The organism is Sphingopyxis sp. YR583, assembly GCF_900108295.1.
GTDB lineage: Bacteria > Pseudomonadota > Alphaproteobacteria > Sphingomonadales > Sphingomonadaceae > Sphingopyxis.
In genome coordinates this window covers 227,780-285,450 of sequence record NZ_FNWK01000001.1, presented here as the reverse complement: position 1 = coordinate 285,450, position 57,671 = coordinate 227,780, and the positions used below count along the sequence as shown (strand labels likewise).

The 57,671-nt window shown below is 63.1% G+C and carries 49 protein-coding genes and 3 tRNA genes (1 of these 52 cut by a window edge); 18 read left to right on the top strand and 34 right to left on the bottom strand.

Annotated features, from left to right (window positions below; translation table 11 throughout):
* Positions 1-86 precede the first annotated feature (86 nt).
* Positions 87-887, bottom strand: a complete 801-nt coding sequence (locus BLW56_RS01285; RefSeq protein WP_093508872.1) for an undecaprenyl-diphosphate phosphatase — start codon at positions 885-887, stop codon at positions 87-89.
* Entirely contained in the window at positions 887-1,825 is a 939-nt protein-coding gene (locus BLW56_RS01280) for a complex I NDUFA9 subunit family protein (RefSeq protein ID WP_093508871.1), read from the bottom strand. The genes BLW56_RS01285 and BLW56_RS01280 overlap by 1 nt, the downstream gene beginning before the upstream one ends.
* 201 nt (positions 1,826-2,026) lie before the next feature.
* Between BLW56_RS01280 and BLW56_RS01275 the strand changes: the two genes are divergently transcribed.
* A tRNA-Leu gene (locus tag BLW56_RS01275) sits at positions 2,027-2,113 on the top strand.
* Positions 2,114-2,526: 413 nt separating this feature from the next.
* On the opposite strand, the gene BLW56_RS01270 is transcribed toward BLW56_RS01275, so the two are convergent.
* From BLW56_RS01270 to BLW56_RS01230, 10 genes are all read right to left on the bottom strand, one after another.
* A tRNA-Thr gene (locus BLW56_RS01270) sits at positions 2,527-2,602 on the bottom strand.
* 138 nt (positions 2,603-2,740) lie between these two features.
* Complete coding sequence (locus BLW56_RS20490) at positions 2,741-2,887, bottom strand: hypothetical protein (RefSeq protein WP_177175753.1); 147 nt, start codon at positions 2,885-2,887, stop codon at positions 2,741-2,743.
* Positions 2,888-2,939: 52 nt separating this feature from the next.
* On the bottom strand, positions 2,940-6,155 hold the full coding sequence (locus tag BLW56_RS01265) for an efflux RND transporter permease subunit (protein WP_093508870.1): 3,216 nt from the start codon (positions 6,153-6,155) through the stop codon (positions 2,940-2,942).
* A gap of 3 nt (positions 6,156-6,158) precedes the next feature.
* A complete protein-coding gene (locus BLW56_RS01260) occupies positions 6,159-7,319 on the bottom strand; it encodes an efflux RND transporter periplasmic adaptor subunit (protein WP_093508869.1) in 1,161 nt (386 codons plus the stop codon).
* Between the two features lie 4 nt (positions 7,320-7,323).
* Positions 7,324-8,595, bottom strand: a complete 1,272-nt coding sequence (locus BLW56_RS01255; protein WP_093508868.1) for a TolC family protein — start codon at positions 8,593-8,595, stop codon at positions 7,324-7,326.
* A gap of 55 nt (positions 8,596-8,650) precedes the next feature.
* Complete coding sequence (locus BLW56_RS01250; RefSeq protein WP_093508867.1) at positions 8,651-8,974, bottom strand: hypothetical protein; 324 nt, start codon at positions 8,972-8,974, stop codon at positions 8,651-8,653.
* Between the two features lie 14 nt (positions 8,975-8,988).
* Positions 8,989-9,363 (bottom strand): DUF3703 domain-containing protein, encoded by a 375-nt coding sequence (locus BLW56_RS01245; protein WP_256203246.1) that lies wholly within the window; start codon positions 9,361-9,363, stop codon positions 8,989-8,991.
* Positions 9,364-9,579: 216 nt separating this feature from the next.
* The gene (locus BLW56_RS01240) at positions 9,580-10,410 is read right to left on the bottom strand and encodes a 23S rRNA (adenine(2030)-N(6))-methyltransferase RlmJ (RefSeq protein WP_093508865.1); all 831 of its coding nucleotides are present in this window, start codon (positions 10,408-10,410) and stop codon (positions 9,580-9,582) included.
* A gap of 531 nt (positions 10,411-10,941) precedes the next feature.
* Positions 10,942-11,412, bottom strand: a complete 471-nt coding sequence (locus BLW56_RS01235; protein ID WP_177175752.1) for a MarR family transcriptional regulator — start codon at positions 11,410-11,412, stop codon at positions 10,942-10,944.
* A 10-nt stretch (positions 11,413-11,422) separates the two neighbouring features.
* On the bottom strand, positions 11,423-12,658 hold the full coding sequence (locus BLW56_RS01230; RefSeq protein ID WP_177175751.1) for an acyl-CoA dehydrogenase family protein: 1,236 nt from the start codon (positions 12,656-12,658) through the stop codon (positions 11,423-11,425).
* Between the two features lie 94 nt (positions 12,659-12,752).
* Between BLW56_RS01230 and BLW56_RS01225 the strand changes: the two genes are divergently transcribed.
* Positions 12,753-13,748: a flavin reductase gene (locus tag BLW56_RS01225; protein ID WP_093508863.1), complete on the top strand. Its 996-nt coding sequence runs from the start codon at positions 12,753-12,755 to the stop codon at positions 13,746-13,748.
* Here BLW56_RS01225 and BLW56_RS01220 read toward each other — a convergent pair.
* A complete protein-coding gene (locus BLW56_RS01220; RefSeq protein ID WP_093508862.1) occupies positions 13,742-15,130 on the bottom strand; it encodes a sulfatase family protein in 1,389 nt (462 codons plus the stop codon). The genes BLW56_RS01225 and BLW56_RS01220 overlap by 7 nt on opposite strands.
* Before the next feature lie 265 nt (positions 15,131-15,395).
* Here BLW56_RS01220 and BLW56_RS01215 point away from each other — a divergent pair, with 265 nt between their 5' ends.
* The gene (locus BLW56_RS01215; RefSeq protein ID WP_177175750.1) at positions 15,396-17,579 is read left to right on the top strand and encodes a TonB-dependent receptor; all 2,184 of its coding nucleotides are present in this window, start codon (positions 15,396-15,398) and stop codon (positions 17,577-17,579) included.
* A gap of 249 nt (positions 17,580-17,828) precedes the next feature.
* Here the strand turns inward: BLW56_RS01215 and BLW56_RS01210 are convergent, their stop codons facing one another.
* On the bottom strand, positions 17,829-18,524 hold the full coding sequence (locus BLW56_RS01210) for a type 1 glutamine amidotransferase domain-containing protein (protein ID WP_093508860.1): 696 nt from the start codon (positions 18,522-18,524) through the stop codon (positions 17,829-17,831).
* A 110-nt stretch (positions 18,525-18,634) separates the two neighbouring features.
* On the opposite strand from BLW56_RS01210, the gene BLW56_RS01205 reads away from it, so the two are divergent.
* The 5 genes from BLW56_RS01205 (at position 18,635) to BLW56_RS01185 (ending at position 26,262) form a co-directional block, all read left to right on the top strand.
* Positions 18,635-21,295 carry a LuxR C-terminal-related transcriptional regulator gene (locus tag BLW56_RS01205; protein ID WP_093508859.1) on the top strand — a complete coding sequence of 887 codons (2,661 nt, stop codon included), beginning with the start codon at positions 18,635-18,637 and terminating at the stop codon, positions 21,293-21,295.
* A 106-nt stretch (positions 21,296-21,401) separates the two neighbouring features.
* A complete protein-coding gene (locus BLW56_RS01200) occupies positions 21,402-23,480 on the top strand; it encodes a TonB-dependent receptor (RefSeq protein ID WP_093508858.1) in 2,079 nt (692 codons plus the stop codon).
* Between the two features lie 10 nt (positions 23,481-23,490).
* Positions 23,491-24,543: a Rieske 2Fe-2S domain-containing protein gene (locus BLW56_RS01195; RefSeq protein ID WP_093508857.1), complete on the top strand. Its 1,053-nt coding sequence runs from the start codon at positions 23,491-23,493 to the stop codon at positions 24,541-24,543.
* Between the two features lie 10 nt (positions 24,544-24,553).
* Positions 24,554-24,988, top strand: coding sequence for an SRPBCC family protein (locus BLW56_RS01190; protein WP_093508856.1), 435 nt, complete (start codon positions 24,554-24,556; stop codon positions 24,986-24,988).
* An 8-nt stretch (positions 24,989-24,996) separates the two neighbouring features.
* Positions 24,997-26,262, top strand: coding sequence for an NAD(P)/FAD-dependent oxidoreductase (locus tag BLW56_RS01185; protein ID WP_093508855.1), 1,266 nt, complete (start codon positions 24,997-24,999; stop codon positions 26,260-26,262).
* Between the two features lie 405 nt (positions 26,263-26,667).
* On the opposite strand, the gene BLW56_RS20260 is transcribed toward BLW56_RS01185, so the two are convergent.
* On the bottom strand, positions 26,668-27,204 hold the full coding sequence (locus BLW56_RS20260) for a hypothetical protein (RefSeq protein WP_143043323.1): 537 nt from the start codon (positions 27,202-27,204) through the stop codon (positions 26,668-26,670).
* 187 nt (positions 27,205-27,391) lie between these two features.
* Here BLW56_RS20260 and BLW56_RS01175 point away from each other — a divergent pair, with 187 nt between their 5' ends.
* Entirely contained in the window at positions 27,392-28,882 is a 1,491-nt protein-coding gene (locus BLW56_RS01175; RefSeq protein ID WP_143043322.1) for an EF-hand domain-containing protein, read from the top strand.
* A gap of 425 nt (positions 28,883-29,307) precedes the next feature.
* Here BLW56_RS01175 and BLW56_RS01170 read toward each other — a convergent pair.
* The 6 genes from BLW56_RS01170 to BLW56_RS01145 form a co-directional block, all read right to left on the bottom strand.
* Positions 29,308-29,383, bottom strand: a tRNA-Lys gene (locus BLW56_RS01170).
* 121 nt (positions 29,384-29,504) lie between these two features.
* Positions 29,505-30,611, bottom strand: coding sequence for a rod shape-determining protein RodA (gene rodA, locus BLW56_RS01165; protein ID WP_093508852.1), 1,107 nt, complete (start codon positions 30,609-30,611; stop codon positions 29,505-29,507).
* On the bottom strand, positions 30,608-32,515 hold the full coding sequence (mrdA, locus tag BLW56_RS01160; RefSeq protein ID WP_093508851.1) for a penicillin-binding protein 2: 1,908 nt from the start codon (positions 32,513-32,515) through the stop codon (positions 30,608-30,610). The genes rodA and mrdA overlap by 4 nt, the downstream gene beginning before the upstream one ends.
* 18 nt (positions 32,516-32,533) lie before the next feature.
* A complete protein-coding gene (locus BLW56_RS01155; RefSeq protein ID WP_093508850.1) occupies positions 32,534-33,055 on the bottom strand; it encodes a rod shape-determining protein MreD in 522 nt (173 codons plus the stop codon).
* Positions 33,052-33,969 carry a rod shape-determining protein MreC gene (gene mreC / locus BLW56_RS01150; RefSeq protein ID WP_093508849.1) on the bottom strand — a complete coding sequence of 306 codons (918 nt, stop codon included), beginning with the start codon at positions 33,967-33,969 and terminating at the stop codon, positions 33,052-33,054. The genes BLW56_RS01155 and mreC overlap by 4 nt, the downstream gene beginning before the upstream one ends.
* Before the next feature lie 20 nt (positions 33,970-33,989).
* Positions 33,990-35,036 (bottom strand): rod shape-determining protein, encoded by a 1,047-nt coding sequence (locus tag BLW56_RS01145; protein ID WP_093508848.1) that lies wholly within the window; start codon positions 35,034-35,036, stop codon positions 33,990-33,992.
* A gap of 192 nt (positions 35,037-35,228) precedes the next feature.
* Between BLW56_RS01145 and mutL the strand changes: the two genes are divergently transcribed.
* Together mutL and BLW56_RS01135 are read left to right on the top strand one after the other, a co-directional pair.
* A complete protein-coding gene (gene mutL / locus BLW56_RS01140) occupies positions 35,229-37,046 on the top strand; it encodes a DNA mismatch repair endonuclease MutL (protein WP_093508847.1) in 1,818 nt (605 codons plus the stop codon).
* Position 37,047: 1 nt separating this feature from the next.
* On the top strand, positions 37,048-37,569 hold the full coding sequence (locus BLW56_RS01135; protein WP_093508846.1) for a hypothetical protein: 522 nt from the start codon (positions 37,048-37,050) through the stop codon (positions 37,567-37,569).
* Here the strand turns inward: BLW56_RS01135 and BLW56_RS01130 are convergent, their stop codons facing one another.
* The 3 genes from BLW56_RS01130 to BLW56_RS01120 all read right to left on the bottom strand — a co-directional run bounded on the left by BLW56_RS01130 (position 37,570) and on the right by BLW56_RS01120 (position 41,193).
* A complete protein-coding gene (locus tag BLW56_RS01130; RefSeq protein WP_093508845.1) occupies positions 37,570-38,766 on the bottom strand; it encodes an alkaline phosphatase family protein in 1,197 nt (398 codons plus the stop codon).
* Positions 38,767-38,808: 42 nt separating this feature from the next.
* Positions 38,809-40,377: an alkaline phosphatase D family protein gene (locus tag BLW56_RS01125; protein ID WP_093508844.1), complete on the bottom strand. Its 1,569-nt coding sequence runs from the start codon at positions 40,375-40,377 to the stop codon at positions 38,809-38,811.
* Positions 40,378-40,455: 78 nt separating this feature from the next.
* Positions 40,456-41,193 carry a glutaredoxin family protein gene (locus BLW56_RS01120; protein WP_093510718.1) on the bottom strand — a complete coding sequence of 246 codons (738 nt, stop codon included), beginning with the start codon at positions 41,191-41,193 and terminating at the stop codon, positions 40,456-40,458.
* 41 nt (positions 41,194-41,234) lie between these two features.
* Here BLW56_RS01120 and BLW56_RS01115 point away from each other — a divergent pair, with 41 nt between their 5' ends.
* Positions 41,235-41,636, top strand: a complete 402-nt coding sequence (locus BLW56_RS01115) for a MerR family transcriptional regulator (protein ID WP_093508843.1) — start codon at positions 41,235-41,237, stop codon at positions 41,634-41,636.
* A gap of 379 nt (positions 41,637-42,015) precedes the next feature.
* On the opposite strand, the gene ychF is transcribed toward BLW56_RS01115, so the two are convergent.
* Positions 42,016-43,113: a redox-regulated ATPase YchF gene (gene ychF, locus BLW56_RS01110; protein WP_093508842.1), complete on the bottom strand. Its 1,098-nt coding sequence runs from the start codon at positions 43,111-43,113 to the stop codon at positions 42,016-42,018.
* Between the two features lie 130 nt (positions 43,114-43,243).
* On the opposite strand from ychF, the gene BLW56_RS01105 reads away from it, so the two are divergent.
* On the top strand, positions 43,244-43,909 hold the full coding sequence (locus tag BLW56_RS01105; RefSeq protein WP_093508841.1) for a CAP domain-containing protein: 666 nt from the start codon (positions 43,244-43,246) through the stop codon (positions 43,907-43,909).
* Positions 43,910-43,962: 53 nt separating this feature from the next.
* Here BLW56_RS01105 and BLW56_RS01100 read toward each other — a convergent pair whose 3' ends face one another.
* The 9 genes from BLW56_RS01100 to BLW56_RS01060 form a co-directional block, all read right to left on the bottom strand.
* Complete coding sequence (locus tag BLW56_RS01100; protein WP_093508840.1) at positions 43,963-45,840, bottom strand: PhoX family protein; 1,878 nt, start codon at positions 45,838-45,840, stop codon at positions 43,963-43,965.
* 173 nt (positions 45,841-46,013) lie between these two features.
* Positions 46,014-46,424, bottom strand: a complete 411-nt coding sequence (locus BLW56_RS01095; RefSeq protein ID WP_093508839.1) for a GNAT family acetyltransferase — start codon at positions 46,422-46,424, stop codon at positions 46,014-46,016.
* The gene (pth, locus tag BLW56_RS01090) at positions 46,421-46,990 is read right to left on the bottom strand and encodes an aminoacyl-tRNA hydrolase (RefSeq protein ID WP_093508838.1); all 570 of its coding nucleotides are present in this window, start codon (positions 46,988-46,990) and stop codon (positions 46,421-46,423) included. The genes BLW56_RS01095 and pth overlap by 4 nt, the downstream gene beginning before the upstream one ends.
* Positions 46,991-47,056: 66 nt before the next feature.
* Positions 47,057-47,689, bottom strand: a complete 633-nt coding sequence (locus BLW56_RS01085) for a 50S ribosomal protein L25/general stress protein Ctc (RefSeq protein WP_093508837.1) — start codon at positions 47,687-47,689, stop codon at positions 47,057-47,059.
* Positions 47,690-47,800: 111 nt separating this feature from the next.
* Positions 47,801-48,691, bottom strand: a complete 891-nt coding sequence (locus BLW56_RS01080; protein WP_093508836.1) for a TraB/GumN family protein — start codon at positions 48,689-48,691, stop codon at positions 47,801-47,803.
* A gap of 5 nt (positions 48,692-48,696) precedes the next feature.
* Positions 48,697-49,629: a TraB/GumN family protein gene (locus BLW56_RS01075; protein ID WP_093508835.1), complete on the bottom strand. Its 933-nt coding sequence runs from the start codon at positions 49,627-49,629 to the stop codon at positions 48,697-48,699.
* Positions 49,630-49,681: 52 nt separating this feature from the next.
* Positions 49,682-50,119, bottom strand: coding sequence for a hypothetical protein (locus tag BLW56_RS01070; protein ID WP_093508834.1), 438 nt, complete (start codon positions 50,117-50,119; stop codon positions 49,682-49,684).
* The gene (locus BLW56_RS01065) at positions 50,112-50,324 is read right to left on the bottom strand and encodes a helix-turn-helix transcriptional regulator (protein ID WP_062181488.1); all 213 of its coding nucleotides are present in this window, start codon (positions 50,322-50,324) and stop codon (positions 50,112-50,114) included. Before BLW56_RS01065 ends, BLW56_RS01070 begins: the two co-directional genes overlap by 8 nt.
* A gap of 251 nt (positions 50,325-50,575) precedes the next feature.
* On the bottom strand, positions 50,576-50,899 hold the full coding sequence (locus tag BLW56_RS01060) for a UrcA family protein (protein WP_093508833.1): 324 nt from the start codon (positions 50,897-50,899) through the stop codon (positions 50,576-50,578).
* Positions 50,900-51,174: 275 nt separating this feature from the next.
* On the opposite strand from BLW56_RS01060, the gene BLW56_RS01055 reads away from it, so the two are divergent.
* The 5 genes from BLW56_RS01055 to BLW56_RS01035 all read left to right on the top strand — a co-directional run.
* Positions 51,175-52,056 carry a glycine--tRNA ligase subunit alpha gene (locus BLW56_RS01055; protein WP_177175928.1) on the top strand — a complete coding sequence of 294 codons (882 nt, stop codon included), beginning with the start codon at positions 51,175-51,177 and terminating at the stop codon, positions 52,054-52,056.
* A complete protein-coding gene (gene glyS / locus BLW56_RS01050; protein ID WP_093508831.1) occupies positions 52,053-54,050 on the top strand; it encodes a glycine--tRNA ligase subunit beta in 1,998 nt (665 codons plus the stop codon). Before BLW56_RS01055 ends, glyS begins: the two co-directional genes overlap by 4 nt.
* Positions 54,051-54,153: 103 nt before the next feature.
* Positions 54,154-56,814 carry a pyruvate, phosphate dikinase gene (ppdK, locus tag BLW56_RS01045; RefSeq protein ID WP_093508830.1) on the top strand — a complete coding sequence of 887 codons (2,661 nt, stop codon included), beginning with the start codon at positions 54,154-54,156 and terminating at the stop codon, positions 56,812-56,814.
* 6 nt (positions 56,815-56,820) lie between these two features.
* Positions 56,821-57,396 (top strand): DUF1214 domain-containing protein, encoded by a 576-nt coding sequence (locus BLW56_RS01040; protein ID WP_093508829.1) that lies wholly within the window; start codon positions 56,821-56,823, stop codon positions 57,394-57,396.
* Position 57,397: 1 nt separating this feature from the next.
* Positions 57,398-57,671: the 5' portion of a DUF1254 domain-containing protein gene (locus tag BLW56_RS01035; protein WP_093508828.1), read on the top strand. 254 nt of this gene lie beyond the right edge of the window; 274 of the gene's 528 nt are visible here — the first part of the coding sequence; it begins with the start codon at positions 57,398-57,400; its stop codon lies off the right edge, out of view.

Genomic DNA, 57,671 nt, shown 5'->3' with positions numbered 1-57,671 from the left:
CAGTATTGCTAACCTAAAATGGAGGGGTGATTTGCCTCAAAACAGGTCTGCGTAATTATCTTTCGTCAAATAGTACCGATTCGGTCCTACCTCATGCCGAGCCAGATCAGCGCAGCGGCGCCGGCGATGATTCGATACCAAGCGAAGGGGGCAAAGCCATAGCGGGTGACGACGGCAAGGAAGGCCTTGATCACGGCCCATGCGACGACGAACGAGACGAGCGAACCCAAGGCGATGAGGCTGAGATCGTTCGTCGTGATCGCATCGCGATGCTTGAACAGCTGCAGCACGGTTGCGCCGGTCAGCGTCGGGAGTGCGAGGAAGAAGCTGAACTCGGCAGCGGTCTTGCGGTCGACCCCGAAGGACATGGCGCCGAGAATCGTGGCGCCCGACCGGCTGACGCCCGGGATCATCGCGATGCACTGGACAAGGCCGACGAGGATCGACTGCCGCGCCGACACATTCGCCACCCCGCCGACGTCCACCGTCTTGGCAAAGCGTTCGACGAGCAGGATCGCGAAGCCGCCGATGATCAGCGCCCAAGCGACGACAACGGCATTTTCCAGCAGCAGCTCGATATAATCGCCAAAGGCGAGGCCGAGGATGACCGCGGGGAAGAAGGCGAGGAGCAGGTTGCGCACGAATGCGATCGCGACGGGATCGCGGCGGAAGAAGCCGGTGAACATGTCCCAGAAGAGTTTCCGGTACAGCACGACGATCGCAAGGATTGCACCCGGCTGGATCGCGATGTTGAAGATCGCCCAGCGCGCGGCATCATAGCCGAGCAGCTCGGTCGCAAGGATGAGGTGCCCCGTCGAGGAGACGGGCAAAAACTCGGTCAAACCCTCGACGATGCCGAGGATGATTGCGGTCAGCCAGATAGACATTATCGCGAAGCGAGCTCTGCGAAGCGGCCGTTGCGGCGATATTGGACGAGCCAGCCGTCGGCGACCGATGCCATTGAGGTCGGCGTGATGCCGAGGTCGGCCAGCCTTGCGGTGCCGTCCCCGACGACATTGTCGTGCTGGAGCATCAGCCACTGGTCCTTGGTGATTGGCGCGCCGGGGGCCCAGCCGAAGCCGCTGGCCAGCGCCGAGGCGACGAAGTCGGGGACGTCGACGAACAAGGGCGAGCGGCCGATCGCGTCGGCGACCCAGCGCAGCAGTTCAGCCATCGTCATCACCTGCGGTCCGCCGAGTTCATATGTTTTGCCAGCGGCGTCTCTGCCAAGCGCCGCGACGACCGCATCGGCGGCATCGCCGACATACACCGGCTGGAATTTCGCGTTGGGCGCGATCACCGGCACGACAGGGGCCATGCGTATCATTCCCGCGAAGCGGTTGATGAAATGGTCCTCGCGGCCGAACAGGATCGACGGACGCAGGATCGTGCCACCTGCAAAAGCGGCGCGAACCGCCGTTTCGCCGACGCCCTTGCTGCGGCCGTAAGCCGAGGCGCTTTCGGGGTCCGCGCCGATCGCAGAGACGTGGACGAGCGCGCCGGCGCCCGCCGCCTTGACGGCCGCGGCCACATGGCCCGCGCCATCGGCCTGCACGGCGTCCATGTCATCGAACGCGCCGACGAGGTTGATGGCGGCGTCGCTGCCCTGCAGCGCGCGCGCGATACTGGCGGGGTCGCGGACGTCGACGGCGACGAACTGTGTCTGGCCGAGCCCCCCGAGCGGTTTCAGGAAGGTTGCGGCTCGCGGGGTTCGCTGTGCGATGCGTACGCGCGCGCCACGTGCGAGCAGCCGCTGCACGACATAGCGGCCGAGGAAGCCCCCGCCGCCCAGCACCGTGATCAATTGCCCGTCGAGTTTCTGCATTTGCGTCCGCCTGTATCGATTCTCTGGATGGCGCAGGTCGCGCCGACGGCCCTCCCCATGCCGCGAAGCGGGAAGGGGGGCAAGGGGAGAAGGCAGGTTTGCGACGCAAAACCGGCGGCTTTGCGATAAAATGTACATCGGCCCATGCGATGCAGTTGACAACCCGCCAGACGCCCCGCTAAGCGCCCGCTCCTACCCCGTGCCCAGATGGCGGAATTGGTAGACGCACCAGCTTCAGGTGCTGGCGATCGCAAGGTCGTGGAGGTTCGAGTCCTCTTCTGGGCACCATTTTCCCATCTCAAGACGCCAGAGAACCGTCGACTGACGGCAGGAAGATGACATTTTGCCCTTGGCCTTGTCTTTTGGCATCCGAGGAAGTTTGCTCGATCTTATTGAAGAGGGCCAACAAGCCGGGCCGCGATAGGCCGGAATTTTCGGTGGCCGTCTTGTCGATTTTGAGCCCGCTTCTCCGGCTCTGGCCGAAGCCTGTTTGCAGGAGTCTCCCAAAGCCCCTTATCGATACCCCGATCCGTTCTCTCAAACCGGAGAGCTATTCCCAAAAAGGCGGAGATCATCGCGCCGATGGCGGCGCGACCCAAAGAGCAGGGAACGAGAAGCCGATTCCGACGTCCCGAAAAGGATGTGGGCATCGATCAGCCGGACATGCGATGCCGCTCTAAGTTATTGAATTGTAGGATATATGGTGCCGCTTACAGGACTCGAACCTGTGACCCCATCATTACGAATGATGTGCTCTACCAACTGAGCTAAAGCGGCAACGAGGGGGGCCTCTACCAGCGTGCCGAAGCGAAGACAAGCGTCGTGGTTCACTTTCCGTAGATGAGCAGAACAGGAGGCGCTCGATCGCAATCCATCGCGGTCGAAGAAGCGCGATCGAGCCGTTTTCCGTTTCTGCTATCGGGCGCCGCTCATCGAACTGTGACACGTGTCACGGCGTATTGATTGCGCAGCATTGGAGAGGAGGGCGTGGCTGTTGAACAGCCACGCCCCGACGAGTTCGGCGATGAGGAAGGCACCGGTCAGCGCCAGCGGGATCCTCAAGCTCCGGGCTTTGGCCCCGGCCGTATGATCGTGCCCGGCGTGTCCGCCGTCGTCATGGCTGTGCGAATGCGCCGTCCTCGATCCCTCTCTCTTTCTTCGACCGCTCGCCCCCATGAAGCGCGTAGAGGGTCGGAAGGACGAAGAGGGTCAGCAAGGTTGCCGATATCAGCCCGCCGATCACCACCGTCGCCAGCGGTTTCTGGACTTCGGCGCCCGCACCGGTCGCCAGTGCCATCGGCACGAAGCCCAGACTGGCGACGAGAGCGGTCATTACCACGGGGCGGAGGCGCATAAGCGCGCCTTGCTTCGCGGCTTCGGATCTCGCCATTCCCGACCGCATCAGCTCCTGGATCGACGACACCATGACGAGGCCGTTGAGGACCGCGATCCCCGATAGCGCGATGAAGCCGACCGCTGCCGAAATCGAGAAGTCCATCCCGCGCAGGAACAGCGCCAGGACACCGCCGATCAGCGCCAGCGGCACGCCGGTGAACACGATCGCCGCATCGCGTGGTGAACGGAGCGCGCCATAGAGCAGCAGCAGGATCAGGATGAAGCACGCCGGAATGACGAGCTGCAGCCGATCACGCGCCGAGGCGAGGTTCTCGAACTGGCCGCCCCATTCCAGATAGCTGCCGGCAGGCAAGCGGACATCCTTGGCAATCGCCGCCTTGGCGTCGCCCACGACGTCCGATATCGGCCGCCCGCGAACATTCGCCTGCACCACGACGCGGCGCTTGCCATTCTCGCGGCTGATCTGGTTCGGGCCGTCGACGATGCTGATATCGGCGACGCTGGCGAGCGGTACGAACGCGCCGCCTGCGACCGGCACCTGCACCTGCTCGATCACCGACAGATCCGATCGCTGCGCATCCGACAATCGTACCACAACGGGGAAGCGGCGGTCGCCTTCGAAGATCGTGCCGGCCTGACGCCCGCCGATCGTCGCGGTGACGACATCCTGCACGTCCTGCGCGGTGACGCCGAGCCGTGCCATCGCGTTGCGGTTCGCGCGGATGTCGAGCATCGACAGGCCTTCGGTTTCCTCGACACGGACATCGGTCGCGCCTTCGGTCTTACGAAGGATCGCGGCAATTTCCTGCGCCGTGGCATTCATCGCGCCGAAATCGTCGCCGAATACCTTGATCGCGAGATCGCCGCGAACGCCGGCGATGAGCTCGTTGAAGCGCATCTGGATCGGCTGCGTGATTTCATAGGCGTTGCCGGGGAATTTGTTCAGCTCCTTCTCCAGCCGTTCGACGAGCTCGGCCTTGCTGAGGCTCGGGTCGGGCCATTCCTTTCTGGGTTTCAGGATGACGAAATTGTCGGTCGCGTTCGGCGGCATCGGGTCGGACGCGAGGTCCGCGGTGCCGGTTTTCGAAAAGACGATCGCAACCTCGGGTTGTTTCGACAGCATGCGCTCAATCGGCAGCTGCATCGCCTGACTCTGCTCGACCGAGGTCGAGGGGACGCGGAAGGCCTGGATCAGCAGATCGCCTTCATCGAGCTGCGGCAGGAATACCTGCCCGAGCGAGAGGAAGGCGAGGATTGCGGCAACGAATCCGCCGATCCCGGCCCCGATGGTCAGCTTCGGCTGGGCCATAGCGCGGTCGAGACCGGGCTCGTAACGCTGCTTCAGCCACGCCATGATCCGGCCCTCTTTCTCCTCGACCCGCTTCGACAACCAGATCGCTATCGCGGCGGGCACGAAGGTGAGCGAGAGGATGAAGGCGAAACCGAGCGCGATGATGACGGTCAGCGCCATCGGGATGAAGGTCTTGCCTTCGACCCCGCTGAGCGTCAGCAGCGGCACATAGACGAGGATGATGATCGCCTGGCCATAGACCGAAGGCCGCACCATCTCGCGGGCTGCCGCAGCGACCGTCGCCAGCCGCTCCTCGACCGTCAGGATGCGACCATGCCGGTGCTGGAGATCGGCCATGCGCCGTAACGCATTCTCGACGATGATCACCGCGCCATCGACGATCAGCCCGAAATCGAGCGCGCCGAGGCTCATCAGATTCGCCGAAACACCTGCCTGCAGCATGCCGAAGCTGGTCAGCAGCATCGTCACCGGAATGACGAGCGCGGCGATCAGCGCCGCCCGGAAATTGCCGAGCAGCAGGAACAGGACGACGATGACGAGCAGTGCGCCTTCGGTCAGATTCTTGCCGACCGTCCAGATTGTCGAGTTGACGAGCTTGGTGCGGTCGAGGACCGGCTCGATGAGGACATCGGGCGGCAGCGAGGCGTTGATGGTTTCCAGCCGATCGGCGACGGCGGTGGCAACTGTTCGACTATTCTCGCCGATCCGCATGATCGCGGTGCCGACGACGACCTCGGTGCCCGCTTCGGATGCCGAGCCCATGCGCACCGCTTGTCCGGTGCGGACGGTCGCGATCTGATCGAGTGTGATGGGAACCCCCGATCGCGTGGCGACGACGATGCGCGAAAGCTCGGCGGCGTCGCGGATGAGGGCGTCCGAGCGGACTGCGAGGCCTTCGCCGTTCCGTTCGACGACCCCGCCGCCGACGCTCGTATTGTTGCGCTCGAGCGCCTCGGCGAGATCGGTGAGGCTGAGACCCAGCGCAGCAAGCCGCTGCACGTCGGGGACGACCATATATTGCTTCGAATAGCCGCCGATCGCGTCGATCCCGGCGACGCCGGGAACGGTGCGGAGCAGCGGGGTGACGATCCAGTCCTGCGCGGTACGCAGATAGGTCGCCTTGTCGGCGGCGGTGACGAGCCGTTCGCCCTCGGGCGTAACATAGCTGCCGTCGGGCTGAAGGCCCGGCTCGCCGGGATTGTGCGCATCATCTTTGCGGTGGCCGAGGCGGACGGTCCACATATAGACCTCGCCGAGTCCGGTTGCGATCGGTCCCATCTCGGGGCGGACGCCTTCGGGCATCGTCTCTGCGGCTTCGCTCAACCGTTCGCCAACCTGTTGCCGGGCGAAATAGATATCGGTCTTGTCGGTGAAGACCGCCGTCACCTGCGCAAAGCCGTTGCGGCTCAGCGAGCGGGTGTATTCGAGGCCAGGAATTCCGGCGAGGGCGGTCTCGATCGGGAAGGAGACCTGCTTCTCCACCAGTTCGGGCGAGAGAGCGGGCGCACGGACGTTAATCTGGATCTGGTTGTTGGTGATATCGGGAACCGCATCGATCGGCAGGCGTGAGAGCGCGAAGGCGCCGATGATGGCGGAAAGGACGGTGAGCAGGACGACAAGCCAGCGCTTGTCGACCGCCCAGGTGACGGTGCGGGCGATCATGGCTTAATCCTCATGGCCCGCTTCGCCCTTGCCGATTTCGGCCTTGAGCGCGAAGCTGTTGGTGATGGCAATCTGTTCGGTGCCCTTCAGCCCCGATCGCACGACGACGTTCGTGCCGGCCCGGTCGCCGAGGACCACCGGAACCGCCTCGAACCCTTCTTTGGTGCGCACGAACACGACGCTCTTGCCTTCGATCGTCTGGATAGCGGTCGACGGAACGCTGACCGATGGTGCGCCACTGTCGCCTGCGAGCGCGACCGAAGCGGTCACGGCTTCACCGATGCGCCACTGTCCGGATCGGTTGTCGAGGATCGCGATGGCCGGAACCAGTCGTGTCGCCGGATCGAGCGCGGGCGACACAAAGCTGATCTTGCCGGCAGCCTGCCGTCCGGGCGCGCTCACCGTAACGATAGCGCCGGGGCGAATGCGTCCGGCATCGGCGGGTTGCAGGTTCAGCGAGAGTGAGACGCTCGACAGATTGGCGATGCGGTATAGTTCGGCGTCCGCCGCGACCGTCTGACCAAGCACGACGCTGCGCGAAATGACCTGCCCCGAGATTGGCGCCGCGATAGCGATGCGGTTGAGTTGGCCGCCGCCGCCGCCCGCCGCCGACACCTGCTGCTGTGCCAGCTGGTACGCGATGCGCGCTTCGGTTGCCGCCGTGCGCGCCGCGATGACGTCCTGTTCGGGCGAGACACGCTGCGCGAACAACCGCTCTTCGCGCGCAAGATTGGAGTTGGCGAGAGCGAGGCGGGCTTTGGTCGCCTGCACCTCGCCCTGAAGCTGGGCTGCTTCGCGGCTTTCGATGATCGCGAGCGTCTGGCCGCGACCGACGCCTTGGCCAAGATTGTGGTTGAGGGCGACGATGCGCCCGCCGATCGCTGCCGACACCGCCTGCGTCCCCTGCGGATCGCTTTCGATCGTCGCGGGGAGTTGGAGCGCACCGGCGCTACCGACGGTCGGCCGACCGAGCGTGATGCCCGCGACCCGGATTTGTTCGGCGGTGAGCGCGATACGGCCCTCTTCGGCGTGGCCGCTTTCTTCCTTGCCATGGTCATCGCCATGTTCGTCTGCGGGCCTGGCGCTTTCGCTGCCGCCGCACGCTGAGAGTAGCAATGGCACCAGCGCGGCGGCGAGCAGCTTTCGATTGATGTTGAAAGTCATGGGATCAATTTCCTTCGATCGGCGCGGGAGCCGTGAGGCGTTCCAACCGGGCCTTGGCGAGTTGATAGGTTGCAAGCGCGTCGATCGACGCGACGCGCATCTCTGTCAGCACCCTCTCGGCATCGAGCAGTTCGAGCTGCCCGAACTTGCCTTCGCGGTAACCGATGCGTGCGATGCGTGCGGCTTCCATTGCCGCCGAGAGCGCGGGGCCACTGGCAACGTGCGCCGCTTCCGCAGCATTTTGCGCTTCGACCTCGACCTCGGCGATCTGCTGCTCAACATCGAGCACGGTCATCCGGCGCCGTGCATCGGCGCGTCGCCGGTTCGCACTCGCCTGATCGACCGCCGCGCGTCCGTTATTGAGCAGCGGAAGCGGTACCGAGACGCTGAAGATCGCGGCGACATCGTTTGTAGCCTCGATCCGGCGGACACCCGGCCCAACGGTCAGGTCGGGAACGCGCTGTGATCGTGCGAATGCAACACCTGCATCGGCAATCTTGAGATCGGCATCGGCTGCGGCAAGCGCGAGCGTGCCTGTGGCTGTTGCCGGTCGAGGCGGACCCATTGCGCCTCTGCCGGGGCCGCCGAGCACGGCGACGTCGATCGGGCCGGTGGCCGGGCGACCGATTCGCCGCCCCAGATTGGCACGGACGGCGTCGGCGATCCTTCGTGCCTTGCCGGCATCGGCTTCGGCGGTCAGCCGCGCAACCTCGGCGCGCTCCTGTTCCAGCGGCGAAGCGCGCCCGGCCTGAACGCGGATCGTTGCCGCGCGGGCGGTATCGCCCGCAATCCGGAACCGATCCTCGGCGACGGCGACACGAACCTCCGCTGCTGCCGCCTCGATATAGAGTTCGGTGACCTGCAACCTGATGTCGGCCCCAGCGATCGATTGCGCGAGGCGGGCCCGAAATGCCTCGGCATCCGCAACGCCGATCCGCGCCTGGCGCTTGCCGCCAAGTTCGATCGGAATGGCGACGCTCGCCGTCACATCGGCGCCGTTGACGCCGCTATAGGGACCGGTGCCGACGAAATTTTCAACCTCGACCGCGAGAGCGGGGTTTGGTCTTAGACCGGCGATCCGTCGTCCTGCGTCAGCGGCATCGACGCCTGCTGATGCCGCTTCGGCCGCCGGTGCGCTGCCGCCTGCCAGAACGACCGCCTCGTCGAGCGTCAGCAGCGGACCCGATATCTGCCGGGCTTCGGTGCTCGCTTCCTGTGCGGACGCCATCGCGCCGCACGATGTGGCTGCCAGCAAGGCAGCAACGAATTTGAACATGGGAATACATCCTCAATAGATCTGATTGATCGCCGCGTGATCGCGGCGAGCGGGCTCAGATCGAGAGAGGCGGGTCGAGCAGCGGCGGAAGGTCGCGCGAGGGAAGCTGCATTGCGCCCGCCGCAAAGAGCGGGGCGCGCGCAAATGCACAAACGGAAGCCGCCTCCGCACGCCCAAGATCGGGCGCGACGGGGCAATGATGATGGCCGCCATGGGCCAGCTTCGAAGCCGGCTCAGGACTATCCTTGTCGGTTTCGCCGATCGAAAGATGGAAGGCGGCATCGTCTGTGGAACTGTGCGCCGATGCGGGTTCGGCAAGGTGCATACTGCAAAGCAGCACCCCGATTATCATCAGCAGTCGCATGATCGAAGCCGGCATCGCTGTTCCCCTTATCAGGGCGCCGCAGGTTTGTCGCGCCGCGAAATCAGCGCTTCCAGATCGGGCGCAATCGGCATCGACCGGAATGCACTGATCCGTGCTCGGCCCGTGTTTCCGACAGGTAGGCGGCCCGTCAGCGAACCCACAGGAACCAGCACGAGCCGGAGCAATTGCCCTGCTGTTTCGCGCCAATCGCGGAGGGCGATCGAAAAGACGAGCATCTGCCAATGCGAGGCAAAGTGGGGAATTGGAAAGGGTTGGGCAACGACATGCACGCGCTCCAGCGCCGTCCAGGCAGTCTGCACGTCGCCCTCGGCTCGCGCCGCGTGGTAACGACCGAGCTCCGCGCTGATCAACTGATCGGCATGTTGGCGAGCGACTGGCACCACGAAATCCTCCTGAAATTCCGATTCGTCCCTCTATGCACCCTGTAGCAGATACAGGGTCAAGCGACCCATGGCCGAGCGCGGCCGATGGAGTGGAGCGCCCGCTGAAGCTTCGGCAGACATGGGCAATTCGATTTTCATCATTCAGCGTGACCAAATTTGTCTACAAGCTGAAGTGCGGCAATTCCCCCTTTGGGAGAAGGGGAAGACGGGGTTGTTTTAATCGCCCAACCAGTCGGCCCTGATCTCTCCCCGATGTCCCTCCGGCGCCAGCGCGGCGCGCAGGGCTTCCAGCAGCGGCGGCAGCGCCTGCGTGAACGCGTAGGGCGGGTTGACGATGAAAAGGCCCGCGCCATTATAAATGTCGGGCTGATCGCTGTCGTACAGCCAATGCTCGACGACCAGAAACTTCGGGATGCCGAGTTTCCGCAACTGCTGCTTCCACCGCACATGCGTGGCGCGGTCTTTCAGCGGATACCAGATCACCGTCACCCCATGCGCCCATTTGCGGTGGGCGGCGGCTAGGGTGGCGGTGATACGGGCGCGTTCGTCGGTCTGCTCGTACGGCGGGTCGACCACCACCACACCGCGCGCGGTGCGGGGCGGCACCATCGCTAGCCAAAGCTCGTAGGCGTCGCGCTGATGCACGGCAGCGGACGTGTCGCGCATCGCACCGCGCAGGGCATAGACGTCTTCGGGATGTTTCTCGTTCAGGATCAGAAAATCCTGCGGGCGCAGAAGCTGCGCCAGAAATCGCGGCGATCCGGGGTAGATGCGAGGCTCGGCCCCGGCATTCACCGCGTTTACGGCGGTGCGGTAGTCGTCCAGCAAGGGGTTCGGGTCGGCAAAGGCTCGCAGCACGCCCTGTGTGGCCTCGCCGGTGCGTTGGGCTTCATCGCCTCCAAGGTCGTACAGCCCGCAACCGGCGTGGGTGTCGATCAGGGTCAGCGAGCCCGGCTTTTGCTGCAAAGCGCGCACGAGGGCGATCAGCAGGCTGTGCTTGACGACATCGGCACTGTTGCCAGCATGGAAGGAATGGCGATAATTCATTGTTATCCAAAATCCTGATGATCTGCCCTTATGTCGGCGCGTGTGGTCGACCTCAACCCAGCTCAAGGCTTGACGAAATTTCCAATAATTTCAGGGAAATGGTGGGCGCACCAAGGCTCGAACCTAGAGCCCGCTGATTAAGAGGGAGCGGCTCACCAATATAATATCGTTTTTTAATAGGGCCTTGGCTGTGTCTGTGTATGTCCCATATAAAATTAGAGAGCAATGAATAGCGTTCGGCAAATCTAGGCAACGGCACAATTCCACCTACATCGCCGATCACTGGTATATTGCCGAGGACCGCATTCTCCGCGATCCGGCGGTCGAGCGACCGCTCAACATTATTGTCCATACGCGAGATGACGTAAACCGTGCGCTCAGCCGCGGCGAATAAATGACAGGAGCCAGCCTCACGATTGACGGTGGATTAACGCTCTAGGTTTTGAAGGTGGCGTGCTCTGTCGCGGGCCGCCGATCAGGGTCCGCTTTCGCGGCAATCATGCTCGAGAGCGGGCGGTCTCCAATCGGCCATTAGCTTTCAACGTCAATAAGCGCTGCTTCGAAAGTAGCCAGATTTCGTTCGACTCGACATAAAAGCGCGTGGAGCGTCGCAACTTCGGGGACCGACAAATTCCTGATGGCTGCGGCACGTGCGGCTTGCGAGGCGCACATCGGGAGCGGTTCCAGATCCCGACCCTGTTGCGTCAAATATTCGAGCGTCTCGCGGCGGTTCGACGAGTTCACCCTTCGGCGCAGCAATCCTAGATTTTCAGGCCTGCGGGCCGTCACCGCCACCGTGGGCTCACACAGCCCCAGCCGTACGGCGATATTGTGCTGCGCTATACCGTCTGTATTCCATAGGCTGCGAAGCAAGGCATATTGCCCCATCGAAATTCCATGGGGCAATGTCCGCTTTTCGAAGGCGCCGGTGAAGCGGCGGAACACAATGCGCGCCAAGTAGCCGATGCTGTCATCAAGGCCCCAGAACTCGCGCCGCGGCATCGGCTCGCTCTTAAAGGAGGAGCGAGTTGGGGGGGAGGCCGACCAGCGTTCGGCCGTGAAGCTCCGTCGCAACATCGAGATCATAAACGATGTGGCTTTGCATGACCTGGACGTCACGCAGCAGGCGCTGCATCGGGTTGTCGAGCGCATGAACGCTTGAGCCGACGGCCTCGCAGCAAGTGCGTACCGCTTCGACGCATTGTTGGACTGCTATTGCGATTTCCGCGCGTATGCGGATGCGTTCACCCGTCTGTTCGGGCTCCTCGATTTCGCCGATCAGCAGATTCTCGCGCGCTGCCGAGCGGATCGTCCGCTCGGCGCAGCGGGCAAGCAGGTCCGCGCGGGCTAGCCTCATTTGCGCAGCGGGCTTTTCGACGCTTGTGGTCATCCCGCCCAACTTCACATGGGTCTGGAGCCGCTCACGGCAGAATTGCACCGCCTGCCGCGCGGCGCCGAGCGCCGGGATCGCGGCGGTGACGCAGAGATTGGGAAGCATCGGCGAACCGTAAAGCCCCGGTCCATAGATCGCGCGCCCGTGCCCGCGGCCCGAGCGGACGGGCTGGACCGCGAACTGATAGCCTTCGGGCACGAAGACGTCGTCGACACGGATGTCGTTGCTGCCCGTCGCTGCCATTCCTGCCATTTGCCATGTGTCGATTACATCGACCTCTTCGGCTCGAAGCAGCATCATGCGGGCCACTGGCGGCGCGCCTTCGGCCGGCTCAAGCGCGTTGAGCATGATCCAGTCGGCATTCATCACGACCGTGCCCCATTTCCAGCGACCCTTTAGCTGGTATCCGCCGTCGACAGGTGTCGCGATGCCGGGGGGGGAAGCCGCGCTTGGCGCGATGACATACGGAGTCTTGCCCCACACTTCAGTTTGGGTTGCTTCCGGCATCTGGGCGATGAGCCAATTATGTTCGGCTGCGAAACAGGCGGTCCAGCCAGTCGAGGGGCAGGCCTCGGCGATCGGCAGCGTCGCGCTGATATAGGTGTCGGTGTCGAATTCGAGCCCGCCGAAACGGCGTGGAACATAGATATAGAAATAGCCGCTCTGGCGCAGGGCATCCCATACCGCGTCGTCGGGGCGGCGCTCGCGCTCGGCCGAAGCCGCCTTCTCGGCGATCAGGGGTTTGAGCGCCAGCATCCGTTCGACCAGACCCTCTGGGGTGATCGCCTCCACCTCTTCGCGCGAAAGGAAATTGTCGCCCGCGGGAATGCGGCGATCGGCGAGCTTTTCGGACATCATCGTCTCCATCCTATTTTTCCGACCATAGTCCGTGTCGATGAAATATGTCAACCAGGTTGACAAAATACTTTGAGCGCTACACAAACAGGCGATGATGTTTCCATCGCAAAATTGTGCCGAGGGCCTGCGCGGCGCGCTCCGCTCGCTGGTTCGCCCCGTCGCCGTCGTGACCGCCACCCATGCCGGGCGAAACCATGCCATGGCGGCGACCGCCTTTTGCGAGGTGAGCATGGATCCGCCATCGATGCTTGTGTGCATCAACCGCTCGAATGCGACGCACGCCGCAATTTCGGAAGGGGCCGATGTCTGCCTGAATTTGCTGGCCGAGCACCAGCGCGAGATATCGCGACGCTGCGGTGGCGGCGCCGCGCCGCAGGAGCGCTTCGAAGTTGGCGACTGGGTGCTGGGCCCCGGCGGTCCACCCCGGCTGGCCGACGCCTGCGCGAGCATATTGCTCCGTCCCGGTCGCATCATCGACCATGCAACGCACGCGGTGGTGATCGGCGAGGTTGTCGACGTCGCGCTGCGTGACGACCGCCGCCCGCTCGGCTTTCACGATGGATCCTATCTGTTCCCGCTTGCTGGCGCTGCGCTCAATTTGGTTGCGCAATCGGCGTGGCTGGGCGAAGCGGACGACATGGCGGACGGATTTCTCATGCTCGACGTGATGCGGGCCTTCTACTGGTTCGACGAAGGACTGCAGTCGGCGCTGCGCGCGCGCGGATGGGAAGCCGTGTCGCGCTCGCAATCGATGGCCTTTGCCAATATCGCGCTGGGCGTGCGGCGCCCGATCGACCTCGCCCGCAACCTTGGCATCACCCGGCAAGGGGTGAGCAAAATGCTGCAGGAAATGGTCGATCGCGAATGGATCGTCATCGAACCCGACCCGACCGACGGGCGCGCGTCGATTGTCGCCTTCAGTGAGAAGTCGCAGCAACTTCGCGCCGACGCGCTCGAGATACTGAGTCGGATCGATCAGGAACTGGGGGAGCGGCTCGGACGCAAGACCGTCGACGCGCTGCGGGCGACGCTGGCGCGCGACTGGGGGCCTCCGCCCGAGATTTCGGCACCGCTCGCCACTCAATAGCCGGCGAGATGTCCGTTGCCGCGCAGTTCGTAACTGAAGGTCGACGGCAGATAGGGCAGCATCTCCTTGTTCCAGCTTTCGAAAGCCGATTTCAGTCGCGTGAAATCTTCGGTCCGCACGGTCTTGAGATTCGCGACCTCGCGCGGATCGGAGGCGATATCGAATAGGAACTCATGCCCGCTCATCGCCAGATACTTGAGATTCCCGTCGAGCGCGGCGCGCTGGTCCTGGGCCTTGTGACGCCAGAATAGTTGGCGCGGGGAAGCCGCGCTGCCGTCCAGAAGGTCGGGCAGCAGGTTGCGCCCGTCGAGCTTTGGCAGGTCGCTCTGCGCTGTGCCTGCAGCGGCCAGAAGGGTCGGCATCCAGTCCATCGTCATATGGACGAGGTCGCTCGTCGTTCCGGCCTTGATACGCCCCGGCCAGCACAGGATGGTTGGAACGCGGATGCCGCCCTCCAGCAACTCGCCTTTCATTCCGCGCAACGGCCAGACCTTCGAAAAGCGCTCGCCGCCATTGTCGCTGGTGAAAATGACGATCGTGTCCTCGGCCTGCCCGTTGGCGGCAAGCGCCGCCAACAGTTTGCCGACGCCGCGATCAAGGCTTTCGACCATTGCGGCATAGACCGCGTTCGAACCCCCGTCGTAATGAAAGGAATCGCGGATCGTTTTCGCGACCGCCTCGTCTTCGGGGCCCTCCCAAGGCCAGTGCGGAGCGGTATAATGGACGCTCAGCAGGAAGGGGCGATCGGCCGCCGCGAAACGACCGAGTTCCGAAACACTGCGCTCGGTGATCAGGTCGGTCAGATATCCGGTACGGTGAATCTCGGTCTCATTCTCCCAAAGATCATGTTTGAACCGGCCGCGGATTGTCATGCCATGTTCGAAATAGTCGGCTCCACCCTGATAGATGCCGAAGAAATTGTCGTAGCCGCTCTTGCGCGGCCCGAATTCCGGCAGGCCGCCTAGGTGCCATTTTCCGACGAGCGATGTCTCATAGCCCGCGTGCTTCAAAAGGTCGGGCAGGGTAGTGGTCGAATCCGGCAGCCCCAGGTCGGGATGGAGGCCCAGAGGTTCGTCGAGCCCGCCGGCGAAGCGATATTGATATTGTCCGGTCATCAGCGCGAGCCGTGTCGGCGAGCAGACACTGCTGTTGGAATAGGATCGGTGGAGCGCGACGCCTCCCGCCGCGAGCGTGTCGAGCGACGGTGTCGCGATGTCGTCGCGCCCGAAGCGGCCGAGATCGGCAAAGCCCAGATCGTCTGCGAGAATGAAGAGGATATTGGGTTTTTTGCGCGCTGGTGTGCGAGCCTGAGCCCGCGTTCCAAACAGCCCGGCTACAGCCGAAGCCGCGCCTGCCTTCACCAGATTGCGCCGCGACAACATCCGATTCTCCTCTTCCCGTTTCGGGAGCCGATTTCGCTCCGCTTCTCCTCTTGGGCCCATCTCGCCTGGGACGCAGGCTGAGCAAAAGGCAAATTCCGAAAAGCCCAGATTTATGAGGGGTTTCAGTGGCGATCATACTCTCTGATTGTTGGATATTTGTCAACCTACTTTACAAAATATCCTTAGAAGGCTAAATGAATTCCGTGATGGCGATCCGCATCCGGAAAATCCCGGAGCCGCCGAAACCACAAGAGGGAGAATGTGGATGTCCAATGGCAAGGCATATGGAGTTTCGGTTCGGGCAGGCCTGATTGCATCGAGTGCGCTGTTGTTAACCGTTCCTGCAACGGCGCAGGAAACGACCAAGGCGGCCGAGGCCGAAGATGCCAATATGATCGTCGTCACCGCGCAGAAGCGCGAGCAGGACGTTCAGGACGTCCCCATCTCGATGACCGTCGTTGGCGGCGAGCAGCTCAGCGATCTCGGGATCAAGGATTTTACCGAACTCGACCGTTATGTCCCCAATTTCTATGTCCAGACGACCCCGGGCAACAACGCCTTCTATATTCGGGGTATTGGCTCGACCCCGGGCAATCTTGCCTTCGAGCAGACGGTCGGTTTGTTCGTCGACGGCATCTATGGCGGCCACGCGCGGCAGTTCCAGGCGCCGTTCCTCGACGTCGAGCGGATCGAGGTGCTGCGCGGCCCGCAAGGCGCTCTCGTCGGAAAGAATACCAGCGCGGGCGCGATCAGCGTCGTCAGCGCGCGGCCGACACGGGACTTCCGTGCGGCGCTCGAGGGCAGCTACGAATTCGAGCTGGGAGGTGCACGATTGTTCGGCATGGTGTCCGGGCCGCTGTCCGACGCGGTCAGCATCCGCGTTGCAGGGCAATATGAGGACGGTGACGGTTATATCGAAAATACCCAGCTCGGCGGCAATGAAACGAAGCGCAAGAGTCTGTTCGGCCGCACCTCGGTCCTGATCGATCCGGGCAATGGTGCCGATCTGTTGATCCGGGTCGAAGGCGGAAAGGTCGACCTGACGGGCACCGCGGTCGAGCGATTCTCGACGCCGGACGATCCCGATCGCAAGCGCGCTACCGGCGGCTTTCCGGGCTTCATGGACAAGGATTACGACAACACCAACAACCTCAATGCCAGCGCGACCGCGAATATCGAAATCGGCGATCATGTCCTGACTGCGATCACCGGCTTTTCCTCCTATGATTTCGACAAAAAGGTGGATGCCGATTTCGGCCCCGCACCGTCGTTCGCGTCGCGCTTCGCCGAAAAATTCAGCCAGATGTCGCAGGAAATCCGCCTCGCGTCGCCGACGACGGGTCGTCTCGAATATATCGTCGGAGGCTATTTTCACATCAATGATTATGACCTGTTCGGCACGACGCTCATCAATTCGGGTCCTTTCAACGGGCGCTCCGATCGTGCGTTCCGTCAGGAAAATCTCGCCTGGTCGGCATTCGGCAGCGCTACCTGGCATGTCGCTGACACATTGCGGCTGATCGGCAGTCTTCGGTATACCTTCGACCGCAAGACCGCGACCCAGACGCGCGCGAACAGCGGCGTCGTCCAGCCGAGCTGGCTTGCGACAGCGCTGGCGGGGCGGCGCGTGGAACGTGAATGGGATCCCTCCGCGGCGATCCAGTGGGATGCCGGGCGCAATGCCATGCTTTACGCATCCTATGGTCAGGGATCGAAGGCAGGCGGCTTCATTGGTGCACAGGCAACCACGACGCAGGCCCAGTTCGAGATTGAAGCGGAGGATGCGGAAACTCTCGAGGTCGGCGCAAAGCTTGCGTTGCTGGACCGCCGGCTGCGTTTCAACATCGCCGCCTATCGGACCGACTTCACGAATTTGCAGGTGTCGTCCTTCGATGCGGTGAGCAACAGCTTCATCACGAGCAACGCCGGCAAGGCCCGCAGTCAGGGCATAGAAGCCGACTTCGTATTCCAGATTGCCAACGGTTTCGCGCTCAATGGCTCGCTGGCCTATCTCGACGCGAAATTCATCGACTTCCCGGGCGCCCCCTGTCCATTCACCAATCCGACCTGCGTGCCGGCGAACAACAATGCGGCGGGGCGGCCGTTGCCACGCTCGCCCGAATGGAGCGGCACGCTCTTTGCCGATATGGCACTCCCGCTGAGCGGCTCGGTCGACTTCATCGCAAACGGCGGCATCACCTATCGCAGCAGCGCCTTTCTGGAAGAATCTTTCAATCCTGCGGCAGCGCAGGACAGTTTTGCGAAGTTCGATCTGCGTCTCGGTATTCGCGGAAGCAACAAGCGATGGGAACTTGCGGTGGTCGGCAAGAATCTTACTGACGAGCTGACCGCGAGCCATGCATTCAACACCCCGCTTGCGGCGGGCATCATCTCCAAATTCATCCAGCCGCCGCGCACAATCGCGCTGCAGGCGAAATTTCAATACTAGGAAAGAAGCGGCCTACTAGCCCACGCATCCGTCGAACGTTCGCTCTTAGCGCCATTCGCCTGAGAGCGGACAGTCCGCAAACGGCCAAGAGTGCCGCGAGTACGAGGCGAGTGAAATTTGCTGCGATGCCGACATTGCGAATCCGAATTTGCGCAAAGGGCGAGCGCTTGGTCGTTTCCACCGGTTCGCTAACAATTCGGACCCCACTTGCCGAAATTCTCTGCGTGGAATTGTCAGGCTGCAGGTGTGTCAACTTGGAGCCGCGCCAAGCTGACGTAGCAGCGCCCGCACGAGGGGTTCCGCGCTAGCAGGGTTCTGGCCAGTGATCAGTCGCCCGTCCTCGATGACCTGCGGCTCGAATGGCGCGGCGCTGACGTAGACGGCGCCTTGCCGGACAAGCTCGGTTTCAGCGAGTAGCGGCACGAGCTTGTCATATTCCAACATCGCTTCTTCTTCATTGCTGAAGCAGGTGAGCGACCGCCCCTTGGCAAAGGGCGCGCCATCGTTCGATCGCGCGGTCATTAAACCGACGACGCCATGGCATATCGCGGCAATAGGCTTCTCCTGCCGGTCAAGCGCGGTGATCAGATCGCCGAGCGGCTGACAGGCGGGAAAGTCCCACAAGGTTCCGGTGCCGCCGACGAGGAAGATCGCGTCGATGCGTGCGGCGTCGATGGCATTAATATCTAGCGGCGTTTCGAGTTGGGTCATCGCATCCTGCTGGTCGAGAAACCAGTGTCCTGCAGGAAGGAGCCAGGGCTCCTCCAGGCTGGCCGGGTCAAGCGGGGCGGGTTTACCGCCCGGTGTGGCGAGCAAAACGTCTGCACCGGCGGCGGTGAGCAATTGGTAAGGCGTCGCCAGTTCCTCAAGCCAGACGCCCGTCTTCGCCTTTGTATCGCCCAGTTCGCCATGGGCCGTCAGAACGAACAATATGGTCTTGGTCATGGGTCGTGCGCCTTTCGAAATACAGATCGTCCACTGCGCGGCGCGCCCTTTTGGAACAATCCACCAATAAGGTGGATAGAAGACCGGCGAGATTGTGGCATGGTCGCTCCATGCTGATCCGGACCAAATTGGCTCCCCCGAACAGGTCGATCGACCTTCTGTGGCGCGAGGCGCTGGTCGACCGGATCACGGGGGCGACCCGCCATCTGACGCTTGTCTCGGCGCCTGCGGGTTACGGAAAGACCACTTTGCTCAGCCAATGCTATGCCCGCTGGCAGGGCGAGGATGTGGCGGTCGCATGGTACAGCGTCGATGATTCCAAGTTCGAGGCGGACCAGTTTTTCGCTTATCTGATGGCGGCGCTGCATCGCGCCGGATTGCCCCTGCCATATTCGCGCGAAGCGATTGATGCGGGTCTTCCGGGCCTCGCCGCCGAATCTGCGGCGCGCGCGATCGTGCTTGCATTGGATGCCAGCGAAGAGCCAGTCAGGCTGATCATCGACGATTATCATCGCATTGCATCGCCCGCGACCAACCGTTTCCTCGAATATGTCATCGAACGTATGCCGTCGCACGCGGCGATCATCGTCGCACAGCGCGGCCAGCCTGAAATTGCGCTGTCGGGCCTGCGGGTCAGCGGTCAGTTGCTCCAGATCGATCAAAGCGACATTCGCTTTTCGGACAGCGAGGCGCGCGCGTTCATCAGTGACCAGTCGGACAAGGTCGAATGTTCAGAATTGATCGACCGGACCGAGGGATGGCCGGCCGCGCTGCAACTTCTGCGCCTCTGGCTGACCGGACGCGATCATGTCGATACGCTCGACCATCTGACGCGGCGTTCAACCGATCTGGCGGACTATCTGGCCGAGCAGGTGTTTTCGGGGCTTGCGGTCGACACGCAGCAGTTTCTGCTCGAAACCTCGATCGCGCAGCGCATCAGTCACGGGCTGGGCGACGCGATTTCGGGCCGCGAAGACAGTGCGCTGATGCTTGAGCAGATGCGCCGTCAGAATCTGATGATCGCGCCGCTCGATGACGAAGGCATATGGTATCGCTTTCATCCACTGCTGCGCGAGTTTCTCTATGACATGCTGTCGCGCGGCAACCCGGCGCGGCTCGATGAACTGCATTTGCGCGCGGCATCATGGCTTGCGGCGGAAAATCTGTTGCCGGAGGCGCTTGCGCATGCGGCGCTGGTGTCCGATCAGGCCGCGGCGCTGGCAATCATCGAAGAGGCTGGCGGTTGGCGCATGGCAATCCGGGGCGGGCTTGCGCTGCTCCGTCATCTCGACGATCTCGATCCGGTGATGCCGGGCGATTTCCCGCGCGTGACTCTGGGGCAGGCATATTATGCCGCGCAGCATGGTCGTCTGGTCGAGGCGCGGTCGCTGCTCGACGGCTTGTTCGCGGCGCGGCCGATTGCCGAGGTCGAGCGCGACGATCCCGCGCTCGCTTGCGAGATGCTGTGCAACGATCTCGTTACTTTCATTTATGAGGATCGCAGCTTCCCGCCCGAATGTCTGCCGATCCTCGAACGCCAGCTTGCGTTCGACGGCCACGACCCGACGCTGCGTGTCCTGCTCCACCATTTGTCGAGCCTCGCCAGCTTTGATCGCGGCGACGATCTGTGGTGCCGCGTTCATGGCGAAAAGGCGTGCAAGCTCGCACGGCTGCACCAGCTTCCGCTGCTCGAAGTCTATGCCTATCAATATCTTGGCCTGTCGCAGATGCGAACAGGGCGGCGGCGCGAAGCGGAACTGTTCTTTCGGCGCAGTCTCGAACAGGCGACACGTCATTTCGGTGAGGGGAGCCCGCAGGTCGCGGTGGCGATCGCGTTGCTCGCCTATACGCTTTATCTATCGGGGAATTTGTCGACCGCCACGGATTTGCTGGAATCTGCGCTGCCGGTCATCGAAGCCACCGAGGGTTGGCACGACGTATTCGTTGCCGCTTATGCGACGCAAGCGTGGTTCGCGGTGCGGACAGGCAATCTGGCGCAGGCCGAACAGATAATCCTTCGTGGCCGCGAAACCGCGGAGCGCCGCGCTCTGCCGCGGCTGCGCTATCAACTTGACCTGATCCGCGCGCGGATGCTGCTCAGCATGGGCCACGTCGGGCAGGCCGCTCGTCTGCTGGAGGCGCTGGGCGCGCCACTAGAGATGTTCCGGGAGCGCGACCGTCGGCTGGCGTGCGATCATCGCATCGCGGTGCTGGCGTGCGCATTGCAGAGTGGCCGATATGAATGCGACGATCTGGCGCCACTCGCGGCCGACGTGGCGGAAACGGGTTCCGTGGCGCTCGAAATGGAAATGAACATCTTGCGCGCCGCCGTTCATGCCGTTGACGGGCGCGGGACGGAGGCGGCGCGTTCGTTTCGCCTCGCGCTTGAAACTGCCGAGAGCGAGGGATTGATCGGCATCGTCTCGCAATTCGGCGCGCTGCTGCCGCTGGTCCTCGAAGCGTGCGAAGAAGCTCTCCACCTTTTCGAACCGGCGCAGCGCAGCGTGGTCGCCCGGCTGCGGCAGAATAGCCCGAGCGTACGCCGAGGAGCCGTTGCTATCCCGCCGGCGGCCAGCGACATCATCGTGACGCCGCGTGAAATCGAGGTTTTGCGTGCTTTGGCCGATGGGCTGTCGAGCAAGGAAATGGCGCGCAGCCTTGGCGTTGCAGAGAGCACCATCAAGACGCACCGCATCAATATTTATCGCAAGCTCGACGTCGCCACCCGTTCACGCGCGATCGCGGCGGCGCGTAAATTGCGGCTGATCTGACCGCCTCCACCTTTTCTCCGGATATACGGGCCGGTCGCCACCCCCATAAGATTTATGTTCTAGCGAACGGGCAAAAGTCCGTCGCGACACATAAGGGGACTGCCAGATGAATTTTCGAACGTCTTTGCTCGGCGGCTTGCTCGGCTCTGCCTGTCTGTTTTGTGGCACCGCTGTTGCGGCACAAGAAGCGGAAGGGATCAACGACGGCAACGAGATTATCGTGACCGCGCGGCAGCGTTCTGAAAATCTGCAACAAGTTCCGGACTCGATCACCGCCTTTTCGGCGCAGGCGATCGAGGAAGCGGGTATCCGCAGCATCGACGATGTGACTGCGCTGATGCCGAACATCTCGCTGGTCGATGCGCAGGACGCAGGCACGGTCGCGATCAGCATCCGCGGCATCGGTCAGGTCCGCAACGGCGAAGCGCCCGTCGCGCTGGTCATTGACGGCGTGCAGATGACGTCGGCCGACATGATCAAGCAGGCGCTGTTCGACCTGGAGCAGATCGAAGTACTCAAAGGGCCGCAGGGCGCGCTTTACGGTCGTAACGCGATTGGCGGCGCCATCAACATCACAACCCGGCGTCCGACCAACGATCTGGAGGGCCGGATCGGTATCGACTATGCGAATGGCGACGACCGGCGTTTGTCGGGTTCGCTGAGCGGCGCGCTGGTTCCCGATTTGCTGCTGTTCCGGATCGCGGCGGACTATCGCAAGTTCGACGGGGTCTTTCACAACGTCACGCTCAACCGCAAGGTCGATTTCGTCGAGGATCTGAACCTGCGCGGCCGTCTGATCCTGACCCCGGTCGACCGCCTGACCATCGACCTGCGTGGCGCTTATGGCGATCTCAAGGGGGGTGCATCCTGGTATATCCCGCTTCCCGACGGTCAGCCTAACAACACAAGCGTTCCGATCCAGAACGACTTTCTGGGCACCAGCCCCCGCAAGACCAAGGATGGGTCGCTGAAGATCGATTATGAGTTCGACCCGTTCACGGTCACGTCGGTCAGCGCCTATAACGACACGAATATCGACCTGCTGGAAGATCTAGACTGGACTCCCGCGTCGCTTCTGGGTGCGCGCCAGATCCGCGGATATGAAAGCTTCAGCCAGGAATTCCGCTTTTCGTCGCCTTCGTCGCAGCGGCTTCGCTGGACGGCCGGTGCCTATCTGCTCGACGCGAAAAAGAGTATCGACACGATCATCCTGCTGTCGCCCGATGCGACGGCCAGCGGACTGCCGCCTTCGGCTTATCTGCCGCTGCCGGTCGCCGGGGCCGACGAGGATATCCTGACGAAGGCTGCTTATGCGCAGATCAACTATAATGCGACCGATGCGATCGAACTGACGGCAGCGCTGCGGTACGATCACGACCGTCGGACGCAGACCGACCGGCTGGGTGGCGGCGCGGTTCGCAAGACGAGCTTTGACGAATGGCAGCCGAAGCTGTCGGTGAAATACAGCCCGTCGCCGGACCATATGGTCTATGTGACCGCGGCGCGCGGGTTCCGCAGCGGTGGCTTCAATCCGCCGACCGGTGTTTTCCCCGAAATCTATCGCCCCGAGGTTGCCGATACGCTGGAGATCGGAACCAAGAACAGCCTCGCCGACCGCAAGCTGACGCTCAATGCCGCGGCCTTCTTCATGAAGTATAAGGACCAGCAGGTATTCGTCCTCAACGTGGCGGATCAGGGCATCGAGAATGTCGCGAAAACCGATATCTTCGGCTTTGAAGTGGAGGCGCAGGCGCGACCCTCGCGCAATCTGCAATTCGGTGCGTCGCTGGGCTTCATCGATACCAAGATCAAGGATTTCGACGGCACGGCGCTGTTTCGCGGTAACAAGGTGCCGCTGACCTATCGCTGGTCCTATACGTTGTTCGGGCAGTATAAGGCCGAAGTCAGCGCCGATGCCGATATCATCGCGCGCGTCGATTATTCGGGCCGTTCGGGCAATTACTGGCACATCGACAATGCGGACCGCCAGGACGCCGTCCATCTGGTCAACGCGCGCCTGACTTACGACACGAAGCGTTATTCGATCGGGCTCTATGTCACCAATCTGTTCAAGGAACGCTACACCGAGGAATTCTTTGCCAAGGAATTCTCGGCCTCTGCGAACGACATTCGCTATCCGGGCCAGCCGCGTCGCTACGGCGTTGCCGCGACCTTCAATTTCTGAGGATCAGACGATGACGGCGCATGTTCGCGATCTCGAAGATATGTTCAACGGCCAGCAGGCGGCGGTCGAATTGCTCGATCGTCGCCGCCACGGCCGCGGCGTAACCTATGAAGGGCAGGATGACCAATTCTCGCAAAACTGGTATCCGCTGTGTCGGTCGACCGACGTTGCCGCTGGGGGCGTCCTCGGACGCAATTTCCTGGATGGCCGTGTGGTGGTCTATCGCAGCGAGGACGGCATCCCGAATGTCGTCAGCGCCTATTGCCCGCACAATGGCGCCGATCTGTCGATCGGCAAGGTGGCGGGCGACCGACTGGTCTGCGCTTTTCATCATTGGGAGTTCGGCATGGACGGCAAGTGCGCCCGCACGGCCACCAACGACCCGCTGACCGGCGCAATGCGCGTTTTCCGCTATCCGGTGCAGGAACGCTTCGGTCTGATCTGGGCGTTCAATGGCGAGGAAGCGCTGTACGATCTTCCCGACCTCGGTTTTCCCGACGAGGAACTCGCCTTTCACGCCGAGATACCCCACCTCGACCTGCTCGCCGATCCGTGGGTGTTCATGTGCAACACCACCGATTTCAACCATATCAATATCGTGCACGGCATCGAGATCGAGGGCGACGCCACGAACGACATCGACTGGCATGAATATGGCTATAATTATAATCTGAAGGGCCGGTTTCGTGAGACGGGCGCGGCCATCGAATATAAGGTCGGCATCCACGGCAATAACATCTTCTATCAGATGGGCAGCGTGAACGGGCGCTGGTTCGCCTTTCTCTATCCGTGTGGCATCCACCGGCCCGGAACGCTCCGCAGCTATTTCGTGATTGCGACGCAAAAGTCAGACGGCACGCCCGAAGACGACAAGCGCGTGCAGGAAACGCTCGATTTTGCGCAAGCGCTCGAAATCGCGGTGGTCGATCAGGACGTCGAGATCCTCAATACCATTCGCTTCACGCGCGGCATGCTTACCCGCAGCGACAAGGCGCTTGGCCGGTTCGTCGATTATCTGAAAACCTTCCCGCGTGCCCATCCCGGCGCCGACTATATCCGCTGAGGAGAGTGACATGCTTTCGGTAGAAATTGCGCGGCGCATTGGGGCACCTGCGGACAAGGCCTGGGAGTTCACAGGCGACTTTTCGGGCAATGTGCTGACCCGCGGCTATGTCGCGAGGGTCGAGGCAACCGGCCGGGGGATCGGGGCGCTGCGCACCTATCATCTCGATCCGGCGATCGGCGGCGGGTCGGTGGTCGAGCGACTGATCGAACTCGACAATGTCGAACGGGTGATGGGCTATGACATGGTCGATTACGGCCCGCTGCCATGGGCCGGTTATCGCGGGCGCATCCAGGTGGTGCCAGCTGGCCCAGACGCCTGCATGTTCCATATCCGCACCCAGTTCATCCCGGTTGATCCCGACCAGAGCGAAGAACTTCGGGGCCTGTCGCGCGGCAATATCGAGAAATATATCGCCAATCTCGAAGCCGCCCTCGGTCTCTGACCCGTAAGATGGGTCGGAAATTGGCAGCGCCGCCGAGCGTATGGGCGGCGCCGGTCGCGACGCCGCGTGCACCGCTCAAGGGCTCCCATCAATGCGATCTTGTCGTGGTCGGCGGCGGGTTGGTTGGGCTGACCGCAGCCAAGGTCGCGAGCCAATACGGCCTGTGCGTGATGCTGGTGGAGGCAGACTCCGTCGGTAGTGGGGCATCGGGCGCCAACGCAGCGGGCGTCGCGCCGATCTGGGGCGCTCAAACCCCGGACGGGCTGATCGCGGAAGTGGGCGCCGAACGCGCAGCTATCCTCAACCAAGCGCTTGCGATCGCCGGTTCGGCATTGGTCGAGCAGGCGAGGGCGATACCGTTCGACTGCGGCACGGTTGGCGGGGGTTATCTTGCGCTTGCGGCAAAGGCGAACACCGCCGCGACCTTCGTGAACCTCGTCGAACAATGGAAGCGGGCAGGGGCGGACGTGACGCTGCTCGGCAAGTCGCTTGCCGATCACGTCGATAGTCCGCGTTATGTCGAAGCGATGCTTTTTGCTTCCGGGGGCACATTGAACCCGCGCGCTTATGCCGAGGGGCTGGCGCGGCTATGCGAAGATCAAGGTGTGCGTATCTTCGAGCAAAGCCGTGTCACGGGCATGCAGCGGCAACGCGGGCGCTGGTCGATCGAAAGCGCGAGCGGACGGATCGAGGCGGCAACCGCCGTGCTTGCCGTGCATGGCGCTGCGAGCTCCGGATGGGATCTCGATCAGATGGGCTGGCGGGTCGATTGCCAGCTGATCGGATCGGCGCCGCTGAGCGATGCACAGCGCAAAGCGTTGCCTACTGCACCGACATTTGCCGATCTGGATGATGCGTCGGTTTTCGGCGGCACTGTCGCAGCCGATGGGCGGCTGATCGCGACAGTGCTTCCGGGACCGGGAAGACCCTCGCTTGCGGAGGCGGCGGAGATTTATTCGGCCAAGCTGGCGCGGGCGTTTCCGGACATGACGCTGCCGCTATGGGAAAGCATGGACTGCGGCCATATTCTCCTCACGCCTGCAAAGGTGCCACGACTCATTCAACTGGGAGAGGGGCTTTATGCGGGACAAGGCTGTAATGGCTTCGGCCTGTGCGCAGGAACACTTCTCGGCGAGGATTTGGCGCGGCTTGCTATTCGTCGACCGGAGATTTCGCATCGCTTCCCCTTGGAAACGCCCCGCATCTCCAAGCTAGCCCGTATTGCGCCAATATTGGCCCGATTGGCGGCGCCGGTAGTTCGGCGATTCTCCTGAATCTCCGATATCATCTGATCGCATGTAGTTTTTTGACGTAATTAGCGTTCGCCTAACTTCGCCCGTCGGCTCAAGCCGCTCAGCGGCCTCACACCCTACGAATACATCGCCAAGATCTGGATGTTCGAGCCAGATCAGGTCATCGTCAATCCGATCCACTAAATTCCGCGACTAAGCACCTAAGAATAAGTAACGCGGACATGAAGATGTCCGCGAACAATCTCTTAGAGTTTTCGGTGTCCTCAGCCGATCAATGGAAATGTCTGTTTTTCTTGATTTTCCGTTTTGCTTTCGAGAGTTTCTATAGTCGCCCGTCGTCCACTTATTGAAATTTTTGTCTAAAAGCTGCCGGTCTCCAACCGGGCAATGCTGGCTCGTGGGCCAACGCCTGGATTGTAACCACGGTTAGCGGCCACCCCGACCTCGGACTCGGCCGGCGCGTATTTCGTCTTTTGGGACATGCAGCCAATAGCGGCCGGCCAAAACACGAAACTCGCGATCGAAGTCTTTATCCAAGAGCGCGTGTGCGTCGACCGGGGCGCTGCAAGATTCTCCCATTTTTCCGAGGAGCCGCGTTATGCGCAGCCTGACGTGCTTTGTCTGAACATTGATGGGTTTTTCGAAGAAGGCATCGTCGTCGACACTCTCGAAGACTGCTCCGGTCGGGCATTTTCGCGTCTCGACCTCATAGTGCAAGCCGGCCGCACTAAGTGCCGCCGAATATCCGTCCACAACTATGCGAACGTCGCCGTCGCAAACGCTGAAGCTGCCCCACCATTTGTTGCCGAAACCATCAATTCCTGGCGGAACGCATTCCGACCACTCGTAGGGCTTAGCTGGCGCGACCCGCGGTTCTTCGGGAACAACCAGAATTGTATTCGGCACGCGTTCTCCGCTCGATGCGACGAGAAGGCAAATAAACGCGAATAGGCGGCGTGGCATAAAAGATTCGCTATGTACGAGATTGCAGCTTTATCCTGATTTCTACCAGACAGCGGACGGACCGCAAACGGTCATCGGGGCCCTGCAAATCGATCCGATTTGAATAATACTTCGGCGGGCAGTCGAACCTTGTATTAATGAATGGGCGTCAACATGTCGCTTGGGCAGCTTCCAGGCAGGGATCGTGATGCGTTTGACAATTGTTCCTGTGATGACCGGCGTTGCAATCCTCATGGCCAGCAATGCAATGAATCCGGTCCAAGCTCAGCCGGTTGAGATAGACGGCCTCCCCGCAGTTCTTTTGGATAGATTGGGGTCGGGCCGCACGTACGAACAATATGTGTCCGAGTTGGTGAATCGCGTGAGACAAAGCGACCGGAACGGCGATGGCCTCGATGCCGACGATGTCGCTTTCGTGGCCGCAGAACGCACCGCGCGAGACCGTGCTGGTGCCATCTCAGAAGTCTTGAGGAAGGACTACGACGGCGATCAACGCGTGACACTTGCCGAACTGAATCGGGGCATACGCAATCGAAATCCGAACGGCCGCGATGAAGCGGCGGAGTTGTTGCGGCGTTTCGATAGTGATCATGATGACGCCATCACCATCGCTGAGGTTGTTGCAACCACATGGGACCGCGGAGATGGTGAACGCCTTGCAGCATTGGTAGCGCTCGATCCCAATCGCGATGGCAAGCTTGCGCCGATCGAGATGCGGTTGCTTGCGCAGGCCGCCTTTGAGCGCATCGACAGCGATGGCGACGGCGAAATTTCCAAGGCCGAGTTCACGGTGATCGCGGCGCAGCATAAGAAAGCGAACTTCGAGCTTAATGCCGTGGCTTGTCCTCTACCTCCCGTTCCGGCGAAGGCTCAGCTCATTGTATACGGCGGACGGGCTCAAGCGCTGTCCTCTGTGGCGATCGGGGATCGCGACACGGTTACCGGACTCATCAATGTAGAGATCGAACCTGGTAGCACGCCATTGTATCTTGTGCTGACGTCACATGATTCTACGCTTTGGCGATTCAGCGGCGCGACAGACAGGGTCGTCCACGCTGTCCTGTCATCAGTAACGGCAAGCGCAGGCGCTATCTCGGCGTCGGGCGCGCTTGGGCTTCCCGCGTCAAAGCTCACCATCTCTCGCGCGGGATGCCCGGAACCTCTACGAACCATGGAGGAGTATCAGGCAGGAAAGACGCGCGCTGCTGTAAAGGCTTCGCTCGGGCGCACGCCCGATCTCATGCTGGCGCACCCCCAGGTGCAGCAATTGTCGCTGCCTTCCGGTCAAGTCGTCGTCGCGGACGAGCGCCAGGCAAAGGTGCCTTTAGGTTTCGATTCTGAAAGATGGATACTGGCAGCTCGAGATTGGGAGGCAGGCGTTGCTTTTGTGAACCCGCGACAGGTCGTGGCGAAAGCGCCGGTTGAGAAGTACCTAGTTTATCCGGATGAAGTTGGCCTCTCACAGCTTATTGGAGAGGGCGCTCTCATAAAAGTGGGCCTCGACCGATATCGTATAGTGCGCCCCATTCCCCATCTGCCCTCGTACATGTCGGGGGGACAATCGGTCACGCTCATCGTAGCGCAAGGGGTGCCGGTCCCGGCCGGGGACCCAGGATACAGCTGCATCATGTCGGAAGAAACGGGGAAGCCTCTTAGCCGAAATTGTCGCTCAAACTAGCTTGATCGCCGACGGCCAGTTTCCGCTTCTTGCTATGCATGACAAATTGCTGACGGACCGAAATCGACTAATGCTGGCCGCACCGACGCGCGCCAATGTAGGCTCACCTTCTGATGTAAAACTCGCATGCGGCCTGCCCAAGTTTCGAGCGACATTGGTCGAAGGTGTCTCGATGCCGCAAATGGCAGCTATATCTGGAACCCTGACGCATTCTGTACCACGTCGTTAATATGATAACGAATCAGCGGATCGGCCTGCATCATCATGAATTAAATAATTGAATTTTTTTACAAATATAGATGAGGGGTGTCGGTCCGGAGCGGTGCCGACATTTTTACGTCACAAAATCACCTGCAAAACCCGAAGCCGATGGGCCGAGGCTGGCGGCAAGTCTGACGTAAGTGTCTGAAAAATAAGGGAGGAAATGGTGGACGCACTAGGGCTCGAACCTAGGACCCGCTGATTAAGAGTCAGCTGCTCTACCAACTGAGCTATGCGTCCACTGCCATTTCAGGCGCGCTTGGCTGCGAAGGGTTGCCCTCTTTGCTGCGAAGCGAGCGGCCCGCTATCATGGCTCTGTAGGGATGGCAATGCCTCCGATGCCTTTTTGACGATTTTTTTGTCAGTGAAAACGGCGCGTACCCGTTTTGCTGTCATTTTCGATCGCCAGCATGATGCCGACGCAGGTCATGATCGTCAGCATCGACGAGCCGCCATAGGAGAAGAGCGGCAGCGGGATGCCGACCACCGGCGCCAAACCCATCACCATCATTAGATTGATCGCGATGTAGAAGAAGATCGTCATCGTGAGGCCGGCGGCGGTGAGCTGCCCGAAGCGCGTGCGCGCCTTCAATGCGACGCGCGTAGACCAGCGCAGCAACAGGAAGAAGCCGAACAGCAGCGCAAGCCCGCCGATCAGCCCCCATTCCTCCGCCATCGTCGCGAAGATGAAGTCGGTATGGCCTTCGGGCAGGTAATCGAGATGGCTTTGCGATCCGTTGAGGAAGCCCTTGCCGCCGATGCCGCCCGAACCGATCGCGATCTTCGACTGGCTGATATGATAGCCGGCGCCCAAGGGATCGCTCTCGGGGTCAAGGAAGATCAGGACGCGTTTTTGCTGATAATCGTGGAGGAAGGAAAAGAGCACGGGGAGCGCCGCGATCCCGGCGGCCGCGGTGCTGCCGAACCACCAGAAGGGCAGGCCCGAGCAGAACATCACGACCACCCCGCCGATGCAGATGGCGAGCGCGGTGCCGAGGTCGGGTTGCAGCATGACAAGCGCGGCGGGAAGGCCGATCATCACCAGCGCTGGCCATAGCGCGGTAAAGGTGCGTGTGTTTCCGGGCGGTAACTGCGCATAAAAGCGCGCCAGCGCAACGACGATCGCGACCTTCATCAATTCGGACGGCTGGAGATTCATGAAGCCGAGGTTGAGCCATCGCTGGCTGCCCCCGCCGACGAAACCCAGAAGCTCGACCGCGATCAGCAGGACCAATATGCCGATATAGGCGATATAGGCGAAATCCTCGAAGATCCGGATCGGAAAGCGTCCGATCACCATCGCGACGCTAAGGAAGACAAGGAAGCGCACCCCCTGCTGCAGGGCCCATGGCGACCAGTTGCCGCCCGCCGCCGAATAGAGCACGAGCAGGCCGAACCCGGTGATGCCCGAAAGGATGGCGATCAGCTTCCACGGGATGCGCTGGATGGCGGGTGGCACGGGGATCATTGCGCGGGCTCCGGATCGGGTTTCGATGCACCGGCTTTCCATGCCGCATAATCGCGGTCCATGCGTTCCTTGATCGTGCCGCCCCAGCCGGCCTCGAAGGTCTCAAGGGCCTCCATCGCCTTTTCGCGGTCGAAGAGAAACGTCATGAAATCCTTGGCGACCGGCGCCGCGGCGCGTGACCCACCCATACCATGTTCGATCACGACCGCCGTCGCATAGCGCGGATTGTCGACCGGCGCGAAACCGACGAACAGGCCGTGATCGCGGAATTTCCAGGTGCCGCCTTTACCGTTCCCGGTGTTGAGCCCGCGGACCTGCGCGGTGCCCGTTTTGCCCGCCATAGCGATGCCGTCGAGGGGCAATTTGCTGCGCCCGGCGGTCCCGCCCGGGCCGTTGACGACAAGATCCATGCCATGGCGTGCGGTCGCGAGCGCCTCGGCGGAGAAGGGCAGGGGCTCATTCTTGAACTGCCGGTTGACGAGGCGCGGGTAGAGACGGCGTCCCGACGCGATCCGCGCCGTCATCACGGCAAGCTGAAGCGGGTTCACACTGACATAGCCTTGACCGATGACCGCGTTCAACGAATCCGAAGCGGACCATTGCTGATCATATTTCCGCATTTTCCAGGCGCTGTCGGGAATGGTGCCAAAACGCTGGTTGCTGCCCGCGAGCTGGAACTCTTCGCCCAGTCCCAACAGCTTTGCAGTGGGAGCGATGGCGTCATAGCCCAAGCGGTGCGCGACCCAATAGAAATAGCTGTTGCAGCTTTTCATGATCGCGGTCGCCATGTCGACGCTGCCATGCGTGCCGAGACAGCGGAAGAAGCGGCTGCCAAGCCGGTAACCGCCGATGCACGTATGCCGCTCGCTCGGATCGATGCCATGCTCGATCGCAGCGATCGCGGCCATCGGCTTCAGCGTCGACCCCGGCGGATAGAGGCCGCGCGTCGCCTTGTTGATCAGGGGCTGGTGATCGTCGCCGCGCAGCCAGCTATATTCCGAATTGCTGATGCCGTCCGAAAAGCTGTTCGGATCGAAGCTCGGCATCGAGACGAAGGAGAGGATGTCGCCATTGTGGCAGTCGATGACGACCGCCGCGCCCGACTCGCGCCCCATGCGCCGCGCGACAAATTCCTGCAGGTCGGCGTCGATCGTCAGATGGACCGTCTTGCCCTGCACGTCGGCCTGCGTCGAAAGGTCGCGCACCACCTTGCCGCGCGCCGTGACCTCGACGCGGCGGGCACCGGGCTTGCCCTTCAGCATGTCCTGGAAATATTTCTCCAGCCCGTCCTTGCCGATCTTGTACCCCGGCGTGATGTAGAGCGGATCCTTGACCTTCTGATATTCCTCGGCGTTCGGGGCGCCGACATAGCCGATGAGGTGGCCGACCGCCGCGCCCGTCGGATAATTGCGGGCGAAACCGCGCTGCGGCGCGATGCCGGGCAGTTCGGGCAGGCGGACGAGGATCGAGCTATACTCGGCCTCGGTCATGTCTTCCTTGATCGCGACCGGTTGAAACCCGGACGCTGCCTTCAGGTCGCGGTTGATCCGTTCCATCGCGTCGCCGTCGAGCCGCAGCAAGGTCTGGAGCTGTCCCAGCACCATCTCCTTGTTGTGCAGGCGGTCGGGAATGATGTCGATGCGCAGAGACACGCGATTGTTGGCGAGCGCCTTGCCGTTGCGGTCGACAATCCAGCCACGACGCGGAGGGATCAGCGTCAGATTGACGCGGTTGCTTTCCGATTCAAGTACATAGCGGTCGTTGTCGATAACCGAAATATAAGCCATGCGCGCCGCGAGCGCGACGCCGACCGCCGCCTGCGCGCCGCCGACGACCAGTGCACGGCGGGTGAAGGTTATGCCCCTCCAGGCTTCGGTAATCGGCGGACTCTTCTTCTTCGGCATTCGGGGATTGGAACCAGTCTATCGGCGTTTCAGGCGGAAATTGTCAAACTTGCCGGTGAGGCGCATGAACAGCGGGACGAGCAGAGCCGAGATGATGATCTGCGGCACGACGAGGCCGAGCACGCGGCCAGTCGCGGCGTGTGGGTGGGTGATCAGCGCGGCGAGCGACTGGATGATCGCGACCGATGCGGCGGCGATCGCCCAGTCGTGGAAGAAGCCGCGCCAATAGATTCGCTGCGACGAATAGGCGATCGCGATGCTGGCGACCGTCCATAGCCCCATCGCGGTCCCGATCGGCGCGCCGCTGAACAGATCGTCCCACAGGCCGAGCGGCAGGCCGATCCACACCGGCCACATTTCGGCGCGCAGCAACTGCCAGCACAGAAAAAAGAGCAGTCCCAACGGTGGCAGCACCGGCGAGTTGGCGATCAACGGCAGCATCAGCGGCAGCGCGGATGCGAACATCACGCTCGCGATCGGAACGATGCGCATTCGCCACAGCGATGCCGGTTCGCCGAGGCGCGGACCTTTTTGGTTCATGGCGCTTTGGTGACGGCCGGAGCGACAGCGGGGGGCGTCGCCGGACCCGGCAGGCCCTGTGCTTCGATATTATCGGGGGTATAGGGACGCAGCACCGATACCGCATCGACCTTACCGGGGTCGGCGAGCGGGCGCGCGAGGGCTCCGTCATCCTGGCGCCGCACGACGATCGCGACCGGGATGTTCGGCGGATAGAGACCGCCGGTGCCCGAAGTGACAAGGATGTCGCCCGGTTTAAATGGATTGTTCGCGATATTCAGCGTGCGAACGTCGAGGTCGCCATTGCCGCGGCCGCTGGCAAGCGCGGGCAGGCCGTCGCGCGCGCGGCGCACGGGGACGATATTGTCGACATCGGTCAGCAGCAGGACTTGCGACACCGAGGGACCAGCGCCGAGGACGCGGCCAATCAGTCCATCCGCCCCACGTACCGGCTGGCCCGCGGCGACGCCAAGGTTGCGACCGATGCTGAGCAACGCGATGCGCTTGCTGCTCGTCGAGGTCGAGGTCAGCAGATAGCCGTTGGCGAGCGCGGTTTTGTCGGTTTCCTGCAGCTTGAGCAGCGTCTTGAGCTGGCGATTTTCTTCCTGCAGCGAACTGGTCGCGACAAGCTCGCGGCGCGTGTCGGCTAGTTCCTTGCGCAGCCGCCGGTTCTGCGTGCCTGCACTGACATAGGCGCCGACGGTGTCGTCGATGCCCGAGATCGACCCGATGACCGAGCGCGTCCCGCGCGCAATGGGCGCGGTGATTTCCTGGCTCGCCACACGCAATTGGGCGAAGCCGACGGGGTCAACGACCGACAGGATCGCCAGCAACAGCCCGGCCACCGCCCCGGTCACCGCAATGACATAGGCGACGAACAGGCTGTACTGCGCCTTTCGGGATTGCCCCGGACGTCGATGTGCCGGGCGGACCATAGTGAAGCGCTACCGTCCGATCAGGCTTGCTGGAGCACGCCGCGGAAGGCGGGGTCTTCCATCGCGCGGCCGGTGCCGATCGCGACGCAGGTCAGCGGATCTTCGGCAACGGTCACGGGCAGGCCGGTCGCGTCGCGCAGCAGTTCGTCGAGTTCGGCGATCAGGGCGCCGCCGCCGGTGAGCACGATGCCCTGGTCGACGATGTCGGCTGCGAGTTCGGGCGCCGTGTTCTCGAGCGCGATGCGCACGCCCTCGACGATCGTGCCGATCGGTTCGGACAGCGCCTCGGCGATCTGCGCCTGGTTGATCGAGATTTCCTTGGGCACGCCGTTGACGAGATCGCGGCCCTTGATGTGGATCGTCAGCCCGACGCCGTCGGCGGGAATGCGCGCGATGCCGAAATCCTTCTTAATCCGTTCGGCGGTCGCTTCGCCGATCAGCAGATTATGGTGACGGCGGACGTAGGAGACGATCGCCTCGTCCATCTTGTCGCCGCCGGCGCGGACCGAGGTGGTGTAGGCGAGGCCGCGGAGCGACAGCACCGCAACTTCGGTCGTGCCGCCACCGATGTCGACGACCATCGACCCGATCGGTTCGGTGACGGGCATGTCGGCGCCGATTGCGGCGGCCATCGGTTCCTCGATCAGCCACACTTCGCTGGCACCGGCGTTCGATGCGGCGTCGCGGATCGCGCGGCGTTCGACGCTGGTCGAGCCCGAGGGGACGCAGATCACGATTTCGGGGCTGCGGAACGCGTTGGGCTTGCCGCCGTGCACCTTGGTGATGAAGTGCTTGATCATCTGCTCGGCGACATCGATATCGGCGATGACGCCGTCGCGCAGCGGACGGATCGCCTCGATGCTGTCGGGAGTCTTGCCCATCATCAGCTTGGCGTCGTCGCCGACGGCCTTCACGCGCTTGATCCCGTTCAACGTCTCGACCGCGACGACTGAGGGCTCGTTCAGCACGATGCCCTTGCCCCGCACGTACACGACGGTGTTCGCGGTGCCGAGGTCGATAGCCATGTCTTGGGAGTTGAATTTAAGCCAGCGAGAAAAGAAGGACATCGATACTGCTTCCTGTCATCGAAGCCGCGCCCCTGACGGACACGCCCCTGTCGTGATTTACCGGCGCGCCCGGCCGGCGACAGCTACAATCAGGGGGAGATTCCGGCTCGTCCACAGGGGGTGGCTGGACAAAATGATCAGGGCTGTGCGGATGGGTCGCGATTTGCGTTCGACTGCGCTAGGAGAGCGGCCATGTCAATACGTCGCCTGCCGGAAACGCTAGTAAATCGGATCGCAGCCGGTGAAGTGGTTGAAAGACCCGCCGCGGCGCTCAAGGAACTGGTTGAAAATGCCATCGACGCCGGTTCGACTCGCATTTCGGTGCGAATCACCGAGGGCGGGATTTCGCGGCTGGAGGTCGAGGACGACGGCTGCGGGATGACCCCGGCCGATATGGCGCTTGCGCTCGAACGTCATGCGACGTCGAAGCTGCCGACCGACGCGATCGAAGATGTCACGACGATGGGGTTTCGCGGCGAGGCGCTGCCCTCGATCGCAAGCGTAGCGCGGTTGACGCTCGAAAGCCGCGTTGCGGGCGGCGACGGCTGGAAGCGCGTCGTCGACAATGGCGCGGTGGTTGCCGAAGGGCCGGCGGCGCTCGCCACGGGAACGCGCGTGATGGTCGAGGATCTGTTCGCGCGCGTTCCGGCGCGGCGCAAATTCCTGCGCAGCGCGCGGAGCGAATATGCCGCCTGTCTCGACGTCGTGCGGCGGCTCGCGATGGCACGACCCGATATCGGCTTTACCGTCGAACATGACGGGCGCCGCGTGCTCGATGTGCAGGGCGGGCAGGATCAGCTTTCGCGCGTCGCCGCGCTTACCCAGCGCGATCTTGCCGCGAACAGCATCGGCGTCGATATCGACCGCGGCGCGGTGCATCTGGGCGGCGTGATCAGCCTGCCGACCTACAATCGCGGCATCGCCGATCACCAATATCTGTTCGTCAACGGGCGCCCGGTGAAGGACCGCCTGCTCGTCGGCGCGCTGCGCGGCGCCTATGCCGACCTGCTCGCGCGCGATCGCCATCCGGTCGTCGCGCTGTTCCTCGACGTGCCGACCAGCGAGGTCGATGTGAATGTCCATCCGGCGAAGACCGAGGTGCGCTTTCGCGACCCGCAGCTCATTCGCGGCATGATCGTCGGCGGTCTTCGCCGCGCGCTCGATGAGCATGGTTTCCGCAGCGTCCAGCGCCCGGCCGAGGCCGCGCTGGCGGCGTGGCAGCAGGAACCGGTGGCGCCTCAGCCGGCCGCGCCGACCTTGTTCGCTCCGTACCCGTCGCATTCGCAGGCGCCTGCCGCGATGTTTGGCGGGGCGAGCGGTGGAACGACGGCGCTGCTGCACGATCGCATCGTCGATTTCGCTGCACCGCGCGATGCGCTCCCGATGGGCCGCGCCGAACCGGCAATCGCGCCCGTGCCACAGGCCGAGGCACACCCGCTGGGCATCGCACGTGGACAGATCGCCAAGACCTATATCGTGGCGGAAGCCGAGGACGGCCTTGTGATCGTCGACCAGCATGCGGCGCACGAACGGCTCGTGCTCGAACAACTCCGTCGCGGGATGAGCGGGCAGGCGGTTCCGTCGCAAGGATTGTTGCTCCCCGAGGTCGTCGAGCTTGACGAGCCCGCGTGCGACCGGCTCGAAGCCGCGGCTCCGCAGCTTGCCGCGCTGGGTGTAGAGCTGGAACGCTTCGGCCCGGCCGCCGTCATGGTGCGCGCGACCCCGGCGATGCTGGGCGGGATCAACTGCCAGAAACTCGTCACCGATATTGCCGACGATCTGGCAGGCTATGATGCGGCGCTGGGGCTCAGCGAACGGCTCGAACTGGTCGCCGCGACGATGGCGTGCCATGGGTCGGTGCGAGCAGGGCGCACGCTCGGCGTCGCCGAAATGAACGCGCTGCTCCGCACGATGGAAGTGACACCGCATTCGGGACAGTGCAATCACGGCCGCCCGACATGGGTGAAGCTGGCGATGGATGACGTCGAGAAATTGTTCGGGAGGAAATAGGATGAAGGTTCGGATTATCGCCGTCGCACTCGCTGCGGCCTTGCCCACCGTCGCATCGGCTGCGCCCGTTGCGCCGACCTGTCCTGCCAAGCCCGTTCTGCCGCCCGAGCTTTCCGGCTGGTCGCGCGATGCATCGGGCAAGACCATTTACGCCTATGGTGACGACCTCGGCGCCGACTGGTCGCCGCTCGGCGCGGCGCGAACGGCGTTGCCGCTGCACAAGTTCGAAAGCCTGCGTTACGGCGTCGCGCCCGAGCGCAAGCCCGACGTCTATAAATTCGGCGGCATGATCCCGATCGCGGTGAAGAAGGACGGTCGCCTCATCGTCGCGCTCGACGCGGGTGCGTGGATCGATCTGATCCGCGATGGCGCGGTGGTGAAATCACTCGCGCACGGCCATGGCCCCGCCTGTTCGGGCATTCGCAAGATGGTCGAATTCGACGTGACGCAGGGGCGCTACCAGCTCCAGATCGTCAATGCGCCGACCGCCTCAATCCATGCGATGGCGGTGCTGCGCGACTGATCAGGGCAGGCGTTTGGCGAGGTCGCCCGTCGCGTCGCTCGGCAGCGGCGGGACGCCGATCAGCCGCATCAGCAGCGGATAGACCTCGATATTATCGACGATCCCGATATCGCCCTTCAGGCCCGTCCCGCTCGCGACGAACAGCGCGAGCATTTCGGGATCCTGATTGTCATAGCCATGCGCACCGCCCTTTATGGGCCATGTGGGCGTGCCTGCGAGTATCGACCAGCCAGGTTCGGCGATGCAGATGATCGCGGCAACGCGTGGATTGCGGCCATAATGCAATCGCTTCGGCAGCTCCTCGCGGCGGTTGCAAATCATATGGTCATGCGGTTTCAGCAGCGCTTTGTATACGCGCTCGTCGGTCCCGGCGGCCGGCTCGATCGCGGCATAGGGGCCGGTTTCGACCGCGACGATACTCGGCAGATCGATCAGGTCGGCGAGCTGGATGGTGCGGCTTTCGTCGATTGCGCGCATGCCGTGATCGGCGACGACAATCATCTGCGCGGGCTGACCCATCGCTGCCAGCCCCGCCACCAGCTCGCCAACGCGTGCGTCAACTGCGGTTATGGCGGCATTGACCTCGGCGCTGTCGGGCCCGAACTTGTGTCCCGCGTCGTCGACCGCTTCGAAATAGAGCGTCGCGAAAGCCGGGCGGATATCGGCGGGCCGGCGCATCCAGTCGAGGATCGTGTTGACCCGCTGCGCATAGCCGACGTCGGCGTCGTAGCGCAGCCAGTCGGGCGGGCGGTTCTCGTGGATCGCGACCTCGCTGCCGGGCCAGAACATCGTCGCGCTGCGCACGCCAGCCTTGCCGGCCGTCACCCATGCGGGCTCGGCTTCGTCCCACCAGAAGGGATCGAGCGACTGTTTCGGATCGCCGAGGCTGAACCGCACGTCGGGGCGCCGCGGGTCGATCATATTATTGCCGACGATGCCGTTGGTGTCAGGCCGCTTGCCGGTGACGATCGCATAATGATTGGGAAAGGTCTTGGTGGGGAAGGACGGGCGGAGCTTCCCGCGCGCGCCCTCTTCAGCCAGCCGCGACAGGTTCGGCGTGATCCCCCGGTCGAGGTAATCGGCGCGAAAGCCGTCGATCGAGATCAGGATCGTCACGGGCTTACGCTCGCCTCCGTCCTGCGCCTGTGCGGCAAGGGGAAGGAAGAGCGCGAGGATCAGCGAGAGAAAGCGGTTCATGTGGGGTCCGCTATGGCGCCTTTGTGACCATGACGCGACACTTCACGCCATCTTGATCCCGGCGACGTCGCGCTCGACGACGCCCGTCGCGCGCTTCGACAGCGTGTTCACCGGCGTCGTCACCTTGTCGACCACCATGAAATGCGTCTGCCACGCGTCGCGATTGACGTCGCACACGATATAGCCGCGCTGGTCGTTCGCGAATTTGAGTTCTGGGTTCTGGCTCAGGAACACATCGGTGCCGTTGCGCTTGTCGCTGCCGTCGCCGCCCGACGAGATCGAGGTCGCGACGAATTCGGCCCCTACGACCTTGTCCTTGAGCACCAGGTCTCCGCAGAAATTCTGATGCTCGTCGCCGGTCAGGACGACATTGTTCTTGAGCCCCGCCATGCGCGACAGGATGCGCTCGCGCGGCGCTTCATAGCCTGCCCAGCTATCGAGATTGAGGATTTTCTTCGGCTCGTCGGCTTTGCGCCGCCGGTCGAGCGACATCATCGTGATCTGCTGTGCAAAGGCGTTCCATGTGGCGCCGCCCTTCGACAGATTCCGGCCGAGCCATTCTTCCTGTGCCTTGCCCAATACCTGCGCATTTTTGTCGAACACGCCCGGACAGGCGGGCTTGAACCCGTCGTCGCACGGCTGGTCGTCGCGATATTGCCGCGTGTCGAGCAATTGCATCGCCATCAGGTCGCCCCAGCGGAATTCGCGGTTCATCGCGACCATTCCGCCACGCGGCAGCAATGCTTTGCGCACCGGCATATGCTCGTACCACGCCTGCATCGCCGCCTGCTTTTTCAGCATGAAGACTTCGGGCGGCGCGGCTTCGGGGTCGTTGACGTCAAGGCCCAGCTTCCAATTGTCGATGTCCGAAACCCAGTCGTTGCGGATTTCGTGGTCATCGAAGCTCGACAGGAAAGCGTGCGTACAACGCGCCGCCTGCAGGTCGATATCGCCCAGTTGCTGCGCATAGGCATTGCGGAAATCGGTGACGTCGACGAGCGCGCGAAAGGCGTGCTTGCGCACCGGGCGCGTCGGCAGCCCGGTGTTGAACAGATAGTCCTCGCTATATTCATAGATGAAGTCGCCATAATGATAGACGAAGGCGAGGTCTTCGCGCGCGAGATGGCGATAGGCGCCGAAAAAGCCGGCCTCGAAATGCTGGCATCCGGCTACGCCGAACTTCAGTGCATCGGCCTTGGCGCCCGGCGCCGGGAGGGTGCGTGCGCGGCCGCGCAGGCTGCGCTCGCCACCGGCGGTGAAGCGGTAATAATAGGGGCGATCGGGTTGCAGACCCGCCACCTCGACATGGACGCTGTGTGCGAGTTCGGGGCGCGCCAGTTCGGTGCCCTTCGCGACGACGTCGCGGAAACCGCTGTCGCTCGATACTTCCCAGTCGACGGGGAAATTCGCCAGCGGCATCCCGCCATGGCGTTCCATCGGTTCGGGGGCGAGGCGCGTCCAGATGACGAAGCCGTCGCTCGCCGGATCGCCCGCCGCAACGCCAAGGCTGAAGGGAAATTCGCGAAAGATGCCGCCCTCGGCGCGCAGGATCGCGGGGGCGGCGAGACCGGCGAGGGTGGCCCCGGCAAGGAAATGGCGGCGATTGAACATGGCTAGGCTCCGTGGGGGCGAATCACCGCCCCTGATAGCCCAGCCATATGTTTCATCAATGACGGATGGAGGCACGGGTCAGAACCACATGCGCGCCATCCACAACGCCATCAGGACCATCATCACATTTTCGGTTAGCGAGACAAAGCCCAGCGGCACCTTGCTGCTGCCGCCGACGCAGGCGCATTTGATGTCGCGTTTCTCGATATAGACGGCCTTGAATACCGACACTGCGCCGATGCCGCCGATGAACAGCGCGAGCGGGATCGACAGCCAGGGCAGGGCATGCGCGGTCATCAGGACGCCCGCGAGCCCTTCGGCAAAGGGATAGATGCTCGCATAGGGCACCCAGCGCTTTGCGAGCAGGTCGTAATTCAGGAACATCGTCGCGAATTTGTCGACATCCTGCAGTTTCAGCAGCGCGAGAACGATCATGCTGAACGAGATGAACCATTCGGCTGCGCGGAATGTGAAGGCGCTGCCTTCGACCGCGAAGCTCGCGGCAAGCGCCATTAATGCGGTCATCGCGAAGAGCGCGATCACCGGGGTGTAGCTCGTCGCGTCGGGATCGGCGACCGGCAGCCCCAAATGGCGGCGGAGGTCGTCATGGCCGCCGACGCGAACGCCGTCGATGAAGGTCTGCGGCGTCGTCTTGACCCCATGTTCGGCTTTGAATGCGTCGACCTGTTCGCGCGTCGTCAGCCAGCGGTCGTCGACCGTGAAGCCGCGGCGTTCGAGCAGATGTTTTGCCTTGAGGCCATAGGGGCAGCTGTGCCCCGGCATGACCATGCGATGGAGGGTTGCTTGGCGTGTCATGCGCCCCATATAGCGTCCGTACCATGGTACGGAGTCAAGCGGTGCAGCTTACGATCGGGAAATTGGCCGCCGCAGGCGACGTCGGCGTCGAGACGGTGCGCTATTATCAGCGCCGCGGGCTGATCGGCACGCCTGCACGTAGCGGTGGCGACGGATGGGGCGGCGGGATTCGCCGCTATGGCGATAACGACCTTCGACGCCTGAAATTCATCCGTTCGGCGCAGGCGTCGGGCTTCACGCTCGACGAGATTTCCGAACTGCTCGCGCTCGAGGCAAGCGACGACCGCGTGCGCGTACGGACGCTGGCTCGCCAAAGGATAGACGCGCTCGACGCCAAGATAGCCCAAATGACCGAAACCCGCGCCGCCCTCGCGCGCCTCGCCGACCAGTGTGCCGCGAGCGACAAAGGGCCATGCCCGATCCTGGCGGCGTTCGAGCCATAGGGTCTGACAAATCAGTGCCGAAACGGCGGCAACCGACCGGAAGCGGACGCTCGGCCTCCTACACTTCGTCATTCCCGCGAAAGCGGGAACCCAGCGATAGGCCAGCCGACGGCCGCTCTAGGTTCCCGCTTTCGCGGGAATGACGAAGATAGGAACGACAGCTCTCAACCCCAAAGCAGACCTCGACCCTGGAAAAACCGCTGTCCTACATTATCGGACCATGCCAGCCTGCAATCCGCTCTTTGAAATCGTCGACTTTCGGCTCATCGGCTTAGAGCGACAAAGGAGACAGTTTCGAGCTGTACGTCCGTATCTTTTGTCGCCTTAAGGCCTCAAAGGCGGACGTTGTGGACGCTTGTGCGGCGCCGCCGAACTCGGATCAGCTGTGCAGGAAGTGCATCACGTCGCCGTCATGCACGACATAGGCCTTTCCTTCGGCGCGCAGCTTGCCGGCTTCACGCGCCTTCGCTTCACCGCCCAGCGCGACATAATCGTCATAGGCGATCGTCTCGGCGCGGATGAAGCCTTTCTGGAAATCGCTGTGGATTTCGCCCGCGGCTTCGGGCGCCGTCGCCCCCGTGTGAACGGTCCAGGCGCGCGCTTCCTGCGGCCCGACGGTGAAGAAGGTGATGAGGTGGAGCAGTTCGTAACCAGCGCGGATGACGCGCGCGAGACCGGTTTCGGTCAGGCCCATCTCCGACAGGAACTCCATCCGGTCGGCCATCTCCATCGTCACGAGCTCGCTCTCGATCGCCGCTGAAACGACGACCGCCTGCGCACCCTCGGACGCGGCCTTGGCAAACACCTTCTCCGAAAAGGCGTTGCCGTTCGCGGCGCTGCCTTCGTCGACGTTGCAGACGTAAAGGACCGGCTTCGAGGTCAGGAGCTGTGCGGTGCGCAGCACGCGGGCTTCCTCGTCATCCTTGGGTTCGACCAGCCGCGCGGGCTTGCCTTCGCGAAGCAGATCGAGCGCCTGCCCGAGTACCGAGGCGGCGATCTTCGCTTCCTTGTCGCCCTGTGCCGCCTTTTTGGCGAAGGCGGGGACACGCTTTTCGAGGCTTTCGAGATCGGAGAGCAGCAGCTCGGTCTCGACCGTTTCGGCGTCGGCGACCGGGTCGACCTTGTTCTCGACATGCTGGATGTCGTCATCCTCGAAACAGCGGAGGACATGGACGATCGCGTCGACCTCACGAATATTGCCGAGGAACTGGTTGCCGAGCCCTTCGCCCTTCGACGCGCCGCGCACCAGGCCGGCGATGTCGACAAAGGCGAGCTGCGTAGCGATGATCTTTTTGCTGCTCGCGATCGCGGCCAGCTTTTCAAGGCGCGCATCGGGCACCGCAACGTTGCCGATATTCGGCTCGATCGTGCAGAAGGGGTAGTTCGCCGCCTGCGCCGCCGCGGTTTCGGTCAGCGCGTTGAACAGGGTGGACTTGCCGACATTGGGCAGGCCGACGATGCCGCATTTGAAACCCATAAAAACTCCGTGAGGTTCGGCGCGCTGTTGAGTGGGCGCCGCTGTTGCAGCGCCCCTAGCGCCAAGTCGCGCCGGATGCCAGTCTTTGCCGTTGCGTGCGGTTCAGACTTGCGGCTTTATCGCAAGCGCCATGACGAAAACCCGCCTCCTCGCCGCCGGCATCGGTCTGACTCTGGCTGCGACCGCCGCGGTCGCTGCGCCGAGCCGCTTCGAGGAAGGCGTTTTCACCGAACTCAACCGCTTTCGCAGCGATCCTGCGGCCTACGCCGAATATCTGCGCGACTATCGCCCGCGTTTCCAGGGCAAGCTCCTCGTCAGCGACGACGACAGCGAGATCGACATTATGACGCGCGAAGGCGTGGCTGCGGTCGACGAGGCGATCCGCGATCTCCGCCGCGAAAAACCGCTCGTCGAACTCGAATGGAGCGATGCGCTGGCGCGCGCCGCCGCCGATCATGTCGCGGTCCAGTCGCGCTCGGGCGCTGTCGGTCACTACACCAGGGGCAGCGGCCCCGGCGAGCGGATGAAGGCGCGCGGCGGCGGGCCTTATGTGAACGAGGTCATCACCTATGGGCACCACACGCCCGAAGGCGTCGTCGACCAGCTCTTGATCGACGACGGGGTGCCCGACCGCGGCCATCGCCATAGCCTGCTGCGTCCGACGCACCGCTATGCCGGCATCGCCTGCGGCGGACATCCGGTACACCGGACGATGTGCGTGACCCTGATGTCGCAGACGCGCGACGGTTCGCCACCGCCCCCACCCGTCCGCAAACCGGCCCCGCCGCAGCGTTGAATATTTGCAACGCCGCCCGCTTTCATGGGGAAGGCGGGCGGCGTGTGCGGTCGTCAGTTGCCAACCGGCTGGTTGTCGGTCCGCCGCACGACGATCGTCGATGAACGCGGCTGCTCGCCGGCGACCGGCCAGTTGCCCGTCGGGTGCTGGATGTTGACGAAGAAGGTGCGAAGGTCGGGCGTATAGGCGAGTCCGGTGATCTCGCAGCCGAGCGGGCCGACGAGGAAACGCTTCGACTGCTTGCTCACCTGATCGACATAGAACATCGCATTGTGGCCGAACGCCTGGTCGATCGTCTTGCCCGCGACGCCCGAGTTGCCCGGAACGCTGTGATCGGTCTGCACCCACATGCGGCCCTGCGGATCGATACGGAGGCCATCGGGGCTCGAGAAGGTGTCGCCGACGATATTGCCGACGAGGTTGCTGCCGCCCGACGAGAGCGACGGGTCGCCAGCGGTCAGGAAGATTTCCCAGTTGAACTTGGTGGCCAGCGGCGAATCGCCTTCCTCACGGAACTTGATGATATGTCCGTGCAGGTTTGTGACGCGCGGGTTGGCGGCGTCGACGACGCGGCGACCGCTGTTGTTGGTGAGCGTGCAATAGACCGCCTTGTTGTCGGGTGCGACGGTCAGCCATTCGGGGCGATCCATCACTGTGCCGCCTGCGACGCGCGCCGCCGACTGGCAGTTGAGCAGCACATCGGCCTGGCTGTTGAAGTTGACGATCGTCGGCGTCGGCGGCGTCGTGCTCTGGCTGACATTGCCCGGGTCGGATGCGCCCGCGGTCAGGCCGTTCTGACCTGCAACCAGCGCACGCCATTCGCCCGTGCCATCGGCATTGAAGCGCGCGACATAGAGCGTGCCATTGTCGAGCAGATCGGTGTTCGCGGCGCGGTTCGTCGTGCTGTACGCCTGCGCCGGCACGAATTTATAGATGCAGCCCGGCGTCGTATCGTCACCCATATAGAAAGCGACGCGGTTCGCGCTGTTCGTCATATAGGCGACGTTTTCATGGTTGAAGCGGCCCATCGCGGTGCGCTTCGTCGGCTGCGCCAGTTCGCGCCGCGGATCGATCTCGACCACCCAGCCATAATCGCGCGTCGGCTGCGTCGGATCGAAATAATTGTCCATCGTTTCTTCGCAGGTCAGGTAGGTGTCCCACGGCGTGCGGCCGCTCGAACAATTGTTGAGCATTCCCTTGATGTTGGCCGACAGCTGGGCGGCGGCGGGGCCACTCGCGCGGTAGCTGCTGTTGCCGGTGTAGCGCCGGTTATAGGTCGATCCCGGCTGCACGGCCCATTTACCGTCGTTGCCCTTGGCGATCTCGACGACGCCGATGCCGACGGCCGACAGCGCGATCGCCTTCTGGTCTGCGGTTGCGGTCGCGGCATTGTAGCTGCCTGCCATCAGAATGTTGAAGTCGGGATATTCGTAATTCATCGCCAGCAGGCCGCGGTTGTTGGCGTCGACGCCCGGGAACGCGAAATATTCCATGCCGTCGTGATTGCCGCCCGCCCATTTCTCGGCGATCGCCGGGGTCGCTGGGAAGCTGCCGTTATAGGGGGCGCCCGCTTCGACCGAATCACCGGCTTTGAGCAGCACGTCGACGGTGTAACCAGCCGGAACGGTGACCGCATCGCTCTGATTCGCGGCGACTGCGGTGAAGCTGGCGGCAAAGCTGGGCGGCGGGGTCGGCGTGGGGGTCGGCGTCGGAGTCGGGGTCGGCGGAAGCGTGACGGTCGGGTCGCCGCTGGTGTCGTCGCACGCGGCGAGCGCCATCACGGGGAGAATCGACAGGCCGAACAGGCCGTTCCTGAGCAGCGTGCGGCGCGTCGGATTCTGGGCAACGATCGCTTCCAGGCTGTCGGGCCCGGGCAGTCCGTCGGCCTCGCGGCGGAATGGCGCGCGGGCTTCGTCGGTAAGATGTGACAATGCAGTTCCCCTGTTTTCGGTTGAGCCCCGGACTGGATCGTCCGGGATGAGGTGGCGCACCGATTGCAGAGGGAGGTGTCAGCTAGATGGCTTCACCAAGTCGGGGGTATGGGACTCTTGTGACGGTCTTGTTGCAGGGAACGGGGGGCGGTCGTCTGCGGCCGATTGGGAGGTCAGGTCAGCCACCGGGCAAACACACGGACGTCCTGCCGTTCCCAGCCAAGATGCTCGTAAAGGCCGGCTGCCGGATTGCCCTCGCGAAGCATCAATTCGACCTTGGGGCAGCCGCGCAGCCGGAGCCATTCGCACGACGCATCGAGCAACTGTCGCGCAATGCCCCGACCTTGATGCCCGGGCGCGACGCCAAGATAGTAAATCCACCCCCGGTGCCCGTCGAAGCCGGTCATGGCGGTGCCGAGAATATGCGCGCCGTGTTCGGCGAGGAGGATGGTCGATGCGTCATGATCGAGCGCGCGAAGAAAATCCGCGTGCGGATCGTTCCATGGGCGCGTCAGGCCACATGCTTCCCAGATCGCGATAGCCGCATCGCGGTCGGCGGCGGTCGCGGCGCGGGTCGCGATCACGCCTGCAAGCGTAGCGCGAGATCGCTTTGGAAGCGCACGTCGTCGCCGTCGGCGAGCCATTTTGCTTCGGCCGCGATCGCACCCAAAAGGTCGATCAGCGGTTCCATCTCGCTCTTGTGATAATTGCCGAGAACATGACCGGTGACGCGGTCTTTGTGGCCCGGATGGCCAATGCCGATGCGCACGCGGCGGAAATCCTCGCCGATATGCTGGATCATGCTGCGGATGCCGTTATGGCCCGCCGCCCCGCCGCCTTGCTTCACCTTGATCTTCATCGGTGTAAGGTCGAGCTCGTCGTAAAAGGCGGTGACGTCCCGCGGGGTCAATTTGTAGAAATCGAGTGCGGCGCGCACGCTGCGGCCGCTTTCGTTCATGAATGTGCCGGGTTTGAGCAGCAGGATGCGCTGCGATCCGATGCGACCTTCCTGGACCCAGCCCTGGAATTTTTTTGTGGGCGCAGGGAAACCATAAAGGTCGGCGATGACATCGACGGCCATGAAGCCGACATTGTGACGGTGCATCGCATATTGAGGCCCGGGATTTCCGAGGCCGACCCAGAGTTGCATAAGGCTGCCTTTCCCGGGTCCGGTGGAAACGCCCCTCCCGCAGCGGGGAGGGGCGGTCCGAAATGCTTAGGCTTCGCCGCCTTCGGCAGCTTCGCCTTCGTCCTTCGTCGTGTCGCCGTCGCTCGACTTGAGCGCCGACGGAGCGACGATGGTGGCGATGGTGAAGTCGCGATCGGTGATCGCGCTTTCAACGCCCTTGGGCAGGGTGACGTTGCTGATGTGGATCGAATCGCCAACGTCGAAACCGGTGACGTCGATCGTGATCTCGTCGGGGATCTTGTCCGCGTCGCAGGCGACTTCCAGCTCGTGACGCACGATGTTCAGCACGCCGCCGCGCTTCAGGCCCGGCGAGGCGTCTTCGTTCGCGAACACGACGGGAACCGCGACAGTGACCTTGGCATCCTTCGAGATGCGGAGGAAATCGGCGTGGATCGGGCGATCCTTCACCGGGTGGAAAGCGACGTCCTTGGGCAGGGTGCGGATGGTCTTGCCACCCACGTCGATCATCACGACCGAGTTCATGAAGTGACCCGTCATCAGCTGCTTCATCAGCAGCTTTTCTTCGACGTGGATCATCAGGGGTTCTTCTTTGCCGCCATAGACAACGGCGGGGACGCGGCCATTACGACGCAGGTCACGCGAGGCTCCCTTGCCTCCGCGTTCGCGCGTCTCGGCCGTCAGCGTCAGCTGATCGCTCATGTTATTTCTCCGAGAAACAGTTACACAGTTCCGCCACGCCTCCAGGGATGACCATGGACGGAAGCGGCGGCGCTTAGCGGGGAAGCCGCCGAAATGCAAGCACTGCGCGCGCTATTGCACGCGCGTGACCTTCAGCCCGTCGGCCTCGAGCATCGCGGGCACACCGTCGGAGCCGACCAGATGGCCCGCGCCGACCGCCATCAGGACCGTGCCGGGTTGGTCCAGCCGCTTTTGCACCCATGCGCTCCAGCGCCGGTTGCGGTCTGTGAGGATCGCCTTGCGCGCCGCAGGGACCGTATCGACATCCTCGTTGATGACCCGCTCCAGCGCAGCAACATCACCGCGACCCCACGCCGCGGTCAGGGCTTTCACATCCTTTACCGCCTCGTCCGATTTTTCGGCCGATCGGGTCAGCAGGGTGCGCTGCGTCGCAGGGTCGAGCGTTTCAAAGAACATCAGCTGGTCCTTGGCCGTTTCCAGGCCTCCGATCCGCTTTCCGGCATCTTTGAACCGTTCGGTCAGGCGCGCCTCTACGCCGTTGGATGAATCGAGCTCGGCCTTTTGCGCCACGCGCTGGCCCATCAGCACCATCACGGCCCAGTCGTCGAGCGCGTCGCCGCCGAAACCGCCGCCGCTTGCTTCCAGTGCCCGGTAGCTGGCGAGCGCCTGCGCGGGAAGCCGTTTCGCCATTGGCAGCGGTTCGGTTCGAGGGGCGAGCGCCTGAAACACGGCGCCGGCATTCGCCAGTTCGGCGGGCGACAATTCCATCACCAGTTCGTCCGACGCCGCGACGGCGTCCGCGACCTTGCCTCCTTCCCAGTCGGTGCTGCTCGGCAGAGCGTGCATCGCCCCCAGCATATAGATTTTGGTGTCCTCGTCGGCGATCAGCCACATTGCCGGACGCGCCTGTTGCGTCGGTTCTGTCGTGCCGCACGCGGCGAGCAGGAGCGGCAAAAGGGCCGCCGCAAAGCGGCGACCCCGATAACCGAATAGGCGAAGCATTTGCTTCAATATTCAACCCGTTTCACGGTGACGCCACGCGCTTTCAGATAATCCTGAACGCTTTTTTCACCGGCCAGATGGCCCGCGCCGACGGCAACGAACACGGTGCCCGGCTGATCCATCCGCGCTTTCAACTGATCGGCCCAGCGGGCGTTGCGATCCCAAAGCAGCGTCTTGGCGAGTTCGGGGGTGGCGGCCAGACTCTCGTTCATTGTCACTGCCAGCCCGTCGGGGTCGCCCTTGGCCCACAGCGCGACCATCTTGTCGAGCTGCGGTCCCAGCTTGTCGAGATCCCTGACCACCGAATTCAGGAAAGCGACCTGCTGTGCTTCGGGAAGCGTATCGAAAAAACCGAGCTGCTGTCCCAGCGTTTCGAGGCCCGATACGGGCTTGCCGGCTTTCTTGGCCGCGCTCGTCAACAGCTTTTCGGCGCCCTGTTCCGGATCATAGCCGAGCTTGGTGAGCGGCAGGACGGACAGGGTCATCGCGGGAAACCAGGGTTCGAACATATCGAACTGCGCCGGCGTGATGCCAAGGCTCGCCAGCGCGGCTTCATAGGCCTTGAGCTGATCGGGGTCGAGGCGCGACGAAAGCGTCTTGCCGCTCTGGTCGATCGCCAGCGGCATCATTTCCTTTGCCACGGCCGCCTGATCCTCCGGCATGACGATTTCAAGCATCAGCTCGTCGGATGTGTCGAACGCCGTCTTCACGGCCTCGTCGAACCAGCTGAGGCCGGGCTTCAGCACATGGACCGTGCCGAAGAGATAGATCGTCGTGTCCTCGTCCTTGAGAACCCATAGCGCGGGATCGGCGTCGGTCGTGGGGGCAGCCGTGGTTGTGGGCGCTGCGGGTTCGGCGGCGTGGGCGGAAAAAAGCGCGACCGGCGCCAGCGCGGCGATCGCGCAGCCTGTCGTGAGCGTCTTGAACCAGGTCTTCATTGGAGAATGCCTTTCTTGGGCGGCTTAAACATTTGTGGGGAAAGCGGAAAGGTCAGCGAAACTTCAGCCATAGATAGACGATGCAGTTTACGACCAGCGAGAAGACGAACAAAATCATCGCGTCGGCGGGAGGCGCCATGCCGGCGCGGTGGAGTACCCACCAGGCAGGCGCCGGAAAGATGAAGGCATACCATCCGGCCGTGCTGGCCCAGAGCCAGGCATGTTCCTCGTGATCGTCGATCGCGCGGTGATAGATGACCATGCTAATCGCGAGGCCGATAACCCACGCCGCCGAGGCGCCGATCGCGAAGCCGGGCGTCAGCGCGCCGCTGAAGAGTGTTGCGGCGGAGTGCGGCGTGCCGGACTGATCGGCGACCATCCAGCCGCCGACGAGCCCGCCGATCAGCCCGGCAAGCCCCAGCGAGGTCCAATAGCGCTTTTGTCGCGGGGACATACGGCGACGCGGCTTTGAAACATCGGCATCAGTCATTGTCATTTCCTTCGTGGCCGTCGTCGAAAATCTCTTCGATCGGCATGTCGAACAGGCGCGCGAGTTTGAAGGCGAGCGGCAGCGACGGGTCATATTTCCCCGTTTCGATCGCATTCACCGCCTGCCGCGAGACATCGAGCCGGTCGGCGAGTTCCGCCTGGCTCCAGTTCCGCATCGCGCGCAGCACTTTCAGCTTGTTGTTCATCGGCGCCTCGCCTGTTTTTCCATCCGAAGGATCATCATCATCCCATAGCCATCAAAAGAGCGGGAAGGGGAATAATTCAACGGTCCCTCGGATCGGTCGGATTTGGGACGAGAAGGGTGAATAGGCTTCGCAAAAACGACAGTTTAAACAAGGGACTGGAGCGCCGCCACCGGGGGGAAGGGCGCTCCAGCCCCAAGCCGCCTGCCGACACCGGATCGGTGCGGCGCGAGCGAAGCCTTTGTTCCTGTCCCTTATCGAGCGGTGCGGACCATCAGCAGCGCAAGCCGGGTGCCGCCCTGCGCCTGCGCGATCGCGCGCTGCGCCTGCGGTTCGACCTGGGTGAGGGCGGCGGACACGCATGCTGCCCGACGGCTGTTTTCCGCCGCCCCGCGGACACCATTGTCGCATATCTTCCGGGCCGCGCTCTTGAGGCGGGCGTCGAGCTTGCCGCGGTCGCCGGCGCGCGTCAGATCGAGATTGTCGATGCGAACAGCGGTCGCCGTCTCTTCAGCTTGCGCAGCGGCGGGCATCGCGATGGCGGTGAGCGAAAGGGCGAGGCTCAGCGTGCGGGTCATATCTTGTCTCCTTGGGTCGATAGGTCTTGGTCAACTCAACCTGTCCTCATGTCAGGTATGCATGACTATATGTCGCGATTCGCTGACCATGTCAACAACGCCTGACAAAAAGTTTCGAAGACCTGACTAAGTCGCGCATTTTCGCGTCGTGCCGAACGGCGGGGAGCCTTGACCATGCGCCGTCGCTGGGCCAATGCGGCGGCGATTTTTGCACCTGCGAAGGAATTGCGGCTGTGGCCGACGGGGCGGACAAGACACCACTCAGCTTTCAGGACATGATCCTGACGCTGCACAATTACTGGAGCGCGCGCGGTTGCGCGATTCTGCAGCCCTATGACATGCGCGTGGGGGCAGGGACCTTTCACCCCGCGACGACGCTGCGCAGTCTGGGGCCCGAGCCGTGGAACGTCGCCTATGTCCAGCCGAGCCGCCGGCCGACCGACGGCCGCTATGGCGAGAACCCGAACCGGCTGCAGCATTATTACCAGTATCAGGTGATATTGAAGCCGTCGCCCGCCGACCTGCAGGAACAATATCTGGGCTCGCTCGCCGCGATCGGCATCGACTCGCTGCTCCACGACATCCGTTTCGTCGAGGACGACTGGGAATCGCCGACGCTCGGCGCGTGGGGGCTGGGCTGGGAAGTCTGGTGCGACGGGATGGAAGTCACCCAGTTCACTTACTTTCAGCAGATGGGCGGCTTCGACTGCAAGCCCGTCGCGGGCGAGCTGACCTACGGCCTCGAACGCCTCGCCATGTATATCCAGAATGTCGACAATGTGTACGACCTGCGCTTCTCGGACGCGGTCGGCGACGTTCCGGCGGTCAGCTATGGCGACGTGTTTCTCGAAAATGAACGCCAATTCTCGAAATGGAATTTCGAGGTCGCCGACACCGACACTTTGTTCGCGGGGTTCAAGGCCGCCGAAGAAGAGTGCAAACGCGCGATTGCCGCGAACGTGCCGCTCGCCGCCTATGACCAGGCGATCGAGGCAAGCCATTTGTTCAACCTGCTCCAGGCGCGCGGCGTGATCAGCGTGCAGGAACGCGCCAACTATATGGCGCGGGTCCGTGACCTCGCGAAGGGCAGCTGCAAGGCGTGGATCGACAGCCAGTCCGACCGCTGGACCGAAAAATATCCGGGGTGGACACTGTGACCGATTTTCTTCTCGAACTGCGCAGCGAGGAAATCCCGGCGCGGATGCAGGCCGGCGCGCGCGCCGAACTCGATAAACTGTTCCGCGCGCAACTGAGCGCCGCGGGTCTCGAAGCGGACGACCTCACCATCTGGTCGACGCCGCGCCGCCTCGCGCTGATCGCGAAAGGCCTTCCGCAAGCGACCGCCGCGGTCAGCGAGGAACTCAAAGGCCCGCGCAGCAGCGCGCCGCCGCAGGCGCTCGAAGGCTTCCTTCGCAAGACCGGGTTGATGCAGGATCAGCTCGAAGACCGCGACGGCGTGTATTTCGCCGTGATCGACAAGCCCGGCCGGGCAACCGCCGAGGTGCTGGCCGAGGTGATCCCCGCGATCGTCCGCGCCTTCGCCTGGCCCAAGTCGATGCGCTGGGGCAAGGCCAGCGCAAGCAGCGAAAGCCTGCGCTGGGTGCGCCCGCTGTCGGGCATCGTCGCGATCTTCGGCGAAGAGCTCATTCAGTGTGAAGTTAGCGGGATTTCCGCCGGTTTCACGACGCGCGGCCACCGCTTCCACTGCCCGGGCGAGATCACGATCGGCTCGGCATCGGACTATGCCGAGAAGCTCCGCGCCTGCCACGTCATCGTCGACCATGAGGAACGTCAGGCTATCATCCGCGACGGCGCCGCCAAGGCCGCGGCCGACGCAGGCCTGGCGCTCGTCGAGGACGAGGGGCTGGTGATCGAGAATGCCGGCCTCACCGAATGGCCGGTGCCGCTGCTCGGCCGTTTCGACACCGCCTTCCTCGAAGTACCGCCTGAGGTCATCCAGCTCACCGCGCGCGTGAACCAGAAATATTTCGTCGTGAACGGCGAGGGCGGCAAGCTCGCCAACGGCTTCGTCTGCACCGCGAACATCGATGCGGTCGACGGCGGCGCCGAGATCGTCGCGGGCAACCGCAAGGTGCTGGCGGCGCGGCTTTCGGATGCGCGTTTCTTCTGGGAGCAGGACCAGAAAAAGACGCTCGCGCAGCACGCGGAAAAGCTCGCGAACATCACCTTCCACGAAAAGCTCGGCACCGTCGCCGACAAGGTCGAGCGCGTCGCGAAGCTCGCCGAATGGCTGGCGAGCGAAGGTATCGTCCCGAATTGCGACCCCGCGCTCGCGCGGCAGGCGGCGGAGCTGGCGAAGGCCGACCTCGTCACCGAAATGGTCGGCGAATTCCCCGAACTGCAGGGCCTGATGGGCGGCTATTACGCCCGCGCCGAAGGTCTGCCCGATGCGGTCGCCGACGCGATCCGCGATCATTACAAGCCGGTCGGGCAGGGCGACGATGTCCCGACTGCGCCGGTGACGGTGGCAGTGGCACTGGCAGACAAGCTGGATACACTCCGTAGCTTCTTCGCGATCAACGAAAAACCGACGGGTTCCAAGGACCCCTTTGCGCTGCGCCGAGCTGCGCTTGGAGTCATCCGCACCCTGACGGAGAATGGTCTGCGTTTTGCCGTAGCAGAGGGAGATCTGCTCGACTTCTTCGCTGACCGCCTCAAGGTCCAGCAGCGCGAAGCCGGCGTCCGTCACGACCTGATCGACGCCGTGTTCGCGCTCGGCGGCGAGGACGACCTCGTTCGCCTGCTCGCCCGCGTGAAGGCATTGCAAGCCTTCATGGGGACCGAGGATGGCGCCAATCTGCTTGCGGGCTACAAGCGCGCGGCGAATATCCTGAAGCAGGCGGGCGAGGTGAGCGGCAGCGACGCCGCGACGCCTCCGACCGATGCCGACGCCAAGCTACTCGCCGCGCTCGATGCGGCCGAACCCGCGGCCTCTGCCGCCGTTGCCGAAGAACGCTTCACCGATGCGATGGCCGCGCTTGCCAGCCTGCGCGCGCCAATTGACGGCTTTTTCGACGGCGTGATGGTCAACGATCCCGACGAAATGATCCGCGCCTGGCGCCTCGGCCTGCTCGCCCGATTTACCGGCGCGGTGCATGGCGTCGCCGATTTCTCGAAGATCGAGGGCTGACGTTACGGCAGCTTTGCAGCGAACGAAGTAAAACTGAATCGACGATAACAACTCTCCACCCTATCCAGCCGCAACCTCCTCCCCGGGGCAGCAGGAGCATATGATGACGAAGATGGTGCATTTGTTCGGCGGCGCGGCCACGACGGCCGAGCGCTCGAAGGAATTGCTGGGCGGCAAGGGGTCGAACCTTGCCGAAATGGCCTCGATCGGCCTGCCGGTGCCCCCGGGCTTTACGATCACCACCGACGTCTGCACCGCTTATTACGCCAATGGCGAACAGTTCCCGGCCGGGCTGGTCGACGATGTCGCCGCGGGCATCGCGCATATCGAGGGGATTACCGGCAAGACATTCGGCGACGCCGCCGATCCGCTGCTCGTCTCGGTCCGTTCGGGCGCGCGCGTCTCGATGCCCGGGATGATGGACACCGTCCTCAACCTCGGGCTCAACGACCAGACCGTCGTCGGCCTGTCCGAAGCGTCGGGCGACCCGCGTTTCGCGTGGGACAGCTATCGCCGCTTCGTCCAGATGTACGCCGATGTCGTGATGGGCCTCGACCACGCCGAGTTTGAAGAGGCGTTGGAAATCGCCAAGGAAGACAAAGGTTTCTATCTTGATACCGAGATGTCGGCCGAAGACTGGCAGGCGCTGGTCAAGGAATATCAGGCGATCGTCGAGCGCGAGACCGGCGCGCCCTTCCCGCAGGAGCCGGGCGACCAGCTTTGGGGCGCGGTCGGCGCCGTGTTCGCGAGCTGGGAAAGCGACCGTGCGAAAGTCTATCGGCGGCTGAACTCGATCCCCGGCGAATGGGGCACCGCGGTCAATGTGCAGGCGATGGTGTTCGGCAATATGGGCGACACCTCGGCCACGGGCGTGGCGTTCACGCGCGATCCCGCGACCGGCGAGCGCGCATGGTACGGTGAATGGCTGATCAATGCGCAGGGTGAAGATGTCGTCGCCGGCATTCGGACCCCGCAATATCTCACCAAGATTGCACGCGAAAAGGCGGGCGCCAAGCCGGCGTCGATGGAAGAGGCGATGCCCGAGACGTTCACAGAACTCGGCCGCGTCTTCGACACGCTCGAAACCCATTATCGCGACATGCAGGACATCGAGTTCACCGTCGAACGCGGGACGCTCTGGATGCTCCAGACACGCAGCGGCAAGCGCACTGCGAAAGCGGCGCTCAAGATCGCCGTCGATATGGCGGCGGAAGGGCTTATTTCCGAAGAGGAAGCCGTCGGCCGTGTCGATCCGGGCGCACTCGACCAGCTTCTCCACCCGACGCTCGATCCGAAGGCGCCGCGCGACGTGCTGACCAAGGGGCTGCCCGCCAGCCCCGGCGCGGCATCGGGCAAGATCATGTTCGATGCCGACAGCGCCGAAAAAGCGGCAGCGATGGGCGAAGCGGTGATCCTGGTTCGCGTCGAGACCTCGCCCGAAGATATCCACGGTATGCACGCCGCAAAGGGCATCCTGACCGCGCGCGGCGGGATGACGAGCCACGCGGCAGTCGTCGCGCGCGGCATGGGGCGTCCCTGTGTCTCGGGCGCGGGCGGCCTTTCGATCGACGGCAGCGCGCGCGTGCTGCGCGTTGGCGGGCGTGAACTCCGCGAAGGCGACATATTGACGCTCGACGGTTCGACCGGCGAAGTGATGGCGGGCGAGGTTCCGACCTTGCTGCCCGAACTCGTTGGTGACTTCGGTACGCTGATGGGCTGGGCCGACAAGGTGCGCCGCATGAAGGTGCGTACCAACGCCGAAACCCCCCAGGATGCGCAGGTCGCGCGTGACTTCGGTGCTGAGGGTATCGGGCTCTGCCGCACCGAACATATGTTCTTCGACGCCGCGCGCATCACCGCGGTGCGCGAGATGATCCTTGCCGACAGCGAGGACGGCCGCCGCGCCGCGCTTGCCAAGCTGCTCCCCGAACAGCGCGGCGATTTTGCCGCGATCTTCGGTGTGATGGCCGGGCTTCCCGTCACCATCCGCCTGCTCGATCCGCCGCTGCATGAATTTCTGCCGACGCGCGAGGAGGATTTCGCCGATGTCGCCGCCGCCGCGGGCGTCGGGATCGAGGCGCTGAAGGCGCGCGCGAACGAGCTTCACGAATTCAACCCGATGCTCGGCCATCGCGGTTGCCGCCTCGGCGTCACCTATCCCGAAATCTATGAGATGCAGGCGCGTGCGATCTTCGAGGCCGCGTGCGACGTTGCTGCCGAAACCGGCGCGGCGCCGATTCCCGAGGTGATGATCCCGCTCGTCGCGACGCGGCGCGAGTTCGACCTGATGAAGGCGGTCGTCGATGCGCAAGCGAAGGCGGTGTTCGCCGAAAAGGGTCGCGAGATCGCCTATCTCGTCGGCACGATGATCGAACTGCCACGCGCCGCGCTGATGGCGGGCGAAATTGCCGAAACCGCCGAATTTTTCAGCTTCGGCACCAACGACCTCACCCAGACGACGATCGGGATCAGCCGCGACGATGCCGGCCGCTTCCTGACGCAATATGTCGACAAGGGAATCTTCCTGACCGACCCGTTCGTCAGCCTCGATGTCGAGGGCGTGGGGCAATTGATCGAGATCGCGGCGGATCGCGGGCGGGGGACGCGTCCTGACGTCAAGCTCGGCATCTGCGGCGAGCATGGGGGCGACGCGCCGAGCATTCACTTCTGTGAGAAAACCGGCCTCGACTATGTCAGCGCCTCGCCCTACCGTGTGCCGATCGCACGCTTGGCGGCAGCTCAGGCGGCGTTGAAGAGGGGATAGGGCGCGATGAAGAGCTGGCACCGCTATGCGATCACTCTGGTGGGCGGATTGGCGGTGGGGCTCGGCGGCGCTTGGGCGCTGACCAATGGAGGGCTAGGCGACGGCGGGATCCGGAACGGCCCGTGGACGACTTCGCTCGGCTACGGCACCAAGGCGACCGACCCGCTGACGCGCGCGATGGTTGCGCGCTCCGGCCTGCTCGCGCTGCCCGCGAAGGAAACCATCTACTGGATGGCGAAAAGCGATGCCGCCGGGGCACCGCTCGACGGCAATTGCCGTTACAGCCTGTCGGGTAAGCCGCTCGACGCGCGCTGGTGGAGCGTGACGGTCTATGACGACAAGGGCTATCTCGTCGATAATCCGGGCCGCATATGGTCGGTCAACGGCGCCAATGTCGCGCTCGATGCCAAGGGTGAGTGGCGCGTCACGATATCGCCCGACAAGCCCGCGGGCGCCGCGTGGCTACCCGGTATAAAGGGACGTCCGTTTCAGTTGACGCTGCGCATGTATAATCCCGGCAAGGCGTTCCGCGCCGATCCGGCGAAGGCTGCGCTACCGCTCTTCGTGAAGGAGGGTTGCTGAGATGCGCACTTGGCTCGGTCCCGCAATTTTCGGCTTGATCGTCGCCGCGGCGACGGCATGGGCCGTGATCGCTTATCTTCCCTATGGATTGATGAACGTCGCGATGGACCGGTTGGGGCAGGGCGGGATCAACGCGATGTCCTACGGCAATCTCGCCACGCCCGAGCGTCAGCCCGTTGTGCGGCCCAGTCCCGACCTTGCCTATTCAAGCTGTCCCTATGATTTGGCGAACGGGCCGGTTGCCATAGATGTCGCACCGGTGCCGGGGCGCTACA

Coding starts and splice junctions, on each gene's coding strand:
- BLW56_RS01145 (WP_093508848.1), bottom strand. CDS start 35,036: ATGTCCTTCTTTTCTCGCTGGCTTAAATTCAACTCCCAAGACATGGCT.
- ychF (WP_093508842.1), bottom strand. CDS start 43,113: ATGGGTTTCAAATGCGGCATCGTCGGCCTGCCCAATGTCGGCAAGTCC.
- BLW56_RS01135 (WP_093508846.1), top strand. CDS start 37,048: ATGAAGGTTCGGATTATCGCCGTCGCACTCGCTGCGGCCTTGCCCACC.
- BLW56_RS01155 (WP_093508850.1), bottom strand. CDS start 33,055: ATGAACCAAAAAGGTCCGCGCCTCGGCGAACCGGCATCGCTGTGGCGA.
- BLW56_RS01225 (WP_093508863.1), top strand. CDS start 12,753: ATGATGTTTCCATCGCAAAATTGTGCCGAGGGCCTGCGCGGCGCGCTC.
- BLW56_RS01120 (WP_093510718.1), bottom strand. CDS start 41,193: ATGACACGCCAAGCAACCCTCCATCGCATGGTCATGCCGGGGCACAGC.
- BLW56_RS01235 (WP_177175752.1), bottom strand. CDS start 11,412: ATGCCGCGGCGCGAGTTCTGGGGCCTTGATGACAGCATCGGCTACTTG.
- mrdA (WP_093508851.1), bottom strand. CDS start 32,515: ATGCCGAAGAAGAAGAGTCCGCCGATTACCGAAGCCTGGAGGGGCATA.
- BLW56_RS01240 (WP_093508865.1), bottom strand. CDS start 10,410: ATGAATTATCGCCATTCCTTCCATGCTGGCAACAGTGCCGATGTCGTC.
- BLW56_RS01200 (WP_093508858.1), top strand. CDS start 21,402: ATGAATTTTCGAACGTCTTTGCTCGGCGGCTTGCTCGGCTCTGCCTGT.
- BLW56_RS01230 (WP_177175751.1), bottom strand. CDS start 12,658: ATGTCCGAAAAGCTCGCCGATCGCCGCATTCCCGCGGGCGACAATTTC.
- mutL (WP_093508847.1), top strand. CDS start 35,229: ATGTCAATACGTCGCCTGCCGGAAACGCTAGTAAATCGGATCGCAGCC.
- BLW56_RS01195 (WP_093508857.1), top strand. CDS start 23,491: ATGACGGCGCATGTTCGCGATCTCGAAGATATGTTCAACGGCCAGCAG.
- BLW56_RS01130 (WP_093508845.1), bottom strand. CDS start 38,766: ATGAACCGCTTTCTCTCGCTGATCCTCGCGCTCTTCCTTCCCCTTGCC.
- BLW56_RS01260 (WP_093508869.1), bottom strand. CDS start 7,319: ATGACTTTCAACATCAATCGAAAGCTGCTCGCCGCCGCGCTGGTGCCA.
- BLW56_RS01190 (WP_093508856.1), top strand. CDS start 24,554: ATGCTTTCGGTAGAAATTGCGCGGCGCATTGGGGCACCTGCGGACAAG.
- BLW56_RS01280 (WP_093508871.1), bottom strand. CDS start 1,825: ATGCAGAAACTCGACGGGCAATTGATCACGGTGCTGGGCGGCGGGGGC.
- BLW56_RS01060 (WP_093508833.1), bottom strand. CDS start 50,899: ATGACCCGCACGCTGAGCCTCGCCCTTTCGCTCACCGCCATCGCGATG.
- BLW56_RS01070 (WP_093508834.1), bottom strand. CDS start 50,119: ATGACTGATGCCGATGTTTCAAAGCCGCGTCGCCGTATGTCCCCGCGA.
- BLW56_RS01205 (WP_093508859.1), top strand. CDS start 18,635: ATGCTGATCCGGACCAAATTGGCTCCCCCGAACAGGTCGATCGACCTT.
- BLW56_RS01080 (WP_093508836.1), bottom strand. CDS start 48,691: ATGCTTCGCCTATTCGGTTATCGGGGTCGCCGCTTTGCGGCGGCCCTT.
- BLW56_RS01220 (WP_093508862.1), bottom strand. CDS start 15,130: ATGTTGTCGCGGCGCAATCTGGTGAAGGCAGGCGCGGCTTCGGCTGTA.
- BLW56_RS01210 (WP_093508860.1), bottom strand. CDS start 18,524: ATGACCAAGACCATATTGTTCGTTCTGACGGCCCATGGCGAACTGGGC.
- BLW56_RS01055 (WP_177175928.1), top strand. CDS start 51,175: ATGATCCTGACGCTGCACAATTACTGGAGCGCGCGCGGTTGCGCGATT.
- pth (WP_093508838.1), bottom strand. CDS start 46,990: ATGCAACTCTGGGTCGGCCTCGGAAATCCCGGGCCTCAATATGCGATG.
- BLW56_RS01075 (WP_093508835.1), bottom strand. CDS start 49,629: ATGAAGACCTGGTTCAAGACGCTCACGACAGGCTGCGCGATCGCCGCG.
- BLW56_RS01085 (WP_093508837.1), bottom strand. CDS start 47,689: ATGAGCGATCAGCTGACGCTGACGGCCGAGACGCGCGAACGCGGAGGC.
- BLW56_RS01265 (WP_093508870.1), bottom strand. CDS start 6,155: ATGATCGCCCGCACCGTCACCTGGGCGGTCGACAAGCGCTGGCTTGTC.
- BLW56_RS20260 (WP_143043323.1), bottom strand. CDS start 27,204: ATGCCACGCCGCCTATTCGCGTTTATTTGCCTTCTCGTCGCATCGAGC.
- rodA (WP_093508852.1), bottom strand. CDS start 30,611: ATGATCCCCGTGCCACCCGCCATCCAGCGCATCCCGTGGAAGCTGATC.
- BLW56_RS01065 (WP_062181488.1), bottom strand. CDS start 50,324: ATGAACAACAAGCTGAAAGTGCTGCGCGCGATGCGGAACTGGAGCCAG.
- BLW56_RS01040 (WP_093508829.1), top strand. CDS start 56,821: ATGAAGAGCTGGCACCGCTATGCGATCACTCTGGTGGGCGGATTGGCG.
- BLW56_RS01175 (WP_143043322.1), top strand. CDS start 27,392: ATGCGTTTGACAATTGTTCCTGTGATGACCGGCGTTGCAATCCTCATG.
- BLW56_RS01250 (WP_093508867.1), bottom strand. CDS start 8,974: ATGCCGGCTTCGATCATGCGACTGCTGATGATAATCGGGGTGCTGCTT.
- BLW56_RS01285 (WP_093508872.1), bottom strand. CDS start 887: ATGTCTATCTGGCTGACCGCAATCATCCTCGGCATCGTCGAGGGTTTG.
- BLW56_RS01215 (WP_177175750.1), top strand. CDS start 15,396: ATGTCCAATGGCAAGGCATATGGAGTTTCGGTTCGGGCAGGCCTGATT.
- mreC (WP_093508849.1), bottom strand. CDS start 33,969: ATGGTCCGCCCGGCACATCGACGTCCGGGGCAATCCCGAAAGGCGCAG.
- BLW56_RS01105 (WP_093508841.1), top strand. CDS start 43,244: ATGACGAAAACCCGCCTCCTCGCCGCCGGCATCGGTCTGACTCTGGCT.
- BLW56_RS01255 (WP_093508868.1), bottom strand. CDS start 8,595: ATGTTCAAATTCGTTGCTGCCTTGCTGGCAGCCACATCGTGCGGCGCG.
- BLW56_RS01185 (WP_093508855.1), top strand. CDS start 24,997: ATGGGTCGGAAATTGGCAGCGCCGCCGAGCGTATGGGCGGCGCCGGTC.
- BLW56_RS01125 (WP_093508844.1), bottom strand. CDS start 40,377: ATGTTCAATCGCCGCCATTTCCTTGCCGGGGCCACCCTCGCCGGTCTC.
- ppdK (WP_093508830.1), top strand. CDS start 54,154: ATGACGAAGATGGTGCATTTGTTCGGCGGCGCGGCCACGACGGCCGAG.